61 protein-coding genes (2 of these 61 only partly in view) are annotated in these 55375 nt (G+C 59.9%); 37 read left to right on the forward strand and 24 right to left on the reverse strand.

All coding sequences use genetic code 11. From position 1 onward, the window contains the following. Positions 1-421, forward strand: partial view of an acyl-CoA dehydrogenase family protein gene (locus C4J93_RS04300; protein ID WP_124428680.1) — the 3' end only. It extends 716 nt beyond the left edge of the window; 421 of the gene's 1137 nt are visible here — the last part of the coding sequence; its start codon lies beyond the left edge, outside the window; the stop codon is at positions 419-421. A 76-nt stretch (positions 422-497) separates the two neighbouring features. Here the strand turns inward: C4J93_RS04300 and C4J93_RS04305 are convergent, their stop codons facing one another. The 3 genes from C4J93_RS04305 to C4J93_RS04310 form a co-directional block, all read right to left on the reverse strand. After that, entirely contained in the window at positions 498-1340 is an 843-nt protein-coding gene (locus C4J93_RS04305) for an IS3 family transposase (RefSeq protein WP_305955298.1), read from the reverse strand. Continuing rightward, positions 1337-1645 carry a transposase gene (locus C4J93_RS27290; RefSeq protein WP_256658866.1) on the reverse strand — a complete coding sequence of 103 codons (309 nt, stop codon included), beginning with the start codon at positions 1643-1645 and terminating at the stop codon, positions 1337-1339. Before C4J93_RS27290 ends, C4J93_RS04305 begins: the two co-directional genes overlap by 4 nt. Positions 1646-1782: 137 nt before the next feature. Continuing rightward, positions 1783-2823, reverse strand: a complete 1041-nt coding sequence (locus C4J93_RS04310; RefSeq protein ID WP_124428681.1) for an NADP(H)-dependent aldo-keto reductase — start codon at positions 2821-2823, stop codon at positions 1783-1785. Between the two features lie 250 nt (positions 2824-3073). Between C4J93_RS04310 and rplM the strand changes: the two genes are divergently transcribed. The 8 genes from rplM to C4J93_RS04350 all read left to right on the forward strand — a co-directional run bounded on the left by rplM (position 3074) and on the right by C4J93_RS04350 (position 8869). Next, the gene (gene rplM, locus C4J93_RS04315) at positions 3074-3502 is read left to right on the forward strand and encodes a 50S ribosomal protein L13 (protein WP_003171742.1); all 429 of its coding nucleotides are present in this window, start codon (positions 3074-3076) and stop codon (positions 3500-3502) included. Positions 3503-3516: 14 nt separating this feature from the next. Then, positions 3517-3909, forward strand: coding sequence for a 30S ribosomal protein S9 (gene rpsI / locus C4J93_RS04320; RefSeq protein ID WP_003216038.1), 393 nt, complete (start codon positions 3517-3519; stop codon positions 3907-3909). Between the two features lie 266 nt (positions 3910-4175). Beyond that, positions 4176-4769, forward strand: coding sequence for a ubiquinol-cytochrome c reductase iron-sulfur subunit (gene petA, locus C4J93_RS04325; RefSeq protein ID WP_034118089.1), 594 nt, complete (start codon positions 4176-4178; stop codon positions 4767-4769). Next, positions 4769-5980 (forward strand): cytochrome bc complex cytochrome b subunit, encoded by a 1212-nt coding sequence (locus C4J93_RS04330; RefSeq protein ID WP_124428682.1) that lies wholly within the window; start codon positions 4769-4771, stop codon positions 5978-5980. Before petA ends, C4J93_RS04330 begins: the two co-directional genes overlap by 1 nt. Next, positions 5980-6759 carry a cytochrome c1 gene (locus C4J93_RS04335; protein ID WP_124428683.1) on the forward strand — a complete coding sequence of 260 codons (780 nt, stop codon included), beginning with the start codon at positions 5980-5982 and terminating at the stop codon, positions 6757-6759. The genes C4J93_RS04330 and C4J93_RS04335 overlap by 1 nt, the downstream gene beginning before the upstream one ends. Before the next feature lie 147 nt (positions 6760-6906). Then, positions 6907-7524, forward strand: a complete 618-nt coding sequence (locus C4J93_RS04340) for a glutathione S-transferase N-terminal domain-containing protein (RefSeq protein ID WP_124361287.1) — start codon at positions 6907-6909, stop codon at positions 7522-7524. Between the two features lie 17 nt (positions 7525-7541). Continuing rightward, on the forward strand, positions 7542-7961 hold the full coding sequence (locus C4J93_RS04345) for a ClpXP protease specificity-enhancing factor (RefSeq protein ID WP_124361288.1): 420 nt from the start codon (positions 7542-7544) through the stop codon (positions 7959-7961). Positions 7962-8119: 158 nt separating this feature from the next. Continuing rightward, complete coding sequence (locus tag C4J93_RS04350; protein ID WP_016971564.1) at positions 8120-8869, forward strand: FadR/GntR family transcriptional regulator; 750 nt, start codon at positions 8120-8122, stop codon at positions 8867-8869. Between the two features lie 10 nt (positions 8870-8879). Here the strand turns inward: C4J93_RS04350 and C4J93_RS04355 are convergent, their stop codons facing one another. Then, positions 8880-9068: a hypothetical protein gene (locus C4J93_RS04355; RefSeq protein ID WP_124369651.1), complete on the reverse strand. Its 189-nt coding sequence runs from the start codon at positions 9066-9068 to the stop codon at positions 8880-8882. Between the two features lie 580 nt (positions 9069-9648). On the opposite strand from C4J93_RS04355, the gene kdgD reads away from it, so the two are divergent. The 4 genes from kdgD to garD all read left to right on the forward strand — a co-directional run bounded on the left by kdgD (position 9649) and on the right by garD (position 15086). Further along, a complete protein-coding gene (gene kdgD, locus C4J93_RS04360) occupies positions 9649-10560 on the forward strand; it encodes a 5-dehydro-4-deoxyglucarate dehydratase (RefSeq protein ID WP_057724545.1) in 912 nt (303 codons plus the stop codon). A 54-nt stretch (positions 10561-10614) separates the two neighbouring features. After that, positions 10615-12060, forward strand: a complete 1446-nt coding sequence (locus C4J93_RS04365; RefSeq protein ID WP_124369652.1) for an aldehyde dehydrogenase family protein — start codon at positions 10615-10617, stop codon at positions 12058-12060. A gap of 97 nt (positions 12061-12157) precedes the next feature. After that, positions 12158-13522 carry an MFS transporter gene (locus C4J93_RS04370; RefSeq protein ID WP_124428684.1) on the forward strand — a complete coding sequence of 455 codons (1365 nt, stop codon included), beginning with the start codon at positions 12158-12160 and terminating at the stop codon, positions 13520-13522. Positions 13523-13532: 10 nt separating this feature from the next. Continuing rightward, a complete protein-coding gene (garD, locus tag C4J93_RS04375) occupies positions 13533-15086 on the forward strand; it encodes a galactarate dehydratase (protein WP_124419292.1) in 1554 nt (517 codons plus the stop codon). A 14-nt stretch (positions 15087-15100) separates the two neighbouring features. On the opposite strand, the gene C4J93_RS04380 is transcribed toward garD, so the two are convergent. From C4J93_RS04380 to C4J93_RS04390, 3 genes are all read right to left on the reverse strand, one after another. Then, complete coding sequence (locus C4J93_RS04380; protein ID WP_124428685.1) at positions 15101-15805, reverse strand: HAD family phosphatase; 705 nt, start codon at positions 15803-15805, stop codon at positions 15101-15103. Continuing rightward, a complete protein-coding gene (locus tag C4J93_RS04385) occupies positions 15802-16566 on the reverse strand; it encodes a hypothetical protein (RefSeq protein WP_124428686.1) in 765 nt (254 codons plus the stop codon). The genes C4J93_RS04380 and C4J93_RS04385 overlap by 4 nt, the downstream gene beginning before the upstream one ends. 127 nt (positions 16567-16693) lie before the next feature. After that, on the reverse strand, positions 16694-17293 hold the full coding sequence (locus tag C4J93_RS04390; RefSeq protein WP_124428687.1) for a GNAT family N-acetyltransferase: 600 nt from the start codon (positions 17291-17293) through the stop codon (positions 16694-16696). Between the two features lie 307 nt (positions 17294-17600). Here C4J93_RS04390 and C4J93_RS04395 point away from each other — a divergent pair, with 307 nt between their 5' ends. After that, complete coding sequence (locus C4J93_RS04395; RefSeq protein WP_124428688.1) at positions 17601-18542, forward strand: AEC family transporter; 942 nt, start codon at positions 17601-17603, stop codon at positions 18540-18542. A gap of 3 nt (positions 18543-18545) precedes the next feature. Here C4J93_RS04395 and C4J93_RS04400 read toward each other — a convergent pair whose 3' ends face one another. The 6 genes from C4J93_RS04400 to gatC all read right to left on the reverse strand — a co-directional run bounded on the left by C4J93_RS04400 (position 18546) and on the right by gatC (position 23772). After that, the gene (locus C4J93_RS04400; RefSeq protein WP_065896475.1) at positions 18546-18929 is read right to left on the reverse strand and encodes a carboxymuconolactone decarboxylase family protein; all 384 of its coding nucleotides are present in this window, start codon (positions 18927-18929) and stop codon (positions 18546-18548) included. Continuing rightward, positions 18926-19972 (reverse strand): calcium/sodium antiporter, encoded by a 1047-nt coding sequence (locus tag C4J93_RS04405; RefSeq protein ID WP_256660184.1) that lies wholly within the window; start codon positions 19970-19972, stop codon positions 18926-18928. The genes C4J93_RS04400 and C4J93_RS04405 overlap by 4 nt, the downstream gene beginning before the upstream one ends. A gap of 59 nt (positions 19973-20031) precedes the next feature. Further along, positions 20032-20403 carry a septal ring lytic transglycosylase RlpA family protein gene (locus C4J93_RS04410; RefSeq protein ID WP_124428689.1) on the reverse strand — a complete coding sequence of 124 codons (372 nt, stop codon included), beginning with the start codon at positions 20401-20403 and terminating at the stop codon, positions 20032-20034. Between the two features lie 157 nt (positions 20404-20560). After that, entirely contained in the window at positions 20561-22006 is a 1446-nt protein-coding gene (gene gatB / locus C4J93_RS04415) for an Asp-tRNA(Asn)/Glu-tRNA(Gln) amidotransferase subunit GatB (protein WP_124406282.1), read from the reverse strand. Positions 22007-22016: 10 nt separating this feature from the next. Next, the gene (gatA, locus tag C4J93_RS04420) at positions 22017-23468 is read right to left on the reverse strand and encodes an Asp-tRNA(Asn)/Glu-tRNA(Gln) amidotransferase subunit GatA (RefSeq protein WP_124406283.1); all 1452 of its coding nucleotides are present in this window, start codon (positions 23466-23468) and stop codon (positions 22017-22019) included. A gap of 16 nt (positions 23469-23484) precedes the next feature. Beyond that, the gene (gatC, locus tag C4J93_RS04425) at positions 23485-23772 is read right to left on the reverse strand and encodes an Asp-tRNA(Asn)/Glu-tRNA(Gln) amidotransferase subunit GatC (protein ID WP_005784804.1); all 288 of its coding nucleotides are present in this window, start codon (positions 23770-23772) and stop codon (positions 23485-23487) included. Between the two features lie 210 nt (positions 23773-23982). Between gatC and mreB the strand changes: the two genes are divergently transcribed. The 8 genes from mreB to tldD all read left to right on the forward strand — a co-directional run bounded on the left by mreB (position 23983) and on the right by tldD (position 35138). Continuing rightward, entirely contained in the window at positions 23983-25020 is a 1038-nt protein-coding gene (gene mreB / locus C4J93_RS04430; RefSeq protein WP_002555108.1) for a rod shape-determining protein MreB, read from the forward strand. 139 nt (positions 25021-25159) lie between these two features. Beyond that, positions 25160-26227 (forward strand): rod shape-determining protein MreC, encoded by a 1068-nt coding sequence (gene mreC / locus C4J93_RS04435; RefSeq protein WP_124428690.1) that lies wholly within the window; start codon positions 25160-25162, stop codon positions 26225-26227. Further along, on the forward strand, positions 26227-26715 hold the full coding sequence (gene mreD / locus C4J93_RS04440; RefSeq protein WP_124361299.1) for a rod shape-determining protein MreD: 489 nt from the start codon (positions 26227-26229) through the stop codon (positions 26713-26715). The genes mreC and mreD overlap by 1 nt, the downstream gene beginning before the upstream one ends. 50 nt (positions 26716-26765) lie before the next feature. Continuing rightward, a complete protein-coding gene (locus tag C4J93_RS04445) occupies positions 26766-27362 on the forward strand; it encodes a nucleoside triphosphate pyrophosphatase (protein ID WP_124428691.1) in 597 nt (198 codons plus the stop codon). A 71-nt stretch (positions 27363-27433) separates the two neighbouring features. Continuing rightward, positions 27434-28891 carry a ribonuclease G gene (gene rng / locus C4J93_RS04450; protein WP_124361301.1) on the forward strand — a complete coding sequence of 486 codons (1458 nt, stop codon included), beginning with the start codon at positions 27434-27436 and terminating at the stop codon, positions 28889-28891. Between the two features lie 75 nt (positions 28892-28966). Beyond that, positions 28967-32782, forward strand: a complete 3816-nt coding sequence (locus C4J93_RS04455; RefSeq protein ID WP_124428692.1) for a YhdP family protein — start codon at positions 28967-28969, stop codon at positions 32780-32782. Between the two features lie 48 nt (positions 32783-32830). Then, positions 32831-33679, forward strand: a complete 849-nt coding sequence (locus C4J93_RS04460; protein ID WP_124428693.1) for a carbon-nitrogen hydrolase family protein — start codon at positions 32831-32833, stop codon at positions 33677-33679. A gap of 16 nt (positions 33680-33695) precedes the next feature. Continuing rightward, positions 33696-35138 carry a metalloprotease TldD gene (gene tldD, locus C4J93_RS04465; RefSeq protein WP_124361304.1) on the forward strand — a complete coding sequence of 481 codons (1443 nt, stop codon included), beginning with the start codon at positions 33696-33698 and terminating at the stop codon, positions 35136-35138. Between the two features lie 45 nt (positions 35139-35183). On the opposite strand, the gene yjgA is transcribed toward tldD, so the two are convergent. Continuing rightward, positions 35184-35705 carry a ribosome biogenesis factor YjgA gene (yjgA, locus tag C4J93_RS04470; protein WP_124361305.1) on the reverse strand — a complete coding sequence of 174 codons (522 nt, stop codon included), beginning with the start codon at positions 35703-35705 and terminating at the stop codon, positions 35184-35186. Between the two features lie 108 nt (positions 35706-35813). On the opposite strand from yjgA, the gene pmbA reads away from it, so the two are divergent. The 6 genes from pmbA (at position 35814) to C4J93_RS04500 (ending at position 41066) form a co-directional block, all read left to right on the forward strand. Then, complete coding sequence (gene pmbA, locus C4J93_RS04475) at positions 35814-37160, forward strand: metalloprotease PmbA (protein WP_124428694.1); 1347 nt, start codon at positions 35814-35816, stop codon at positions 37158-37160. Between the two features lie 146 nt (positions 37161-37306). Continuing rightward, positions 37307-37702 (forward strand): FagA protein, encoded by a 396-nt coding sequence (locus C4J93_RS04480; protein ID WP_124403089.1) that lies wholly within the window; start codon positions 37307-37309, stop codon positions 37700-37702. Further along, positions 37695-39071 (forward strand): lyase family protein, encoded by a 1377-nt coding sequence (locus tag C4J93_RS04485; RefSeq protein WP_124428695.1) that lies wholly within the window; start codon positions 37695-37697, stop codon positions 39069-39071. Before C4J93_RS04480 ends, C4J93_RS04485 begins: the two co-directional genes overlap by 8 nt. Before the next feature lie 27 nt (positions 39072-39098). Then, on the forward strand, positions 39099-39527 hold the full coding sequence (locus tag C4J93_RS04490; RefSeq protein ID WP_124428696.1) for a hypothetical protein: 429 nt from the start codon (positions 39099-39101) through the stop codon (positions 39525-39527). Between the two features lies 1 nt (position 39528). Beyond that, positions 39529-40140, forward strand: a complete 612-nt coding sequence (locus C4J93_RS04495) for a superoxide dismutase (RefSeq protein ID WP_124428697.1) — start codon at positions 39529-39531, stop codon at positions 40138-40140. Between the two features lie 32 nt (positions 40141-40172). Further along, the gene (locus C4J93_RS04500) at positions 40173-41066 is read left to right on the forward strand and encodes a ZIP family metal transporter (RefSeq protein ID WP_124365840.1); all 894 of its coding nucleotides are present in this window, start codon (positions 40173-40175) and stop codon (positions 41064-41066) included. A 25-nt stretch (positions 41067-41091) separates the two neighbouring features. On the opposite strand, the gene C4J93_RS04505 is transcribed toward C4J93_RS04500, so the two are convergent. The 10 genes from C4J93_RS04505 to C4J93_RS04550 form a co-directional block, all read right to left on the reverse strand. Then, positions 41092-41364, reverse strand: coding sequence for an HPr family phosphocarrier protein (locus C4J93_RS04505; RefSeq protein ID WP_124428698.1), 273 nt, complete (start codon positions 41362-41364; stop codon positions 41092-41094). 16 nt (positions 41365-41380) lie between these two features. After that, on the reverse strand, positions 41381-42238 hold the full coding sequence (gene rapZ / locus C4J93_RS04510; protein WP_124361313.1) for an RNase adapter RapZ: 858 nt from the start codon (positions 42236-42238) through the stop codon (positions 41381-41383). Positions 42239-42240: 2 nt separating this feature from the next. Continuing rightward, a complete protein-coding gene (gene ptsN / locus C4J93_RS04515; protein ID WP_124361314.1) occupies positions 42241-42705 on the reverse strand; it encodes a PTS IIA-like nitrogen regulatory protein PtsN in 465 nt (154 codons plus the stop codon). 10 nt (positions 42706-42715) lie between these two features. Then, positions 42716-43021, reverse strand: coding sequence for a ribosome hibernation-promoting factor, HPF/YfiA family (gene hpf, locus C4J93_RS04520; protein ID WP_057724572.1), 306 nt, complete (start codon positions 43019-43021; stop codon positions 42716-42718). A gap of 76 nt (positions 43022-43097) precedes the next feature. Further along, the gene (locus C4J93_RS04525) at positions 43098-44591 is read right to left on the reverse strand and encodes an RNA polymerase factor sigma-54 (protein WP_124369668.1); all 1494 of its coding nucleotides are present in this window, start codon (positions 44589-44591) and stop codon (positions 43098-43100) included. Positions 44592-44775: 184 nt separating this feature from the next. Then, the gene (gene lptB, locus C4J93_RS04530; RefSeq protein WP_003171806.1) at positions 44776-45501 is read right to left on the reverse strand and encodes an LPS export ABC transporter ATP-binding protein; all 726 of its coding nucleotides are present in this window, start codon (positions 45499-45501) and stop codon (positions 44776-44778) included. Further along, positions 45501-46034: a lipopolysaccharide transport periplasmic protein LptA gene (gene lptA / locus C4J93_RS04535; RefSeq protein ID WP_043050759.1), complete on the reverse strand. Its 534-nt coding sequence runs from the start codon at positions 46032-46034 to the stop codon at positions 45501-45503. The genes lptB and lptA overlap by 1 nt, the downstream gene beginning before the upstream one ends. Further along, complete coding sequence (gene lptC, locus C4J93_RS04540; RefSeq protein ID WP_124361315.1) at positions 46021-46593, reverse strand: LPS export ABC transporter periplasmic protein LptC; 573 nt, start codon at positions 46591-46593, stop codon at positions 46021-46023. Before lptC ends, lptA begins: the two co-directional genes overlap by 14 nt. A gap of 8 nt (positions 46594-46601) precedes the next feature. Continuing rightward, positions 46602-47126 carry an HAD family hydrolase gene (locus C4J93_RS04545; protein WP_124361316.1) on the reverse strand — a complete coding sequence of 175 codons (525 nt, stop codon included), beginning with the start codon at positions 47124-47126 and terminating at the stop codon, positions 46602-46604. Then, positions 47127-48101, reverse strand: a complete 975-nt coding sequence (locus C4J93_RS04550) for a KpsF/GutQ family sugar-phosphate isomerase (protein WP_124413864.1) — start codon at positions 48099-48101, stop codon at positions 47127-47129. It lies immediately after the preceding gene. A gap of 306 nt (positions 48102-48407) precedes the next feature. Here C4J93_RS04550 and C4J93_RS04555 point away from each other — a divergent pair, with 306 nt between their 5' ends. The 9 genes from C4J93_RS04555 to hisD form a co-directional block, all read left to right on the forward strand. After that, entirely contained in the window at positions 48408-49217 is an 810-nt protein-coding gene (locus C4J93_RS04555; protein ID WP_057724577.1) for an ATP-binding cassette domain-containing protein, read from the forward strand. After that, positions 49217-50014: a lipid asymmetry maintenance ABC transporter permease subunit MlaE gene (gene mlaE / locus C4J93_RS04560; protein ID WP_057021555.1), complete on the forward strand. Its 798-nt coding sequence runs from the start codon at positions 49217-49219 to the stop codon at positions 50012-50014. The genes C4J93_RS04555 and mlaE overlap by 1 nt, the downstream gene beginning before the upstream one ends. Next, positions 50014-50481 carry an outer membrane lipid asymmetry maintenance protein MlaD gene (gene mlaD, locus C4J93_RS04565; RefSeq protein WP_003171814.1) on the forward strand — a complete coding sequence of 156 codons (468 nt, stop codon included), beginning with the start codon at positions 50014-50016 and terminating at the stop codon, positions 50479-50481. Before mlaE ends, mlaD begins: the two co-directional genes overlap by 1 nt. An 11-nt stretch (positions 50482-50492) precedes the next feature. Further along, on the forward strand, positions 50493-51140 hold the full coding sequence (locus tag C4J93_RS04570; protein WP_124403097.1) for a phospholipid-binding protein MlaC: 648 nt from the start codon (positions 50493-50495) through the stop codon (positions 51138-51140). Then, positions 51137-51442, forward strand: coding sequence for a lipid asymmetry maintenance protein MlaB (locus C4J93_RS04575; RefSeq protein ID WP_124361319.1), 306 nt, complete (start codon positions 51137-51139; stop codon positions 51440-51442). Before C4J93_RS04570 ends, C4J93_RS04575 begins: the two co-directional genes overlap by 4 nt. A gap of 116 nt (positions 51443-51558) precedes the next feature. Further along, positions 51559-51798, forward strand: a complete 240-nt coding sequence (locus C4J93_RS04580) for a BolA family protein (RefSeq protein ID WP_124361320.1) — start codon at positions 51559-51561, stop codon at positions 51796-51798. 23 nt (positions 51799-51821) lie between these two features. After that, positions 51822-53087 (forward strand): UDP-N-acetylglucosamine 1-carboxyvinyltransferase, encoded by a 1266-nt coding sequence (murA, locus tag C4J93_RS04585; protein ID WP_124361321.1) that lies wholly within the window; start codon positions 51822-51824, stop codon positions 53085-53087. A gap of 213 nt (positions 53088-53300) precedes the next feature. Continuing rightward, positions 53301-53936, forward strand: a complete 636-nt coding sequence (gene hisG / locus C4J93_RS04595) for an ATP phosphoribosyltransferase (protein ID WP_003171824.1) — start codon at positions 53301-53303, stop codon at positions 53934-53936. 126 nt (positions 53937-54062) lie between these two features. Further along, positions 54063-55375, forward strand: partial view of a histidinol dehydrogenase gene (gene hisD, locus C4J93_RS04600; protein ID WP_124361322.1) — the 5' portion only. It continues 4 nt past the right edge of the window; only the first 1313 of its 1317 coding nucleotides appear in the window; the start codon lies at positions 54063-54065; its stop codon lies off the right edge, out of view.

Consider the following 55375-nt stretch of genomic DNA (forward strand, 5'->3'; position numbering starts at 1 on the left):
GTTGCCCCAGGAACGGCTGACGGTGGCGATTGGTGCGCTGTCGTCAGCCGAGGCGGCGTTGCAGTGGACGCTGGATTACACCCGCGAGCGCAAGGCGTTTGGCAAGGCGATAGCCGACTTTCAAAACACCCGCTTCAAGCTGGCAGAGATGGCCACCGAGATTCAGATCGGCCGCGTGTTCGTGGACAAATGCCTGGCGCTGCACCTGGAAGGCAAGCTGGATGTGCCCACGGCGGCGATGGCCAAGTATTGGGCCACGGACCTGCAATGCAAGGTGCTCGATGAGTGCGTGCAACTGCACGGCGGGTACGGCTTCATGTGGGAATACCCGATAGCCCGCGCGTGGGCCGACGCGCGGGTGCAGCGGATTTATGCGGGGACCAATGAGATCATGAAGGAGATTATTGCGCGGGCGCTTTGAGTGCTGTGTTGTTTGTGAGGGCCCTATCGGGGGCAAGCTGTTCTGGTCAAGTTTTTCCGGACACCGATTACGGTGATCAAGCCGCCTCCTGCTCCATGGCTATTGGCGACAGGTAGTTGTTGTAGCTGTGGAGCCTGATTCGGTTGTATCGCATGAAGAAGCTGGTCATATCCTGCTTGGCTTCTTCAACTGTCATATAGCCCTTGGTGGGCACCCACTCTGATTTGAGCGTCCCAAAGAAACGCTCTGTTGGTGCATTGTCCCAGCACTGCCCTCTGCGGCTCATGCTTTGGGTTATCCCATACTCCAGCAACGCGGACTGAAAGAGCTGGCTGGTGTATTGGCAGCCTTGATCCGAATGAAACATCAAGCCTGCATGTTTGCCTCGAACCTCCACCGCCATTCTCAGCGCCTTGCTAACCAGGTTGGCGTCATTGATCAGAGAAAACGCCCAGCCAACGATTCGGCGGGCGAACAGATCAATGACCACTGCCAAGTGATACCAGCGTTTCCCAACCATTAGGCTGGTAACGTCGCCGCACCAGACTTGATTAATTGCGGTTGGCTCGAAGTTACGCTCAAGCAGGTTCTTGGCCACAAATGCTTCAACGCCTCTAGAGCGATATTGATGGCGGCGGCGCTGTCTGCTGGCCAGATTTGCCTCCGCCATAAGTTTTCCGGCCAGATGCCGACCTACCTTGATCTGCTGGGCCTTCAAGTGCTGAGAGATCATCCGTGCACCTGCGCTTTCTCGGCTTTCGACATGCAGTTGCACGACTTTTGCTCTAAGCGCGTCACGCTTGGTATTTGGCGCTGAGCGACGCTTAAGCCAGTCATAAAACGCGCTGCGGGAAACGCCTAGCGCACTGCAAAGCAGGCTGGTCGGATATGAACTCGACTCCCTCAGTTCCTCGATCAGGAAAAACGATCGGGATCCGACATCAAGAGAGCCGTAGCCTTTTTTAAGATTTCAGCCTCACTCTCCAGGCGCTTGACCTTGGCTCGTAGCTGTTGAAGCTCTCGCTGTTCGTCGCTGATAGCCTTGGTACCTGCCACTGGCTGCCCTTTGTGACGCTCTTTACGAACCTGATCAACCCAGCGGCGCAGAGCCGTAGGGCCAACGTCCATCGATGCACAGACGTCGGGAACTGAGCAGTTATCATCAAGAACCATGCTTGCAGCACGTTGCTTGAACTCGTGGGTGTAGGTCTTTCGCTGTTGCATGGAACCTCCTGATTGGGCGAATCATATCGCCCTTAAGAGGTGTCCGGGATCATTAGGCCAGTTCAAGCCCCCTCCCACATTGGAATGCATTCCAAGTGTGGGAGGGGGCTTGCTCCCGATAGCGGTCTAAAGATCAATCACGGCGCCGGATTCGGATGATCCTTCTGAATCGCCTCAATCCCTTCCAGCACCTCTTTGGACAGCTTCAGGTCGGCACTGGCAATGTTGCTGTCCAGCTGCTCCAGGCTCGTGGCCCCGATAATATTGCTGGTCACAAACGGCTGTTGCGTCACAAACGCCAACGCCATCTGCGCCGGGTCCAGCCCATGCTCCCGCGCCAGTGTCACATAACGGCTGCACGCCGCTTCCGACTGTGGGTTGAAATAACGACTGAAACGGCTGTACTCCGTCAGACGCGCCTTGGCCGGGCGCGCACCGCCTTCGTACTTGCCGCTGAGCATGCCGAATGCCAGTGGCGAGTAGGCCAGCAAACCGCATTGTTCGCGGATGGCAATTTCAGCCAGGCCCACTTCAAAGCTGCGGTTAAGCAGGTTGTAGGGGTTCTGGATCGACACCGCGCGGGTCCAGCCACGGGCTTCGGCCAGGGCCAGGAATTTCATGGTGCCCCACGGGGTTTCGTTGGACAGGCCAATGTGGCGGATCTTGCCGGCCTTGACCTGCTCATCCAGCGCTTCCAGGGTTTCCTCCAGTGGGGTGAGGTCGTCTTCGTCCTTGTGTTTGTAGCTCAACTGGCCAAAGAAATTGGTACTGCGCTCCGGCCAGTGCAACTGATAGAGGTCGATCCAGTCGGTCTGCAGGCGTTTGAGGCTGGCGTCGAGGGCGTCCACGATATGCTTGCGGTTGTGGCGCAGGTAGCCATCGCGGATATAGTCGATGGTGTTGCCGGGACCGGCGATCTTGCTGGCGAGGATCCAGTCGGCGCGATCGCCACGGCTCTTGAAGTAATTACCGATATAACGCTCGGTGGTGGCGTAGGTCTCGGCCTTGGGCGGTACCGGGTACATTTCTGCCGTGTCGAGGAAGTTGATGCCCGCGGCCTTGGCCCGTTCGATCTGTGCGAAGGCCTCTGGCTCGCTGTTCTGCTCGCCCCAGGTCATGGTGCCCAAGGCAATCGCGCTTACGTTCAGATCGGTCCGGCCCAGCTGTCGATAATCCATCGGGTACTCCTTCAGGGGAAAACATTCATAAAAGCAGGTTGAATTTTTTTTCGCAATCTGCATAATTGCCCACCTCTTTCTGCAGTGGAAGTGATGCGCCGTCTGCCGAAGAATCTTGCCGTTGAACGGACGCGCTGACCCGAGCCCCCGATAGCGTCTGTATCCGGCTGCCTTTGACCTTGTCAAAGTACGCACTATTCAGTAAGATCCGCCGTCTAATTTACAGGGCGGCCCCTGAGGCTATTAAAGAATGACAACTTTTACTGCAAAACCGGAAACAGTTCAGCGCGACTGGTTTGTCGTCGACGCCGCTGGTCAGACCCTGGGTCGTCTGGCCACTGAAGTCGCCAGCCGTCTGCGTGGCAAGCACAAGCCTGAATACACCCCGCACGTTGATACCGGTGACTACATTGTCATCATCAACGCTGAGCAGGTACGTGTTACCGGCAACAAAGCGCAAGACAAAATGTACTACCGTCACTCCGGTTTCCCAGGCGGTATCAAGTCTTCCAACTTTGAAGGCCTGATCTCCAAGAAGCCTGAAGCCCCGATCGAAATCGCGGTCAAAGGCATGCTGCCTAAGGGCCCACTGGGTCGCGATATGTTTCGCAAGCTGAAAGTCTATGCGGGCGCTGTACACCCTCATGCTGCTCAGCAGCCCCAAGAACTGAAGTTTTAACGGAATAGTTCATTATGTCGGCGACTCAAAATTACGGCACTGGCCGTCGCAAAACCGCAACCGCACGCGTTTTCCTGCGTCCGGGCACTGGTAACATCTCGATCAACAACCGCACTCTGGAAAATTTCTTCGGCCGCGAAACTGCCCGCATGGTAGTTCGTCAGCCGCTGGAACTGACCGAGACTGTTGAAAAGTTCGACATCTACGTCACCGTTATCGGTGGCGGTGTAAGTGGTCAAGCTGGCGCAATCCGCCACGGTATCACTCGCGCTCTGATGCAGTACGACGAAACCCTGCGTGGCGCTCTGCGCAAAGCTGGCTTCGTTACTCGCGATGCTCGTGAAGTTGAACGTAAGAAAGTCGGTCTGCGTAAAGCGCGTAAGCGTCCGCAGTACTCGAAGCGTTAATTCGCTTTACGTTCCACAAAAACGCCCAGCCTCCTCACGGAGCTGGGCGTTTTTTATTGCCTGCGATTTATGCACATTTTTCGCCGTGACAACTTGCCACATCCATAGACCCCCTATACTACAAGGCCTGGGGGTGGTGGCCTGGGCAATTCCCTTGTCATCCGTGGGGCTTTTCATTACCATCCGTCAAAATTTTTATAAGTAAAGATTCAACACTTAGTAGACGCCTGATTTAACAGGCCAAAAAGCTGATGGGAGAGGACTGAATGAGCAATGACGGCGTGAATGCAGGCCGGCGTCGCTTCTTGGTAGCAGCCACATCCGTGGTGGGTGCTGCAGGAGCGGTGGGGGCTGCGGTCCCGTTCGTGGGGTCATGGTTTCCCAGTGCCAAGGCGAAAGCCGCAGGTGCACCGGTGAAGGTGAATGTCAGCAAGATCGAGCCAGGGCAGCAGATGATTGCTGAATGGCGCGGCCAGCCGGTATTCATTGTTCGTCGTACCGAGGAAATCCTGGGGAATCTGAAAAAGATCGAAGGCCAGTTGTCTGACCCTAAATCCGAGAATTCCGACCAGCCCGCCTACGCCAAGAACGAAGTGCGTTCGATCAAGCCAGAGATTCTGTTGCTGGTAGGTCTGTGTACCCACCTGGGTTGCTCACCCACCTTTCGCCCGGAAGTCGCCCCTGTCGACTTGGGCAAGGACTGGGTCGGCGGTTATTTCTGCCCGTGTCACGGTTCCCATTACGACCTTGCCGGCCGTGTCTACAAGTCTCAGCCTGCGCCCCTGAACCTGCCGGTTCCTCCGCACACCTACGAAACTGACGACCTCATTGTCATTGGCCTCGATAAGGAGAACGCGTGATGAGCAAGTTCATGGATTGGGTAGATGCGCGTTTCCCCGCCACCAAAATGTGGGAAGACCATCTCAGCAAATATTACGCGCCAAAAAACTTCAACTTCTTCTACTTCTTCGGCTCCCTGGCACTGCTGGTGCTGGTCAACCAGATCGTCACCGGTGTGTGGTTGACGATGAGCTACACGCCGTCTGCGGAAGAGGCGTTCGCCTCCGTCGAATACATCATGCGTGACGTCGAGTACGGCTCGATCCTGCGCCTGCTGCACTCCACCGGCGCGTCGGCGTTCTTCATCGTCGTCTACCTGCACATGTTCCGTGGCTTGCTCTACGGCTCCTACCAGAAGCCGCGCGAACTGGTGTGGGTGTTCGGCATGCTGATCTACCTGGCGCTGATGGCCGAAGCGTTCATGGGCTATCTGCTGCCGTGGGGCCAGATGTCGTACTGGGGCGCCCAGGTGATCATCTCGCTGTTCGGGGCGATCCCGGTGATCGGCAACGACCTGACCCAGTGGATTCGTGGCGACTACCTGATCTCCGGCATCACCCTGAACCGCTTCTTTGCCTTGCACGTTGTCGCCTTGCCGATCGTGATCCTGGGCCTGGTGGTGCTGCACATCCTGGCGCTGCATGAAGTGGGTTCCAACAACCCGGATGGCGTGGATATCAAGAAGCATAAGGACGAGAACGGCATCCCGCTCGATGGCATTCCATTCCACCCTTATTACACCGTGAAAGACATTGTCGGCGTGGTCGTGTTCCTGTTCGTGTTCTGCTCGATCGTGTTCTTTTTCCCGGAGATGGGTGGTTATTTCCTCGAGAAGCCTAACTTCGAACAAGCCAACGCGTTCAAGACGCCCGAGCACATTGCCCCGGTCTGGTACTTCACGCCGTTCTACGCAATCCTGCGGGCGATCCCCGACAAACTCATGGGCGTGATCGCCATGGGCGCGGCGATCGCGGTGCTGTTCGTGCTGCCGTGGCTGGATCGCAGTCCGGTCAAGTCCATGCGCTACAAGGGCTGGCTGAGCAAGATCTGGCTGTGGGTGTTCTGCATTGCATTCATGATCCTGGGCGTGCTGGGCGTATTGGCGCCGACCCCTGAGCGCACGTTGCTGTCGCAGGTCTGCACCTTCCTGTACTTCGCCTACTTCATTCTGATGCCGTTCTACACCCGGCTCGAGAAGACCAAACCGGTTCCGGAAAGGGTGACTGGCTGATGAAAAAATTATTTGTTGCATTAGTGTTTGCGGCCCTGCCGCTTCTGTCTTTGGCTGCCGAGCATGGCGCGGAACTGGAAAAAGTCGACATCGATGTCGCCGATAAAGCCGCTTTGCAAGATGGTGCACGTACCTTTGCCAACTACTGCATGGGCTGCCACAGCGCCAAGTTCCAGCGCTACGAGCGGGTTGCCGATGACTTGGGCATCCCCCATGAGTTGATGCTGGAGAAACTGGTGTTCACCGGAGCCAAGATCGGCGACCACATGAACATCGGCATGAAACCGGCAGACGCCAAGGCTTGGTTCGGCGCAGCACCGCCCGACCTGACCCTGGTGGCGCGTGTACGTGGCACCGACTGGCTCTATGGCTACCTCAAATCCTTCTACGAAGACCCCGCCCGGCCTTGGGGCGTGAACAACAAAGTGTTCCCGAACGTCGGCATGCCTAACGTTCTGGTCGGCCTGCAGGGGCGCCAAGTGGTAGGATGCAAGCAAGTCCAGGTCGTTGAAGACGGCAAGAAGCAATATGATCCGTTGACCGGCACGCCGCTGACCCATGAGGCGTGCGATCAACTGACCATCGTGCCCAAGACCGGTACGCTGAATGAAGAGCAGTTCGACGAGAAGGTCAAGAACCTGGTGACTTTCCTGGCCTACTCGGCCAACCCGGTCAAGCTGCAGCACCAGCGCATCGGTACCTACGTCTTGCTGTACCTGGCTTTCTTCTTCGTATTCGCCTATCTGCTCAAACGCGAGTACTGGAAGGATGTGCATTGATCCAACCGTAAGCAATTGCTGTTAATCTTGCGCGCCCAGCGGCATCTCTGAACACGTAGCGTCGGTTGTTCCAGACGTTACAGAGATGCTCCCTGGGCGCGCTCGTTTTTGAGCTTTCGATAATTTCAACAAGCGAGGAGGACCGCCATGGGCGTGACCAACCGGTTGGCCTGTTACTCCGACCCCGCCGACCACTATTCCCACCGAGTACGCATCGTGCTCGCAGAGAAGGGTGTCAGCGCCGAGATCATCAGTGTGGAAGCGGGCCGTCAGCCGCCGAAACTGATCGAAGTGAACCCTTACGGCAGCTTGCCCACCCTGGTCGATCGTGACCTGGCGTTGTGGGAGTCAACCGTGGTGATGGAATACTTGGATGAGCGTTACCCGCATCCGCCTTTGCTGCCGGTGTACCCGGTGGCGCGTGCCAACAGCCGCCTGCTGATCCATCGGATCCAGCGTGACTGGTGCCGGCTGGTGGATGTGATTCTGGATTCACGCAGCAAAGAGCCGGCCCGTGTCGTGGCGCGCAAGGAATTGCGCGAAAGCCTGACCGGCGTTTCGCCGCTGTTCGCCGACAAGCCTTTTTTCCTCAGTGAGGAACAAAGCTTGGTGGATTGCTGCCTATTACCCATACTCTGGCGCTTGCCGATTATGGGCATTGAACTGCCGCGGCCTGCCAAGCCGCTGCTTGATTACATGGAGCGCCAGTTTGCGCGTGAGGCTTTCCAGGCGAGTCTGTCTGGTGTCGAACGCGATATGCGCTAAGGCTTAAGGAGCCGCTGATGAACTCCAGTCGACCCTACCTGGTCCGCGCGCTCTATGAGTGGATTGTGGACAACGATTGCACCCCGCACATGCTGGTCAATTCCGAATTTCCTGCGGTGCAGGTTCCGCAGGGTTTTGCCAGTGACGGACAGATTGTATTGAACGTATCGCCCAGTGCCGTGCGCCACCTGCACATGGACAACGAAGCGGTCAGCTTCGAAGGGCGTTTCGGCGGCGTGCCGCATACGCTGTTTGTGCCGATTGGCGCCATCCTCGGGATTTATGCCCGTGAGAATGGCCAAGGCATGGTGTTCGATCTGGAGTCGCCTTTCGAGGATGACGAAACGATCGAAGGCGAAGGCGGCGATGATGTGCCGCCACCCGATAACGAGCCACCGCGCCCTACGGGCCGGCCGAGCTTGAAAGTAGTGAAGTAAGCGGCTGTTGCCTTCGGGCGAGCCTGAAAAATGCCTCGGCGGTTGCTGGGGCATTTTTTTGCCTGCCGCGCAGAAGTGAAAGTCTCGATAGGAACGGTGATCGTACAACCGCCATGGGCTATGATGCGTCTTCAGTTCGCCGAGAAAGATGATCCATCATGGAAAACGCCAACGCCGCCCCACGTCTGCCCCGCAAGCGCCGCAGCCTTGCCCAGGAATTGGTCACGGTGTTGTCCGAACAAATCCGCGACGGCCAGCTCAAGCGTGGCGACAAGCTGCCCACTGAGTCGGCGATCATGGATGCCCATGGTGTGAGTCGTACCGTGGTGCGCGAGGCCATCTCGCGCTTGCAGGCGGCGGGGCAGGTGGAGACGCGTCACGGCATCGGTACGTTTGTATTGGACACGCCAAGCCCGAGCGGTTTCCGGATCGATCCGGCCACCGTGGTGACGTTGCGCGATGTGTTGGCGATTCTGGAGTTGCGGATCAGCCTGGAAGTGGAATCGGCAGGCCTGGCTGCCTTGCGCCGCAGTGACGAGCAGCTGGCGGCGATGCGTGCGGCCCTCGATGCCTTGAATGAAAGCGCGGCCCATGCGGGTGATGCGGTGGCGTCAGACTTTGCGTTCCACCTGGAAATAGCGCTGTCCACCGGCAACCGTTATTTCACCGACATCATGACCCACCTGGGCACCAGCATCATTCCGCGTACCCGCCTGAATTCGGCGCGTCTGGCCCATGATGACCAGCAGCATTACATGGGGCGCCTGAGTCGCGAGCATGAAGAGATTTATGAGGCGATCGCGCGCCAGGATTCGGATGCGGCGCGTGCGGCGATGCGTTTGCATTTGACGAATAGTCGGGAGCGGCTGCGCCATGCCCATGAAGAGGCAGAGGCGCAGCGTGGGTGAGCTGACGTGTTCAGGCTAGATCGAATTCTATTCCTGTAACGCTGCCATCAGCGTCATAAACGAACGTCTTTTTCAGTACTTCCCAAACCTGCCCATCCAGATTCAGAAAATCACCTTTGTTCGGTAATTCCTCAATACTAATGTTCGCAGTGCTATTTTTCTTGGTGCCTTTGAATTTGACCGGGATTTTAGTTGTCATGATCAAGCCTCATTGAGCAGGAACAAAATAGGGTAGTGCCCGCACGTTGCCTATGCTCCCTGCAAGTGCACGTGGGCTTGACCACGTTAGGGGGCCTGAGGGTGGGGAGGGTACTGTCAGAATTCACAGTTCTGACGAGCGGTATCAAGCACGGCCATGGTCCTGCCCAGCGACGGAAGAGGCGTGCCGGTTTTGTCATCCTTGAGTAACTCGTGCGTACTCCACCGCCCCCTATCATCTGTCCAGCTTGTCGTTCAGATCATTCACATCGTTGCGGCGCAATTCATGGCGTACGCCATTTCCAATGCCTGGTCGGTACCGGTTTGATGAGCGGCCACCGCCTGTTGCAAGGCCGCGCTATGTCGTAAGACATCGTTCTAGTTGGCTGTGTGCATATACAGTCAGGCCGAGAGTTGAGGAAAAACCCGTAGATCAAGAACTCTGCTTCATCGGCAAGCTTGAGGTGAACACTGACGATTTGCAGTTGACGAATCTTTTTATAGTTGTACGATGACGTACGACATCACCAAAACCAACAATAACCTTTCGACAGAAAGTCTTTACCCAGGGTGTTCGAATAATGAATCCACAAGAACTGAAGTCCATCCTCTCCCACGGTCTGCTGTCTTTTCCGGTGACCGATTTCAACGCCCAGGGTGACTTTCACCAGGCGGGCTATATCAAGCGTCTGGAATGGCTTGCCCCATACGGTGCCACCGCGCTGTTCGCTGCGGGCGGCACCGGTGAGTTTTTCTCCCTGGCCGCCAGCGAATATTCCCAGGTTGTGAAGACCGCTGTTGATACCTGCGCCACCAGCGTGCCGATTCTTGCCGGTGTCGGCGGCGCGACCCGTCAGGCCATCGAATACGCTCAAGAGGCCGAGCGCCTGGGTGCCAAGGGCTTGCTGCTGCTGCCGCACTACCTGACTGAAGCCAGCCAGGACGGGGTTGCCGCCCACGTTGAAGCGGTGTGCAAATCGGTCAAGATCGGCGTGGTGGTGTACAACCGCAATGTCTGCCGCTTGACCGCGCCGCTGCTCGAGCGCCTCGCCGAGCGTTGCCCGAACCTGATCGGCTACAAGGATGGCCTGGGTGACATCGAGTTGATGGTGTCGATCCGCCGTCGTCTCGGCGACCGTTTCAGCTACCTCGGCGGTCTGCCGACCGCAGAGGTTTACGCCGCTGCCTACAAGGCCCTGGGCGTGCCGGTGTACTCCTCGGCGGTGTTCAACTTCATCCCGAAAACCGCGATGGATTTCTACCACGCGATCGCCAAGGATGATCACGCCACTGTCTCCCGGATCATCGACGATTTCTTCCTGCCCTACCTGGACATCCGTAACCGCAAGGCCGGTTACGCCGTGAGCATCGTCAAGGCGGGTGCGAAAATCGCCGGCTATGACGCCGGCCCGGTGCGCACCCCGCTGACCGACCTGCTGCCGGAAGAATACGAAGCCCTGGCCGCGCTGATCGACAAGCAAGGCGCGCAATAACTTATCAACAAGGCCGCTGAGCAATCAGCGGCCTTTTGCGTCAGGAGAAGATTCGTGTCCCAAGCAAAACGTTTCGAGAACTACATCAACGGTGAATGGGTTACCGGCACCGACTACTGCACCAATATCAACCCGTCGGACCTTTCCGATGTGATTGGCGAATACGCCAAGGCCGACGTCGCCCAAGTCAACGCCGCTATCGAGGCCGCCCGCGCCGCATTTCCGGCCTGGTCCACCTCCGGCATCCAGGCGCGCCATGATGCGCTGGACAAAGTCGGCAGCGAAATCCTCGCCCGCCGTGAAGAGCTTGGCACCCTGCTGGCCCGGGAAGAGGGCAAGACCCTGCCCGAAGCCATCGGTGAGGTGACCCGCGCCGGTAACATCTTCAAATTCTTCGCCGGTGAATGCCTGCGCCTGTCCGGCGACTACGTGCCGTCGGTGCGCCCGGGCGTCAATGTAGAAGTTACCCGTGAAGCCCTTGGCGTGGTCGGCTTGATCACCCCCTGGAACTTCCCGATCGCCATCCCGGCCTGGAAAATCGCCCCGGCCCTGGCCTATGGCAACTGTGTGGTGATCAAGCCGGCCGAACTGGTGCCCGGCTGTGCCTGGGCCCTGGCCGACATCATTTCCCGCGCCGGTTTCCCTGCCGGGGTGTTCAACCTGGTGATGGGCAGCGGCCGCGTTGTGGGCGATGTGTTGGTCAACAGCCCGAAAGTCGACGGCATCAGCTTCACCGGTTCGGTGGGCGTGGGCCGTCAGATCGCCGTCAGTTGCGTGTCGCGCCAGGCCAAGGTGCAGTTGGAAATGGGCGGCAAGAACCCGCAGATCATTCTCGACGACGCCGACCTCAAGCAGGCAGTCGAGCTGTCGGTGCAGAGCGCGTTCTACTCCACCGGCCAGCGTTGCACTGCATCCAGCCGCCTGATCGTCACCGCCGGCATCCACGACCAGTTCGTCGCGGCCATGGCCGAGCGCATGAAGTCGATCAAAGTCGGCCACGCACTCAACAGCGGTACCGACATCGGCCCGGTGGTCTCCCAGGCCCAGTTGGACCAGGACATGAAGTACATCGACATCGGCCAGAGCGAAGGTGCGCGGCTGGTCAGCGGTGGCGGTCTGGTGACCTGCGATACCGAAGGCTACTACCTGGCGCCGACGCTGTTTGCCGACAGCGAAGCCGCCATGCGCATCAGCCGTGAAGAAATCTTCGGCCCAGTGGCCAACGTGGTGCGCGTGGCCGACTACGAGGCGGCGCTGGCCATGGCCAACGACACCGAATTCGGTTTGTCGGCGGGCATTGCCACTACGTCGTTGAAGTACGCCAACCACTTCAAGCGTCATTCCCAGGCCGGCATGGTCATGGTCAATTTGCCCACCGCTGGCGTGGATTACCACGTTCCGTTCGGTGGCCGTAAGGGGTCGTCCTACGGTTCGCGTGAGCAAGGTCGCTATGCGCAAGAGTTCTACACCGTGGTGAAAACCAGCTACATCGGTTCGTAATACGCAACACCTGTGGGGCCTGGCGCCTACCTGGCCCCACAACACACAACAGAAAAACATTACCCGCAAAAAAAATAATTAGTGGGAGTACTTCTACATGCAAGCGACCAAGCCGACCCACGTCCGTTATTTGATCCTGCTCATGCTGTTCCTGGTGACCACGATCAACTACGCCGACCGGGCCACCATCGCCATCGCGGGCTCCAGCCTGCAAAAAGACCTCGGCATCGACGCGGTCACCCTCGGTTACATCTTCTCTGCATTCGGTTGGGCCTATGTCGCCGGGCAAATCCCCGGTGGCTGGCTGCTGGACCGGTTCGGCTCGAAAAAAGTCTATGCCCTGAGCATCTTCACCTGGTCACTGTTCACCGTGCTGCAAGGCTACGTCGGTGAGTTCGGTATCTCCACGGCCGTGGTTGCGCTGTTCATGCTGCGCTTCATGGTGGGCCTGGCCGAAGCGCCATCCTTCCCGGGTAACGCACGGATTGTGGCGGCCTGGTTCCCCACGGCCGAACGCGGTACGGCCTCGGCGATCTTCAACTCGGCGCAGTACTTCGCCACGGTGTTGTTTGCACCGCTGATGGGCTGGATCGTCTACCGCTTCGGCTGGCAGCACGTGTTTATCGTGATGGGCGTGATTGGCATCGTGTTCTCGCTGATCTGGCTGAAAGTTATCCACAGCCCGCGCCAGCACCCGATGATCAACACAGCCGAGCTCGATTACATCGCGGCCAACGGCGCGATGGTCGATATGGACCAAGACAAGGGCAAGGATAAGAAAACTGACGGACCGAAGTGGGATTATATCCGCCAGTTGCTGACCAACCGCATGATGCTGGGCGTGTACCTGGGCCAGTATTGCATCAACGGCATCACCTACTTCTTCCTGACCTGGTTCCCCGTTTACCTGGTGCAAGATCGGGGCATGACCATCCTCAAGGCGGGTTTCATCGCCTCGCTGCCGGCCATCTGCGGGTTTATCGGCGGCGTACTGGGTGGGGTGATTTCCGACTACCTGCTGCGCAAGGGCCATTCCCTGACCTTCGCTCGCAAGGCGCCGATCATTGCCGGCCTGCTGGTGTCCAGCAGCATCATTGCGTGTAACTACGTCGACGTTGAATGGATGGTGGTGGGCTTCATGGCCCTGGCCTTCTTCGGCAAGGGCGTTGGCGCACTGGGCTGGGCGGTGGTGTCTGACACCTCGCCGAAACAAATCGCCGGCCTCAGTGGCGGCTTGTTCAACACCTTCGGTAACCTGGCGTCGATCACCACGCCGATTGTCATCGGCTACATCATCGCCACCACCGGTTCGTTCAAGTGGGCGCTGGTGTTCGTCGGCGCCAACGCGCTGGTGGCGGTGTTCAGCTACCTGGTCATCGTCGGCCCGATCAAGCGTGTAGTACTCAAAGAGCCGCCAGCCAGGGGCCCTGAGTTGACCAACCTAACCGAAGTGCATTCCTGAGGTTCGTGTGATGCAGTTGATTGAACATGCCGACTCGCCGCGCTCGATTCGTTTGCACGAGCGCGACAATGTAGTGATCGTGGTGAACGACCAGGGCGTCCCGGCCGGCACCGAATTCCCGGATGGCCTGGTTACTGTGGAGTTCATCCCGCAGAGCCACAAGGTAACCCTGGAAGACATTCCCGAAGGCGGCCAGATCATTCGCTATGGCCAGACCATTGGCTACGCGCTGGCGCCGATCCCGCGTGGCAGCTGGGTGCAGGAAGACCAGTTGCGCATGCCCACCGCGCCGCCGCTGGACAGCCTGCCGTTGTCCACCGAGGTGCCCGGAACCCAGGCGCCGCTGGAGGGTTTTACCTTCGAAGGCTACCGCAATGCCGATGGCACTGTGGGCACGCGCAATATCCTCGGTATCACCACCACGGTGCAGTGCGTGACCGGCGTGCTGGACCATGCCGTCAAGCGCATCAAGGATGAATTGCTGCCCAAGTACCCGCACGTCGATGACGTGGTGGCGCTGACCCATAGCTACGGCTGCGGCGTGGCGATCACGGCCACGGATGCCTACATCCCGATCCGTACCGTGCGCAACCTGGCGCGCAACCCGAACCTGGGCGGCGAAGCCCTGGTGATCAGCCTGGGCTGCGAGAAATTGCAGGCCGGGCAAGTGATGCACGACAACGACAGCTCCGTCGACCTGAGCGAGCCTTGGTTGTACCGGTTGCAGGATTCCAGCCACGGCTTTACCGAGATGATCGAGCAGATCATGGCGCTGGCCGAGGTCCGCTTGAAAAAGCTCGACCAGCGCCGCCGCGAAACGGTGCCCGCGTCCGAGCTGATCCTGGGCATGCAATGCGGCGGCAGTGATGCTTTTTCCGGCATTACCGCCAATCCGGCGCTGGGGTATGCGTCAGACCTGTTGTTGCGTGCCGGGGCCACGGTGATGTTTTCCGAAGTGACGGAAGTCCGTGACGCTATTTACCTGCTGACGTCTCGGGCGCAGAGCAAGGAAGTTGCCCAGGAGCTGGTCAGGGAAATGGACTGGTACGACCGTTACCTGGCCAAGGGCGAGGCGGATCGCAGCGCCAATACCACGCCGGGCAACAAGAAGGGCGGGCTGTCGAATATCGTCGAGAAGTCGTTGGGCTCCATCGTCAAATCCGGCAGCAGCGCGATCAACGGCGTGCTCGGCCCAGGCGAGCGCGTCAAGGGCAAGGGCCTGATTTTCTGCGCGACCCCGGCCAGTGACTTTGTGTGCGGCACCTTGCAACTGGCGGCGGGCATGAACCTGCATGTGTTCACCACCGGGCGCGGCACACCTTACGGCTTGGCGATGGCACCGGTGGTCAAGGTGTCGACACGCACCGAACTGGCCCAGCGCTGGCCGGACCTGATCGATATCGACGCCGGGCGCATCGCCACCGGGCGCGCGAGCATCGAGGAGCTGGGCTGGGAGCTGTTTCACTTCTACTTGGATGTGGCCAGCGGCAAGAAGCAGACGTGGGCGGAGCGGCACAAGCTGCATAACGACATCACCTTGTTCAACCCCGCGCCAATCACCTAGGGCTGTCGTTTCCGTCAGCAACGCTCGTTCATCAACGTCTGGATGTGCGCGTGAACCTGTATGGGCGCCTCAGCTCGAAGGATGTGCCCGGACATCTCGGGCATCGGCTGCCTGGTGTAATAGTCGGCGCAAACGAAACCGTCGACCCAACCATCGGCATACACCTGATAGTCGGATCTGGCGTCTCCGACTATCAGGGCTCGACCCGTCAGCCGGCCTTCCTTGCGCCATCGCTGCACGATGATACTTTTCCCTCTGCCGGGGTTTATCAACGGTGATGGCCTGGGGCACATTGCGCGCGAACCGGCCCAGAAAAGACGGTTGGCGATGACATTATCGGCTTGGATGTTCAGTGATCGAGCAATTGGGGTAATGCACTCCGTGTACCCTCCGGAGAGGATGTACACGTGCGTGCCCTCGCGTTGCAGGTTGTGCACTGTCTGCTCCAGGGACGGGTCGAGGCTGCCAATGATGGTATCGACATAGCGTTGAATATGATGCCTGCGGATATACGGGATCATTTTCATCACGCACAGCATTTCCCAGAAGCTGGCCTTGCCCGTCAACGCCTTGGGCGTGATCAGTTGCAGTTGCTCCAGCATTGGCTGGGCGTTCGGGCTTTCGCCAATGGCCGACTTGACGATCTCCAGGGTGCTTTCGTGGTTCACCAGGGTTTGGTCGAAGTCGAAAATGACATGGGTGTCGCGGTTCGTTGTCATGGGTGTGCCTGCGCATCTGTGCGACGGTAGTGGTGTTTGTCTTCTCGGGTCCACTGGGTTGCTGCGATGCCCAGGTGCTCGGCGATACGTGCTTGTATCAAGTCCGAAAATGCCTGGCCGCTTTGGTGTTCATTGCGCTCCAGCGGTTCCAGGTAGGTCATTTCGACGGTCATCCAAGGCATAGCCAGCAGGCGCAGGAAGCACGCCAGACCTGACGCATGAAGCGGGCTCGCCACCAGGCCAAAGGGCAGGATCAAGCGTCCCGCAAGTGGCACCACAGGCAACCCGCGGCTTAGCAGCCCGGGGCGGAAGCGATACAAGCCACGGCCATTGTTGATGGTTGCTTCGGGATTGGTGTAAAGGGCGGTGCCTTGGGGGGCGTCTCGCAAACTACGCAGGTTACGTGAAAACGTCTTTTTATCCGCGCCGTTCCAGACGCGGCCACCCGCGCACTTGATCAAAAGGAATGCAGTGACGCTGATAACCCTGTTGTAGCCGCTCGAGGCCACAAGTGTTGCGCCAGGCATCGCCAGTATGGCGAACGGATCAATAACGCTTACGTGATTGGCGGCCACCACACAACCGTCGGTCAGTGTTGCGATTTGTCGCGGTGAAAGTGCGCACCTGACCCTCAGGCCCATTATCCAGAGAATACCTCGGTATATGACGCGCTTGACGGCAAGTGGAAATGGCCAGGCTAACAGGCTTAGTACAACTATCAAGAACATGCGAAGGACGGCCAGCATGTAGCCGAAGACCATATACAGTTGCCTGGGGAAACTAGGATAAGCCCAGGTTTCTCGACTACAGAGGTCCGCTACGGATTGCAAAGGGCAAGCGGGAGCCGGTTGTGTTTTCAAGGGCGCGAATACTCAATGGTGATTTTCGTTAAGCGGACTGGGTGTGTTCAGGCTTTTTCATGCGGCGCGAGAACCGTGTGATTCGCTCGAGATTTGCCAGGCTTATTTCCTGGAACCGCTCACGTGTAAGATCAATTTTTATGTGAGGACCATAGGCGGTATCTATGACTTCTCCCGCCACTGCGGGCATGTGCAAAAATGCTTTGTTCATTTCTAGCGCACGGTGATGGTGGATATTGGTAAGCGTGTAGACCTGCTCAAATCCCAGTTGCTGGAAACCGTATTCGAGCGCCAGATGAATCGCAATAAAGGGGTAGGGCGTGCCCCAGTATTTCCTGAGGAAACGGTTGCCAAAGTTGATGCCATATTCTTTTTTTGCGAATCCTGCATAACCGATAAATGATCCTTCCACGCCCAGGCTTACAGCCCAGCGTGACCAGTCCTGATCGATAAGTTCTTTTGTGAATACCGAAATTTCATTGGCGGCGGCGTCTCTGCCCCGTGTAGTGCCGGCCGAAATGAACTTCATTGCCTCCGGATCAGCGAGCAGGTCGGCATAGCCTTCAATGTCCTGATCGTCCCAGCTCCTGATATGCACATTGTGCAATTGACTGAAGGATCTACGCATAGTCACCCCTTGTGTTTCGAACACATGATGGTTCGCTACCGGATAATTAAAATGTTACAGGGAGGATTTTCAGGGGAGATGTCGATAATGCAGAGGCGCGGATTCTTATCAGTGTGTAGGGGCTTGTGTAGCGTTTTGTGGGATGGGCTGAGCTTAGCCAAGAACTCTGAGTTACATCCTACAAATGGATGCAGTTCTCCGATCCTGGATTTTATTTTCAGGCCTATTGTTAAATGAAATGTCAGCCGCGCACCCCAGTGCTTTATTATTACGACTCCCTGATAACAGGACTCAAGGCTAATACAGCATGCTCGCCATTTTTCTTACGACGCTCACCATCACCGCGCCGGTGTTCGCCATGCTGTTCCTCGGGGTGCTGCTCAAGCGTATCAACTGGATCAACGACAACTTTATCCATACCGCCTCATCCCTGGTGTTCAACGTCACCATGCCGGCGCTGTTGTTTCTCGGCATCCTGCATGCCGACCTGCATTCAGCGCTCAAGCCGGGTTTGCTGATCTATTTTGCCGTGGCCACGCTGGTGAGCTTTGCCATGGCGTGGGGCTGGGCGATTCTGCGCTGCAAGCGCGAAGACCGGGGCATCTACACCCAGGGCGCGTTTCGTGGCAATAACGGGGTGATCGGCCTGGCGCTGGCTGCCAGCATGTACGGCGACTACGGTATCTCCCTCGGAGCGATCCTCGCGGCACTGGTGATCCTGTTCTACAACACCCTGTCGACCATTGTGCTGGCGGTATACAGCCCGGTGATCAAGTCCGACCCGTGGAGTATCTTCAAGAGTGTGGTGGCCAACCCGCTGATCATCAGCGTGTTCGTCGCGGCGCCGTTCGCCTATTTCCAAATCGGCCTGCCCGGATGGCTGGAAAAATCCCTGCAGTACCTGGCCGACACCACCTTGCCGTTGGCGTTGATCTGCATTGGCGGCACCCTGTCCCTGGCGGCGCTGCGCAAGAGCGGCAAGATGGCATTGAGCGCGAGCCTGATGAAGATGGTCTGGCTGCCGGTGATCGCCACAGGGGGCGCGTGGCTGCTGGGGTTCCGTGGGCCGGAATTGGGGATTCTGTTTCTGTACTTCGGCGCGCCAACGGCGGCGGCGAGCTTCGTGATGGCCCGGGCGGCCGAGGGTAATCATGAGCTGGCGGCGGCGATTATCGTGATCACCACCCTGATGGCGGCGGTGACCACGAACATCGGCATCTTTGTATTGCAGGCGGGCGGCTGGATCTGACCGTTACGGCTGGTCCGCCTGATACGCCTCAATCACTTCCTGCGCCGCGCGAAACGCATCGATGGCCGCCGGTACGCCGGCATACACCGCGCAATGCAGCAGCGCTTCGCGGATCTCTTCAACCGTACAGCCGTTGTTCAACGCGCCGCGCACATGGCCCTTGAGCTCCTGCGGGCATTTGAGCGCGGTCAGGGCGGCGAGGGTGATCAGGCTGCGCGTCTTGAGCGGCAAGCCCTCGCGATTCCACACACTGCCCCAGGCGTGTTCATTGACGAAGTCCTGCAGCGGCTGGCTGAACTCGGTGGCATTGCCCAGGGCACGGTCGACGAATGCGTCGCCCATCACCTGGCGACGCATTTCAACCCCTGGTTTTTTCTGACCGGTCATTGCGATTCCCTCTTGTGTTGACGGTGCCAGGCGCGCAGCGACGTGAACAACAGCACCACCACCAGCGCCGGCAAGACGTAAAACAGCATCAATTGTTCAAGTTGGGTGGCCAGCGGCATGCCGGTAGTAAATGCCATCACATGCAGCCCATACGCAAGGTACAGCCCCAGCAACACCAGCCCTTCGGCCCGCGTGACGCGGTAGCCGGTATAGAACACCGGCAGGCACAGGACGATGGCGCCGAGCATGACCGGCAGGTCGAAGTCCAGCGCGTTGGGCGAGACCGACAGCGGCGCAGGCGCCACCAGGGCGGTGAAGCCCAGCACGCCCAGCAGGTTGAACAGGTTGCTGCCGATCACATTGCCCACGGCAATCTCGCGCTCGCCACGCAGGGCGGCAATCAACGAGGTGGCGAGGCAGGGCAGCGAAGTGCCAACGCCGATCAGCGTCAGGCCGATGACGCGCTCCGACAAGCCCAAATCGCCCGCCACCTCCACGGCCGCACCCAGCAGCAAATGCCCGGCCAGCACCAGCACCAGCAACCCGCCGAGCATCAACAGCACGCTGCTCAGCCAGGGTGCCTTGGTCATGCTGGCCAGCGTGCGTGGACGACGCGAGTGGCGCGTCTGGTAGTGCAGCACGCCGAGGTAGGCCAACAGCGCAACCAGCAGCAGCAGGCCGTCGAACGGCGTCAGAGCCTCGTTGGCAGCCAGGACGAACACCAGCAGGCCGGCGACGATCATCACCGGAATATCCAGACGCACCAAATGGCGCGACACCCGTAACGGAATGATCAGCGCGGACAGGCCCAGGGTGACGAGGATATTGAAGATGCTGCTGCCGATCACGCTGCCCACGGCAATATCGGTGTTGCCGGCCAGGGTGGCCTGCAGGCTGATGGCCATCTGTGGCGCGCTGCTGCCGAAGGCCACGATGCTCAGGCCGATGATCAACGGCCGCACCTTGAGGCTGGCGGCCAGGCGCACTGCGGCCCGCACCAGGATTTCAGCGCCGACGATCAACAGCAGCAAGCCGCTGACCAGTTCCAGCAGGCTCCAGGGTGAGAGGGCGTTCAATCCAAAAATGCTCAAGGCTGCCTCGATCAGTTGTTCAGGGCTTGCAAACGAACCCGCGCGGTGCCGCTGCCGAGCATACGCAGTTGCTCGGCGGCCTTGCGTGAAAGGTCGATCAGACGTCCACGGGTATGGGGGCCGCGATCATTGATACGCACCACCACAGAGCGGTTGTTGTCGAGGTTGGTCACCTTGACCTGGGTACCGAAGGGCAAGCGCCGGTGGGCGGCGGTCAGGCCGTTCTGGTTGAACGCTTCACCGCTGGCGGTGCGTTTGCCATGGTGCTTGGCGCCGTAATAGGAGGCGGTGCCGGTTTCGTCATAGCCGTTGGGATCGATGAGGCCGCTGGCGCAACCGGTCAGCAGGGAAAAGACAGCCAGGAGGCCGAGTAGACGCTTCATTCCAGGTATTCCCGTATCAAATGTGGGAGGGGGCTCGCTCCCGATAGCGGTGGGCCAGTCACTGGTGTGTTGACTGAATCACCGCTATCGGGAGCAAGCCCCCTCCCACAGGAGGTCCGAGTCGAGCATGAACACTCACTCGGCTCCTTCACCGCTATCAGCCCTCAAGCTTGCTTTTGAGCAGTTCGTTGACCTGTTGCGGGTTGGCTTTGCCCTTGGACGCTTTCATCGCCTGGCCGACGAAGAAGCCGAACATCTTGCCGCGCTTGGCTTCGTCAGCCGCGCGATATTGTTCGACCTGCTCGGCGTTCGCCGCGAGCATTTCATCGAGCACGGCCGAAATAGCGCCGCTGTCGGTGACTTGCTTGAGGCCACGCTTCTCGATGATGTCATCGGCACTGCCTTCACCTGCGGCCATCGCTTCGAACACGGTCTTGGCGATTTTGCCGGAGATGGTGTTGTCCTTGATGCGCAGCAGCATGCCGCCCAGTTGTTCGGCGCTCACCGGTGCTTCGTCGATTTCCAGGCCCTGTTTGTTCAACAGGCTGCCCAGTTCGACCATCACCCAGTTGGCCGCCAGCTTGGCGTCGCCGGCAATGCTCACGACCTTTTCGAAGTAGTTGGCTTGCTCACGGCTGGACGCCAAGACGCTGGCATCGTAGACCGACAGGCCGAACTGCGCCTGGAAACGTTCGCGTTTTTGCTGTGGCAGTTCCGGCAGGGTGGCGCGGATATCGTTGAGGAACGAGTCCTCCAGCACCACCGGCAGCAGGTCCGGATCGGGGAAGTAACGGTAGTCGTTGGCTTCCTCCTTGCTGCGCATGGCGCGGGTTTCGTCTTTGTTCGGGTCGTACAGGCGCGTTTGCTGGATCACCTTGCCGCCGTCCTCGATCAGTTCGATCTGGCGACGCACTTCGCTGTTGATCGCCTTCTCGATGAAGCGGAACGAGTTGACGTTCTTGATCTCGCAGCGGGTGCCGAACTCGACCTGGCCCTTGGGGCGGATCGACACGTTGCAGTCGCAACGCAGCGAACCTTCAGCCATGTTGCCGTCGCAGATGCCCAGGTAGCGCACCAGCGCATGGATCGTCTTGACGTAGGCCACGGCTTCCTTGGCGCTGCGCATGTCCGGCTCGGAGACGATCTCCAGCAACGGCGTGCCGGCACGGTTCAGGTCGATACCGGTGGCGCCGGGGAATTCTTCGTGCAGGCTCTTGCCGGCGTCTTCTTCAAGGTGCGCACGGGTCACGCCGACACGTTTGATGGTGCCGTCTTCCAGCGGGATGTCCAGGTAGCCCTTGCCGACGATCGGCAGTTCCATCTGGCTGATCTGGTAGCCCTTGGGCAGGTCCGGGTAGAAGTAGTTCTTGCGCGCGAACACGTTGTGCTGGCCGATCTGGGCGTCAATCGCCAGGCCGAACATCACCGCCATGCGCACCGCTTCCTGGTTCAGCACCGGCAGCACGCCGGGCATGCCCAGGTCGACCAGGCTGGCCTGGGTGTTGGGCTCTGCGCCGAACGTGGTGGCGCTACCGGAGAAAATCTTCGATTGGGTGGCGAGCTGGGTATGAATCTCCAGCCCGATCACAACTTCCCATTGCATAGTGTTCTCCTCAGAAGCCGGTAGGGGTGCGGGTGTGCCAGTCGGTGTTCAACTGGTACTGGTGCGCCACATTGAGCAGGCGGCCTTCCTGGAAATACGGGGCGAGCAATTGCACGCCGACCGGCAGGCCATCGACGAAGCCGGCGGGCATGGACAAGCCCGGCAAGCCCGCGAGGTTGGCGGTGATGGTGTAGAGGTCTTCCAGGTACTCGGCGATCGGGTCGCCGGTCTTGGCGCCGATCTTCCAGGCCGGGTTCGGCGTGGTTGGGCCGAGGATCACGTCGACTTCTTCAAAGGCGGCCATGAAGTCGTTCTTGATCAGGCGGCGGATCTTCTGCGCCTTGAGGTAGTACGCGTCGTAGTAGCCAGCCGACAGGGCGTAGGCACCGACCATGATCCGGCGTTGTACTTCCACGCCGAAGCCTTCGCCACGGGAGCGCTTGTACAGGTCGGTGAGGTCTTTCGGGTTTTCGCAGCGATAGCCGAAGCGCACACCGTCGAAACGCGACAGGTTGGAGGACGCTTCAGCCGGGGCGATCACGTAGTAGGCAGGAATCGCGTGCTGGTTGTTCGGCAGGCTGATGTCCTTGATCACGGCGCCGAGCTTTTCCAGCTCCTTGATGCTGTTGTGCACCAAGTCGGCGATACGTGGGTCGAGACCGGCGCTGAAGTATTCCTTCGGCACGCCGATGCGCAGGCCCTTGAGCGACGTATTCAGGCTGGCGCTGTAGTCCGGCACCGGCTCATCGATGCTGGTGGAGTCCTGTTTATCGAAGCCGGCCATACCTTGTAACAATATTGCGCAGTCTTCAGCCGTGCGGGCCAGAGGTCCGCCCTGATCGAGACTCGACGCGTAGGCGATCATGCCCCAGCGGGACACGCGACCGTACGTCGGCTTCAAACCGGTGAGGTTGGTGAAGGCTGCCGGTTGGCGGATCGAGCCACCGGTGTCGGTGGCCGTGGCGGCCGGCAGGAAGCGCGCGGCAACGGCGGCGGCCGACCCACCGGACGAACCGCCGGGTACGTGGTCCAGGTTCCACGGGTTTTTCACCGCGCCGTAGTAGCTCGATTCGTTGGCCGAACCCATGGCGAATTCGTCCATGTTGGTCTTGCCCAGGGTCACGGCCCCGGCGGTGGCCAGCTTGGAGACCACGGTGGCGTCGTAGGGCGCCTTGAAGTTGTCGAGCATCTTCGAGCCGCAACTGGTGCGAATGCCCTGGGTGCAGAACAGGTCTTTGTGGGCGATCGGGGCGCCCAGCAGCGCGCCGTTCTCACCGTTGGCGCGACGCACGTCGGCGGCCTTGGCCTGGCTCAGGGCCAGCTCTTCGGTGAGGCTGATGAAGCTGTTGACCTTGGGATCCAGCGCGGCGATGCGCGCCAGGAGGGTCTTGGTCAGCTCTTCGGAAGAAAACGTTTTGTCGGCGAGACCGCGGGCGATCTCGGCCAGAGTCATGTGATGCATGAAAGGCTCTTTCCCTTTAGTCGATGACTTTCGGAACCAGGTACAGGCCGTTTTCGACCGCTGGTGCGATGGACTGGTAGGCCTCGCGGTTATTGCGCTCGGTCACGACGTCTGCGCGCAGGCGCTGACTGGCTTCCAGCGGGTGAGCCAGGGGCTCGATGCCGTCGGTGTCGACGGCCTGCATTTGGTCAACCAGCCCGAGAATGCTGTTCAGGGCTGCGGTGGTCTGTGGAAGATCGGCGTCATTGAGGCCAAGCGAGGCCAGATGCGCGATTTTTTCCACGTCGGAGCGTTCAAGCGCCATGGGATTCTCCAGTGGAAAACAGAACGGAAGGCGTCCGTGTGTTAGATTGTCGGAACACTACCGCATTTCTACGGTCATAAGGCCGCGATTGTGGGGGTTGGTGCACAGAAAGTCGGCCAATTTAGCACATTGGCGCCTTGCCCAAAATCCCTGTCGTTGTTAGAGTTTGCCGCACTTTTTTACCCACGCGTTGCCTAGGGTCCCTTTCCCATGTTCAAGAAACTGCGTGGCATGTTTTCCAGCGATCTTTCCATTGACCTGGGCACTGCCAACACCCTTATTTACGTGCGCGAGCGCGGTATCGTCCTGAATGAGCCATCGGTTGTGGCCATTCGGACCCATGGTAATCAGAAAAGTGTCGTTGCCGTTGGCACCGAGGCCAAGCGGATGCTCGGCCGAACACCAGGCAATATTGCTGCCATTCGTCCGATGAAAGACGGCGTGATCGCCGACTTCAGCGTCTGCGAGAAGATGCTGCAGTACTTCATCAACAAGGTTCACGAAAACAGTTTCCTGCAGCCCAGCCCTCGTGTGCTGATCTGCGTGCCGTGCAAGTCCACCCAGGTGGAGCGTCGTGCCATCCGTGAATCGGCCCTTGGTGCCGGTGCCCGCGAGGTGTTCCTGATCGAAGAGCCGATGGCCGCCGCAATCGGCGCCGGCCTGCCGGTTGAAGAAGCCCGCGGTTCGATGGTGGTGGATATCGGTGGTGGTACCACCGAGATCGCCCTGATTTCCCTGAACGGTGTGGTGTATGCCGAATCCGTGCGTGTCGGCGGCGACCGCTTCGACGAAGCGATCATCACCTATGTGCGTCGTAACTACGGCAGCCTGATCGGCGAATCCACCGCCGAGCGCATCAAGCAGGAAATCGGCACCGCTTACCCGGGCGGCGAAGTTCGCGAGGTTGATGTTCGCGGCCGCAACCTGGCCGAAGGCGTGCCACGTGCGTTCACCCTGAACTCCAATGAAGTGCTGGAGGCTCTGCAAGAGTCCCTGGCCACCATCGTTCAGGCGGTGAAGAGCGCCCTGGAGCAGTCGCCGCCGGAGCTGGCTTCCGATATCGCCGAGCGTGGCCTGGTACTGACCGGTGGTGGCGCCTTGCTGCGCGACCTCGACAAGTTGCTGGCCCAGGAAACCGGCCTGCCGGTGATCGTCGCCGAGGACCCGCTGACCTGCGTGGCGCGTGGCGGTGGTCGTGCACTGGAAATGATGGATAAACACACCATGGACCTGCTCTCCAGCGAATAAGCTTGCCTGGATGGTTCATGCTCGGTCAGCAGGCAGCACTTTGCAGTGCTGCCTGCTGGCGTTTATCTTCTTCAATCTGCATCCAGGCCGGTTTGATGCCGTATGAATAAAGAGAACATTTGCCTGGGAGGAGCGGCCTATTAAACCGCTCTTCGCCAAAGGCCCCTCATTGGGCGTGCGCTTGTTGGTGCTGACCGTGCTTTCGGTCGCGCTGATGGTGGTCGACGCCCGTTTTGCGCTGCTCAAGCCTGTGCGTAGCCAGATGTCGCTGGTGTTGATGCAGACTTACTGGATCACCGACCTGCCGCAACGTCTCTACCAGGGCGTGGCCAGCCAATTCGGCAGCCGCACCGAGCTGATTGCCGAGAACGAAAAACTCAAGACCGAAAACCTGCTGTTGCAGGGCCGCATGCAAAAGCTCGCGGCCCTTACCGAGCAGAACGTGCGGCTGCGCGAGTTGCTCAACTCTTCGGCATTGGTCAACGAAAAGGTCGAAGTGGCCGAGTTGATCGGCATGGACCCCAACCCCTTTACCCATCGCATCATCATCAACAAGGGTGAGCGCGACGGCGTGGTCCTCGGCCAGCCGGTGCTCGATGCCCGTGGCCTGATGGGCCAGGTGGTTGAATTGATGCCCTACACCTCACGCGTCTTGCTGCTGACCGACACCACCCACAGCATTCCGGTGCAGGTCAATCGCAACGGTTTGCGCGCGATTGCCAGCGGCACCGGTAACCCGGAACGCCTGGAGTTGCGGCACGTGGCCGATACCGCTGACATCAAGGAAGGCGACCTGCTGGTCAGCTCCGGCCTGGGTCAGCGCTTCCCGGCGGGCTACCCGGTGGCGACGGTCAAGGAGGTCATCCACGATTCCGGCCAGCCGTTTGCCATTGTGCGTGCCGTACCGACCGCCGCGCTGAACCGCAGCCGCTATCTGCTGCTGGTGTTCAGCGACAACCGCACCCCGGAAGAACGCGCCAATGACGCCGCGCAGGCCCAGGAAGCGGAAGACAAGCAGAACGGCACCGCGCCTGTGATTCCCGCCACCGTGCCGAAACCGGCGTTCGTGGGGCCACCGGCGCCTGCGGCCGTACCCGCAACCGCACCCCCCGTCGCCACACCGGCCAAGCCCGCTGCACACAGCGCGCGCCCGGCGAAACCGGCGGCGACAACCGCCCCGGCCACCACGCGGCAGAGGGAGCAATAATGGCCAGTACTCATTCGCGCAATGGCTGGATTGTCTGGCTGACGTTCGCCATCGGCCTGTTGCTCAGCGTTTCACCGCTGCCGCAATTCATGGAAATCCTGCGCCCGCTGTGGCTGGCGCTGCTGCTGGCATTCTGGTCGTTGAACCTGCCGCACAAGGTAGGCATGGTCACGGCGATGTGCCTGGGCTTGGCGGAAGATGTGCTCTATGGCACCTTGCTCGGCCAGAATGCGTTGATCCTCACCCTGATCACCTTCCTGGTGCTGTCGTTGCAGCAGCGCTTGCGCATGTTCCCGATGTGGCAGCAGTGCCTGGTGATCCTGGTGATCTTCGGCCTGGCGCAGTTGGTTCAGCTCTGGCTCAGCGCCCTGACCGGCAATCGCCAGCCTACTCTCGCGCTGGTATTGCCGGCCCTGGTCAGTGCATTGCTATGGCCTTGGGTCAGCTTTGGCCTGCGCGGGCTACGTCGTCGCTACAAAATCAATTGACGGATTGCGAGGCTCTGCCTGGTTACCGAACCCTACAGGGAGAGTCTGCAATGAATGTGCTTTATCTGGCCTCGGGTTCCCCGCGGCGACGTGAGTTGTTGACCCAGATCGGTGTGCCTTTCACCGTGGTCAGCGCCGCCATCGATGAAACGCCTCTTATTGACGAAACCCCCGTCGCCTATGTCGAGCGCCTGGCTCGAAGCAAGGCAGCGACGGGTCTGGCTGCGCTCGAGCACAGCGCAGGCATCTGCGTGTTGGGTGCCGATACCGCTGTGATCGTGGATGGCAGGATTCTTGGCAAGCCGGTGGATCAGGCCGATGCCTTGGCAATGTTGATGGCCTTGGCGGGGCGCGAGCATGAAGTCCTCACGGCCATCGCCGTTACCGACGGCCAGCGCTGTGAAACCCGCTGTGTAAGCAGTCGCGTGGGGTTTCGTGAGATTTCTGTCCAGGAGGCTACGACCTACTGGCACAGTGGCGAACCCCAGGACAAAGCCGGCGGCTATGCTATCCAGGGGCTGGGCTCGGTGTTCGTGAGCGGACTCAATGGCAGCTATTCCGCCGTAGTCGGCCTGCCGGTGTGCGAAACCGCGCAACTGCTCGGCCAATTCGGCATACCCTGTTGGCAAAACCTTACCGCGCGCTGAACGCCTCTACTTGCGCGCCAAGCCATAAGCGATCGGTCACTATTGTGAAAACGCCTGAACGAGACCCAGCCATGAGTGAAGAGATTCTGATCAATATCACGCCGATGGAATCGCGCGTGGCGGTGGTAGAGAACGGTGTTCTGCAAGAAGTGCATGTGGAGCGCACCCAGAAGCGCGGGATCGTCGGCAACATCTATAAAGGCAAGGTGGTGCGCGTATTGCCGGGCATGCAGGCGGCGTTCGTCGACATCGGCCTGGACCGCGCCGCCTTCATTCATGCTTCGGAAATCTCCCTGCGTGAAGGCCCGGCGGTGGAAAGCATCAGCGCTCTGGTGCACGAAGGGCAGAGCCTGGTGGTGCAGGTCACCAAGGACCCCATCGGTTCCAAGGGCGCCCGGCTGACTACCCAGCTGTCGATTCCGTCGCGGTACCTGGTGTATATGCCGCGCACCGCCCATGTCGGTATTTCCCTCAAGATCGAGGATGAGGCCGAACGCGAGCGCCTGAAGAAGGTGGTCAGCGACTGTGTAGCCGCCGAGGGCATCAAGGAAGCCGGTGGTTTTATCCTGCGCACCGCCGCCGAGGGCGCGGGCGCCGATGAAATCCTGATGGATATCCGCTACCTGCGGCGTCTGTGGGACCAGATCGCGGCGCAGATTCAAACCATTGGCGCGCCAAGTGTCATCTATGAAGACCTTGGCCTGGCGTTGCGTACCTTGCGCGATCTGGTCAGCCCGAAAATTGAGAAAATTCGCATCGACTCGCGGGAAACCTTCCAGCGCACCACGCAATTTGTCGCCGAGCTGATGCCGGAAATTGCCGACCGCCTCGAGCATTATCCGGGCGAGCGACCGATCTTCGACCTGTATGGCGTCGAAGACGAAATCCAGAAAGCCCTGGAGCGCAAGGTCCCGCTCAAGTCCGGTGGCTACCTGGTGGTGGACCCGGCAGAAGCCATGACCACCATTGACGTCAACACGGGCGCGTTCGTGGGGCACCGCAACCTCGAAGAGACCATCTTCAAGACCAACCTTGAAGCTGCCACGGCGATTGCGCGCCAACTGCGCCTGCGTAACCTGGGCGGCATCATCATCATCGACTTCATCGACATGGAAGACGCAGAGCACCAACGCCAGGTACTGCGCACCCTCGAAAAACAGCTGGAACGCGATCACGCCAAGACCAACATCATCGGCATCACTGAGCTGGGCCTGGTGCAGATGACCCGCAAGCGCACCCGCGAGAGCCTTGAGCAAGTGCTGTGCGAACCCTGCAGCAGTTGCCAAGGCCGGGGTAAATTGAAAACCCCGGAAACGGTCTGCTACGAAATTTTCCGTGAAATCCTACGGGAGGCACGCGCCTATCAGGCCGAAGGTTATAGAGTGCTCGCCAACCAGAAAGTGGTCGATCGCCTGCTCGACGAAGAGTCGGGCAACGTCGCCGAACTGGAGGGGTTTATTGGGCGCACTATTCGTTTTCAGGTTGAAACCATGTATTCCCAGGAACAATACGACGTGGTGCTGCTCTGATCCCCATTCGTTTTTCTTTTCCGAGACCGACAGGCAATGATCTGTCGTCCGACTACCGCTTGAGGGTCGCCTGACATGGAGCGTCTGATACGCTTTTTTGCCGCATTGACCCGTTGGGGGCTGGGCCTGTGTGCCTTGCTGCTGGTATTGGCTGCGGTGTACGTGAGCCTGGGGCGTGAATTGACCCCGCTGGTGGCCGAATACCGCGCTGAAGTCGAAACCAAGGCCCAGACTGCGGTGCAGATGCCGGTGCATATCGGTAGCCTCGAAGGCCGTTGGAGTGGCTTTGCGCCGGTATTGCTGGCCCACGACGTGATGGTCGGCGAGGGTAGCAGCGCGTTGCGCCTGGACCAGGTCGAGGTGGTGCCCGACCTCTGGGCCAGCCTGACGGCCCGTGAAGTACGCATCGCCCATCTGCAAGTCAGCGGCGTGCAGCTGAGCGTCAAGGAAGACAAGGACGGTCGCTGGGCGCTGCAGGGCTTGCCGTTACAGGACACCCCGTCACTGGACCCGCAACAACTGCTCACCCGTATGCAAATGGTCAAGCGCGTCTCGGTGCTCGACAGCCAAGTGACCTTGCAACCGTTCGACCGGGCGCCGGTGACCGTGACGTATGTGGGCCTGAGCCTGCACACCGGTATGGCCCGGCAACGCCTGGACGCACGCCTGACGCTACCCGACGGCCAACCGCTCGCCCTGAGCCTGCGCAGCCGCATACGCGCCAGCCAATGGAAAGACGCCGAGGTCGAGGCCTACCTGAGCCTGCCTCAAAGCGACTGGGCCAAGTGGATTCCGAGCCGGCTGACCCAACAATGGAAGCTCACCCAGCTCAAGGCCGGCGGTGAGTTCTGGCTCAACTGGGCCAATGGCACCGTGCAAAGCGCGGTGGTGCGCCTCAATTCGCCGCAGGTAAAGGGCAGCTACGCCGAGCGCCAGCCGGTGCATATCGAAAACCTGGCCCTGACCGCGTATGTGCAACGCAGCGACAGCGGCCTCAAGGTGCTGTTGGATTCGCTGGCGATGAACATCGGCGAAACCCGTTGGGAATCGCGCATGCAACTGCAGCAGAGTCTGGCCACCGATGACGCCCAGGAAGTGTGGAAGCTTCAGGCCGATCGGCTCGACCTGATCCCCATTACGCCATTACTCAATGCCCTGGCGCCGCTGCCGGAAGGGTTCGCCAAGGCTGTCGAGCACCTGAAAGCCACCGGCTTGTTGCGCAATGTGCTGGTGGACTTTCGCCCCCAGGACACCACCGATCAAAAAGTCAGTTTTGCCGCCAACCTCGAGCGTGTCGGTTTTGACGCGTACTTCGGCGCGCCGGCTGCGCGCAATGTGTCCGGCAGCATCAGCGGCGACCTGGGCCATGGCGAGTTGCGCATGGACAGCAAGGACTTCTCCCTGCACCTGTTCCCGATCTTCGCCAAGCCATGGCAATACATCCAGGCTAATGCGCGCCTGACCTGGACGTTGGACAAGCAGGGCTTCACCCTGATCGCGCCGTATATCAAGGTGTTGGGGGAGGAAGGCAAGGTCGCGGCGGATTTCCTGATTCGCCTGCATTTCGACCATAGCCAGGAGGACTACATGGACCTGCGGGTCGGCATGGTCGATGGCGATGGTCGTTTTACCCCCAAGTATCTACCGGCAGTGTTGAGCCCGGCGCTGGATGAATGGTTGCGCACGGCGATCCTCAAAGGCGCGGTAGACGAAGGTTTTTTCCAGTACCAGGGCTCCTTGAGCCACAACGCGGTGCCGGCTTCGCGCAATATCAGCCTGTTCTTCAAGGTGCATGATGCCGAGCTGGCCTTCCAGCCGGGTTGGCCCCATGTGAACAAGGTCAATGGCGAGGTGTTCGTCGAGGAAAGCGGCGTGCGTATCCTGGCCAGCAAGGGCCAACTGCTCGATACCCAGGTCAAGGACGTCTACGTCAATATCCCCCACGCGCCGGCCGGCAAGGACAGCCACCTGCTGCTCACCGGCGGATTTTCCGGTGGTTTGGGCGACGGTTTGAAAATCCTTCAGGAAGCCCCCATCGGTACCGCATCCACCTTTGCGGGCTGGAAGGGCGAGGGCAACCTGCAAGGCAGTCTGGACCTGGACGTGCCCCTGGCCAAGGGCACCGAGCCTAAGATCGTGGTCGACTTCAAGACCGACAAGGCGCGCCTGCAACTGGCGGAGCCCACCCTGGACCTGACCCAGCTCAAGGGTGACTTCCGTTTCGACAGCGCCAAGGGCCTGAGCGGCCAGAATATTTCGGCCCAGGCGTTCGACCGTCCGATCACCGCGCAGATTTTTGCCGAGGGCACACCCGGCAATATCAACACCCGCGTTACCGCCAAGGGGCAGGTGACGGTCAAGCGGCTCACCGACTGGTTGAAAATCAGCCAGCCGCTGCCGGTGTCCGGCGATATTCCGTACCAGTTGCAGGTGATCCTGGACGGCGCGGACAGCCAGTTGATGGTCAACTCCAACCTCAAGGGCGTCGCAGTGGACCTGCCGGCGCCGTTTGGCATGCCGGCGAGCCAGGGCCGTGACAGCACGTTCCGCATGACCTTGCAGGGCGATGAACGGCGTTACTGGTTTGACTACGGTGAGCTGGCGAACTTCACGTTTGCGGCACCGCCGGACAACTTCAATGAGGGCCGCGGCGAATTGTTCCTCGGCGATGGCGACGCGGTGTTGCCCGGCGCCAAGGGCCTGCGCATTCGCGGGGTGCTTTCGGAGCTGGACATCGACCCGTGGAAACAACTCGCCAACCGCTACGCCGGTAACGATCCGGGCGGCAATGCCAAGCAACTGCTCAGTGGCGCTGATTTCAAGGTAGGCAAGCTGACTGGGTTTGGTACTCAGTTCGATCAGGTCAAACTGCAACTGGATCGCAAGCCCGTGGCCTGGGGCCTGCAGTTCGACAGCCAGCAAGCCAAGGGCACGGTCAACCTGCCGGACGCGAAGGGCGCACCTATCGCAATCAATCTGCAGTACGTGAAGCTGCCTGCGGTCGACCCGACCGTACAGGCGGACGAGAACGCGCCGGACCCGTTGGCCGATGTCGACCCCAAGGATATTCCGGCATTGGATATCGCCATCGATCAACTGTTCCAGGGCCCAGACCTGGTGGGCGCCTGGTCGCTGAAAGTCCGGCCGACCGCCAAGGGCCTGGCCTTCAACAGCCTGGACCTGGGCCTCAAGGGCATGCAACTCAACGGCGCCGGTGGTTGGGAAGGCGCGCCGGGGGCCAGCAGCAGTTGGTACAAAGGGCGACTGGACGGCAAGAACATCGCCGACGTGCTCAAAGGCTGGGGCTTTGCGCCTACGGTGACCAGCGAGGACTTCCATCTGGACGTGGATGGCCGTTGGCCCGGTTCGCCCGCGTGGGTCGGGCCCAAGCGGTTCTCCGGTAGCCTGGACGCAGCGTTCCGTAAAGGCCAGTTCGTGGAAGTGGAAGGTGGTGCCCAGGCATTGCGGGTGTTCGGCCTGCTTAACTTCAACTCCATCGGCCGCCGTTTGCGCCTGGATTTTTCCGACTTGCTCGGCAAGGGCCTGAGCTATGACCGGGTCAAGGGCTTGCTCGCAGCCAGTAACGGCGTGTTCGTGACCCGTGAGCCCATCACCATGACCGGGCCGTCCACCAACCTTGAGCTGAACGGCACCCTGGATCTGGTGGCGGATCGCGTCGATGCCAAGTTGCTGGTGACGCTGCCGGTCACCAACAACCTGCCTATCGCGGCGTTGATTGTCGGCGCGCCGGCCATTGGCGGCGCATTGTTTCTGATCGACAAGCTGATCGGTGACCGGGTGTCGCGCTTCGCCAGCGTGCAGTACACCGTGCAAGGCCCGTGGAAAGACCCGAAAATCACCTTCGACAAGCCATTTGAAAAGCCAAACTGAGAGGCTGTGGAGTAGCATGGCCCCATGCCCTTTACGGAGTGTCGGCCCATGTCCTTTGCGGTAATTCAAATGGTCAGCCAGAGTGACGTGCTGGCGAACCTGGCCCAGGCTCGCCGCCTGCTGGAACGCGCGGCGGCGGATGGCGCCAGGCTTGCGGTACTGCCGGAAAACTTCGCCGCCATGGGCCGCCGTGACATGGCTGACATTGGTCGGGCCGAGGCCCTGGATGAAGGCCCGATCCTGCCATGGTTGAAACAGGCCGCCCGCGACCTCACCTTATGGATAGTGGCCGGCACACTACCGTTGCCACCCAAGGACCAACCGAACGCCAAGCCCAACGCCTGTTCGCTGTTGATCGATGACCGCGGTGAAATCGTCGCTCGCTACGACAAGCTGCATTTGTTCGATGTGGATGTGGCGGATGCCCGGGGTCGTTATCGCGAATCCGACGACTATGCTTTCGGAAGCAACGTGGTGGTGGCGGATACGCCGGTGGGGCGCCTGGGGCTGACGGTGTGCTATGACCTGCGCTTCCCCGAGCTGTACAGTGAGCTGCGCGCGGCGGGGGCTGAGTTGATCAGCGCGCCCTCGGCGTTTACGGCGGTGACCGGGGCCGCGCATTGGGATGTGCTGATTCGTGCACGGGCCATCGAAACCCAGTGTTACCTGCTGGCGGCTGCCCAGGGCGGTGTGCACCCGGGGCCACGGGAAACCCACGGGCACGCGGCAATTATCGACCCCTGGGGGCGGGTGTTGGCCCAACAGGATCAAGGCGAAGCGGTGTTGGTGGCCGAACGCGACAGCAAAGAACAGGCGTCGATACGGGCGCGCATGCCGGTGGTCAATCACCGGCGCTTTTTCTCGCAGGGCGCACAGCGACCTGCTTCAGAACGATGAATTTAAGGCCAAACCTATGAGCGAGTTGTTGTCCTCAGTCAGTGAACATCTCCTGGCACCCGGTGGCGTGACCATCGAAAGTCTGCAAACCGTGCTGGGCGATCTGGCCGGACCCGGCATCGACGCGGCCGACCTGTATTTCCAAGGGCAGATTTCCGAGTCCTGGGCGTTGGAAGACGGCATCGTCAAGGAAGGCAGTTTCAACCTTGATCAGGGTGTAGGCGTTCGCGCGCAATCCGGGGAAAAAACCGGTTTTGCTTACAGCAATGCCATTACGTTGGAGGCCCTGGGCCTGGCTGCGCGTGCGGCCCGTTCGATTTCCCGCGCCGGCCAGAACGGCACGGTGCAGGCGTTCAGCACCCAGGACGTGGCGCAGTTGTACGCGCCGGATAATCCGCTGGAAGTGATCAGCCGCGCGGAGAAGGTCGAGTTGCTCAAACGAGTCGACGCGGCGACCCGCGCCCTGGACCCGCGCATCCAGCAGGTCACCGTGAGCATGGCCGGCGTGTGGGAGCGCATCCTCGTCGCGTCTACCGACGGCGGGCTGGCGGCAGATGTGCGGCCACTGGTGCGTTTTAACGTGAGTGTGATCGTCGAGCAGAACGGCCGCCGCGAGCGCGGCGGCCATGGCGGTGGCGGGCGCACCGATTACCGTTATTTCCTCGCCGAGGACCGCGCCATGGGTTATGCCCGTGAAGCCTTGCGCCAGGCACTGGTCAACCTGGAAGCGATTCCGGCGCCGGCCGGTACCTTGCCGGTGGTGCTGGGTTCGGGTTGGTCCGGTGTGCTGCTGCACGAAGCCGTGGGCCATGGGCTGGAAGGCGACTTCAACCGCAAGGGCAGTTCCGCCTACAGCGGGCGCATGGGCGAGATGGTTGCGTCCAAGCTGTGCACCATTGTCGATGATGGCACCTTGGCCGGTCGCCGGGGTTCGTTGAGTGTGGATGACGAGGGCACGCCCACGGAGTGCACCACCCTGATCGAAAACGGCGTACTCAAGGGCTATATGCAAGACAAGCTCAACGCCCGCCTGATGGGCGTGGCGCGCACCGGCAACGGTCGCCGCGAATCCTATGCCCACCTGCCCATGCCCCGCATGACCAACACCTACATGCTCGGTGGCCAAAGCGATCCGGCAGAAATCATTGCGTCGGTGAAGCGCGGCATCTATTGCGCCAACCTCGGTGGCGGGCAGGTGGATATCACCAGCGGCAAGTTCGTGTTTTCCACCAGCGAGGCGTACTTGATCGAAGACGGCAAGATTACCGCACCGGTCAAGGGTGCGACGTTGATTGGTAATGGGCCGGAGGCCATGAGCAAGGTGTCGATGGTCGGTAACGACCTGTCGCTGGACAGCGGCGTGGGCACGTGCGGGAAGGATGGGCAGTCGGTGCCGGTGGGCGTGGGCCAGCCAACCTTGAAAATCGATGCGATAACCGTGGGTGGCACGGGCTCGTAAGCCCGCAAGCTTCGGGTGGCGAAGGTCGCCACCCGGGGAAGAGGATCAGCGCAGGCCGCGTTGAGTCTCGTCCAGCTCACGGATGTATTTGAAGATTTTACGGCTGGTGGCCGGCGCCTTGTTATGCGCCATTTCATGTTGGGCTTGACGGATAAGGGAGCGCAATTGCTGGCGGTCCGCTTCCGGATAGTCCAATACGAATTTTTCCAGCACGGCGTCATCGCCCTCGATCAGGCGGTCACGCCAACGCTCCAGGTTATGGAAGCGTTCGTTGTACTGGCGAGTGGAGGCATCGGTTTGATCGAGCAAGGCCAGAATGGCGTCAGTATCCTGATCGCGCATCAGCTTGCCGATAAACATGATGTGCCGTTTGCGCGCGATATTCGCGGTGTGCTTAGGCGCATCGGCCAAGGCCCGACGCATTTCGTCGGTCAGTGGCAGTTTTGCAATCAAGTCCTTTTTGAGCGTTGTAAGGCGCTCGCCAAGGTCAACCAGAGCATGCAGCTCACGTTTGACCTGGGTTTTGCTTTTCTCCCCATCGAGGGAGTCGTCGTAAGAATCAACCATGGTGGCAGTCCGCAAAGAAACGCCGCCATGATAACCAGTCGGGGGCCGCTTGTCCGGCCCGGTCGCTCGATGGCCTTAACCGAGAGCAGAATTTGAGTGGAGAAAACCATGAGTGCAGCCCAAAGCGTCGGTCCGCAAGCGTTACCGGCACTGCAGGAACAAGTCGAGCAGATTCTTGCCGAAGCCAAGCGCCAGGGGGCCAGCGCCTGTGAGGTAGCGGTGTCACTGGAGCAGGGACTGTCGACTTCGGTGCGTCAGCGGGAAGTGGAGACCGTAGAATTCAATCGCGACCAAGGGTTTGGGATTACCTTGTATGTGGGCCAGCGCAAAGGTTCGGCCAGTACCTCGGCCAGTGGCCCGGAGGCGATCCGCGAGACCGTTGCCGCCGCGTTGGCAATCGCCAAGCACACCTCTGAGGATGAAAGCTCGGGCTTGGCCGACAAAGCGTTGATGGCCAAGGACCTGCAGGATTTCGACCTGTTCCACGCCTGGGATATCACGCCTGAGCAAGCCATCGAACAGGCGCTGACCTGCGAAGCAGCGGCGTTCGACGCCGATGCGCGTATCAAGAACGCCGACGGCACCACGCTGAGTACCCACCAGGGCTGCCGTGTCTACGGTAACAGCCATGGTTTTATCGGTGGCTATGCGTCCACGCGTCACAGCCTGAGTTGCGTCATGATCGCCGAAGCCGGCGGCCAGATGCAGCGTGATTACTGGTACGACGTGAGCCGTCAAGGCGAGTTGCTGGCCGACCCGGTAAGCATTGGTCAGCGTGCAGCGCAGCGTGCAGCCAGCCGCTTGGGCGCACGCCCGGTGCCCACGTGCGAAGTGCCGGTACTGTTTTCCGCCGAATTGGCCGGTGGTTTGTTCGGTAGTTTTCTTGGGGCGATTTCCGGCGGCAACCTGTATCGCAAATCTTCATTCCTCGAAGGCGCGATCGGCCAGAAGCTGTTCCCGGAGTGGTTGACCATCGACGAGCGCCCGCACCTGATGCGCGCCATGGGCAGCGCCTCGTTCGACGGCGACGGCCTGGCCACGTATGCCAAGCCGTTCGTTGAGAAGGGCGAGCTGGTGTCTTATGTATTGGGCACCTACGCTGGCCGCAAGCTTGGCCTGCCAAGCACCGCCAACTCCGGCGGCGTTCACAACCTGTTCGTCACCCATGGCGATGAAGACCAGGCGGCGCTGTTGCGTCGCATGGGACGCGGCCTGCTGGTGACCGAATTGATGGGCCAAGGGCTGAACATGGTGACGGGTGACTATTCCCGTGGCGCGGCCGGGTTCTGGGTGGAAAACGGTGAGATTCAGTTCGCCGTCCAGGAAGTGACGATCGCCGGCAACATGCGCGATATGTTCAAGCAGATCGTGGCCGTGGGTAACGACCTGGAGCTGCGCAGTAATATCCGCACGGGCTCCGTGTTGATCGAACGGATGACTGTCGCCGGTAGCTGACCTGCAACGTTTCACCAAAAAGGCGCGCCATATCGATGATGGCGCGCCTTTTTTTGTGCCGCTGGCAGAGAGGATTAATCGGCTGTTCTTGTTTTGATTCTTAATATCATTTAATAATGAATATCATTACTGGATGAGTGTGGATCATGAGTTCTGTCTTGCATGAGGACCCGTACCTGGAAAGTTGGCGGTGGATGAGTCGTCAGATTCGCTGCGGCCTCGACCCCAATGAACCTCGCCTGATCGAACATTACCTCAATGAGGGACGATACCTGGCGTGTTGCACCGCGACCCACCCGTGGACGATCGCCGAAACGTCATTTCGATTGCTCATCGACACCGCCAACGATATCGCGCTGCCCTGGCATTGGCGCTCCTCGTGTCTGGACCAGGCTTGGCGCCCGCTGCGTGACCTGGAAAAACTCTCCCACTGTGCCTGCCGCCTCAAGCGCTGGCAGGCCTTCGCCTGGCAATTGGCGACCTGCCAATTGCTGCCATCCCTCTCTCACGCCGACTTGGTGCAAGGATCTGATGATGAGTAACACCCGTATCGAACGCGACAGCATGGGCGAACTGCAAGTCCCCGCCGAGGCCTTGTACGGTGCGCAAACCCAGCGCGCGGTGAACAACTTTCCGATCAGCCATCAGCGCATGCCTGCGCAGTTCATTCGCGCGCTTATCCTGGCCAAGGCCGCTGCCGCCAGGGCCAACGTCGACCTCAAGCAAATCAGCGAAGGGCAGGGCAAGGCGATTGTCGATGCTGCCCAAGGCTTGCTGGAAGGCGACTACATGCAGCACTTTCCGGTGGATATCTTCCAGACCGGCTCCGGCACCAGCTCCAACATGAATGCCAACGAAGTGATTGCGACCCTGGCCAGCCGGTTGCTGGGCGAGGTGGTAAACCCCAATGACCACGTCAACTGCGGACAAAGCAGCAACGACATCATCCCGACCACCATTCATGTCAGCGCCGCGCTGGTGCTGCACGAGCAAACACTGCCGGCCTTGCTGCACCTGGTGCAGGTGATCGAGCAAAAGGCCGAAGCGGTCCACCCGTTTATCAAGACCGGTCGTACTCACTTGATGGATGCCATGCCGGTGCGCATGAGCCAAGTGCTCAATGGCTGGGCGCAGCAGCTCAAGGCCAATGTCGGCCACCTGCAAGACCTGCTGCCGGCGCTGCAGGCGCTGGCCCAGGGTGGCACGGCGGTCGGCACCGGCATCAACGCACACCCTGAGTTTGCCGCACGTTTCAGCCAGCACCTGAGCCAGCTGACCCAGGTGACGTTCACGCCGGGCAAGAACCTGTTTGCGTTGATTGGCTCCCAGGACACCGCCGTCGCCGTCTCCGGCCAGTTGAAAGCCACCGCTGTATCGCTGATGAAGATCGCCAATGACCTGCGCTGGATGAACTCCGGCCCGTTGGCCGGCCTCGGCGAAATCGAGCTGGAAGGTCTGCAGCCGGGGTCGTCGATCATGCCGGGCAAGGTCAATCCGGTAATCCCGGAAGCCACGGCCATGGTGGCTGCCCAGGTCATCGGCAACGACACGGTGATCACCGTCGCCGGCCAATCGGGCAACTTCGAGCTGAACGTGATGCTGCCGATCATCGCCCAGAACCTGCTCAGTAGCCTGGAGTTGCTGGCCAACGCCAGTCGTTTGCTGGCGGACAAGGCCATTGCCAGCTTCAAGGTCAACGAAGCCAAGCTCAAGGAGGCGTTGTCGCGCAACCCGATCCTGGTCACTGCCCTCAATCCGATCATTGGTTACCAAAAGGCCGCTGAAATCGCCAAGCAGGCTTATCAGCAGGGTCGTCCGGTGATCGATGTCGCCCTCGAACACACCGACTTGCCGCGCAGCCAACTGGAAGTCCTGCTGGACCCGGAAAAGCTCACGGCCGGCGGCGTGTAATCACCGACCCTGCTTTGGAGGCTCACCATGGAGCACTGGAAACGCACGATCGAACGGGCCAATCGCTGCTTTATGGCGGGCGAGCTGGTAGACGCCCGCGAGGCCTACTTGCAAGCCCTGGCCCTCGCCCAGGTGTTGTTCGAACGCTGGGCGGATGCCGACGAAGCCGTGGCGGCTTGCGTCATTTCCCATCACAACCTGGCAGACCTGCACCTGCGCCTGAACCAGCCTGAGGAAAGCGCGGAATACCTCTGCGCCATTCACCAGCGCCTGCTGCAGACCATGCAGGACGCGCGGCTCAGTCCGCAGTTGCGCGAGGCAGCGTTGCGCCAGAGCAGTAAAACCTATGTTGAACTGTTGAATTTCATCAGCGATCACGGCGAGTACCCGCGCACCCATCGCTTGCTGGGCGGTGCCGCGTCGCAACCGACCCCCTCTCACTATGGAGCACATTGATATGACCTACACCCTGCCGGCTTTGCCTTACGCCTACGACGCCCTTGAACCCCATATCGATGCGCAAACCATGGAAATTCACTACACCAAGCATCACCAGACCTACATCAATAACCTTAATGCTGCGGTCGAGGGCACCGAGTTCGCAGGCTGGCCGGTGGAGAAGCTGGTTTCCAGCGTTGAAAAATTACCGGAGCAATTACGCGCTGCCGTGGTCAATCAAGGAGGCGGGCATGCCAACCATTCGCTGTTCTGGGCGGTCATGTCGCCCACAGGTAGCGGAAAACCTGAGGGGGAACTGGGCAAGGCGATCGACGAGCAACTGGGTGGCTTCGACAGTTTCAAGGAGGCCTTTACCAAAGCGGCGTTGACCCGTTTCGGCAGCGGCTGGGCCTGGTTGAGCGTCACCCCGCAAAAGACCTTGGTGGTGGAAAGCAGCGGCAACCAGGACAGCCCGCTGATGAGCGGCAACACGCCGATCCTCGGTTTGGACGTTTGGGAGCACGCTTATTACCTGCTGTATCAAAACCGACGACCGGAGTACATCAATGCATTCTATAGCGTCATCAATTGGCCGGAGGTTGCCGCGCGCTACCAGGCCGCTTTGGCCTGATATTCACCCTATAACAAGATCTAAGGCCGACTATGGGTACTGAAACACTGGCGATTAGCAGCGTGCGATTATTTCGCTACGCGTTAGGCTCCCTGCTTGTATTAGTCGGTACGGCCTTACTGGTGGCCCATGGGCTGGCCTGGCTCGACCTGGAGCCGCGCATCTTGCGCGCCTTGCAGGGCGGGGCGATCTGCGCACTCGGCACCGCCCTGGGCGCGGTGCCGGTGCTGGTGATCCGCAGAATGCCAGCGGCGCTGAGCGATACCTTGCTGGGGTTTGGGGCGGGGGTAATGCTGGCGGCGACTGCCTTTTCGCTGGTCGTGCCGGGCATTGCCGCCGCTGAGAGCCTGGGATTGTCGCCCTGGGGCGCGGCTGGCTTGATCAGCTTCGGCATCATGCTGGGTGCATTCGGGCTGTATCTTGTAGACCGCAAGGTTTCCGGCGCCAGCCCGGAAATGCTGGTGGGCACCCCGGATAAGCCGGTTATCCCGCCGCGTATCTGGCTGTTTGTGTTTGCCATCATTGCCCACAACATTCCGGAAGGCATGGCCGTGGGGGTCTCTGCGGGTGGCGGCATGGCGGATGCAGACAGCCTCGCCATGGGCATTGCCCTGCAGGACGTACCGGAAGGCCTGGTGATCGCGTTGGTATTGGCTGGGGCGGGAATGTCGCGGATCAAGGCGTTCCTGATCGGTGCTGCGTCCGGTTTGGTCGAGCCGGTCTTCGCAGTGCTGTGCGCGTGGCTGGTGAGCCTTGCCGAAGTGCTGTTGCCCCTGGGGCTGGCGCTGGCTGCTGGCGCGATGCTGTTGGTGGTGACCCATGAGGTTATCCCCGAGTCACGCCGAAACGGTCACGATAAGCTCGCCAGCCTGGGGTTGTGCATCGGGTTCTGCTTGATGATGGTGATGGATACGGCGTTAGGGTAAGGCTTACTCTGATGGAGGGAAGAGCTTATTCGCCTTCATCAAAGTAGTTATTGATCAACGCCACCAATGCTTCCATCGCTTCGTGCTCCTGCTCACCCTCGGTTTTCAGGTGGATTTTGGTACCTTTGCCTGCGGCAAGCATCATCATCGCCATGATGCTTTTACCGTCGACCATCGTTTCCGGCGTGCGCCCGGCGCGTATCTGGCAGGGGAACTGCCCGGCAACGCCGACAAACTTGGCTGAGGCCCGGGCGTGCAAACCCAGCTTGTTGATGATTTCAATTTCCCGAGCCGGCATCGCAGTGGTGTTCCTTTCAGCTAAGGTCGCGGTGGCGAACCTGGACATTCTTGAGGGTTTGTTGCAGCACCTGGCCGAGCCGCTCCGTCAGGTAGACGGAGCGGTGGTGGCCACCGGTGCAGCCAATGGCAATGGTGACATAGGCGCGATTGCTCGCGGCAAAGCGCGGCAGCCATTTGAGCAGGTAGGTGGAGATGTCCTGGAACATCTCTTCCACATCCGCTTGTGCCGCCAGATAGTCGATCACGGGCTGATCGAGCCCGGACTGATCGCGCAACTCCGGCTTCCAATAAGGATTGGGCAGGCAGCGCACGTCGAACACCAGGTCGGCGTCCACCGGCATGCCACGCTTGAAACCAAACGATTCGACCAGAAACGCCGTGCCAGGCTCCGGCTGGTTCAGCAATCGCAGTTTGATCGCATCGCGCAGCTGGTACAGGTTCAGGTTGGTGGTGTTGATCTTGAGGTCGGCCAGATCGATGATCGGCCCCAGCAGCTTGGTCTCGTCCTGGATGGCTTCCGCCAGCGAGCGGTTGGCGCTGCTGAGCGGGTGGCGTCGACGGGTTTCGGAGAAACGCTTGAGCAGGGTTTCTTCGTCGGCATCCAGGTACAGTACGTCGCAATGAATATGCTTGGCGCGCACTTCCTCAAGCAGCTCGGGGAAACGCGACAGATGGCTGGGCAGGTTGCGGGCGTCGATCGACACGGCCACCAGCGGTTGCGCTAGTTCGGTGTGGATCAGGGCGCGCTCGGCCAATTCCGGCAGCAGCCCGGCGGGCAGGTTGTCGATGCAATAGAAGCCGCTGTCTTCAAGCACATTGAGGGCAGTGCTCTTACCCGAGCCGGAGCGGCCGCTGACGATGATCAAACGCATGATTATTGCCCGCTTTGCTCATCCAGGACGACCTGATACAACGCCTCATTACTTTTGGCACTGCGCAGTTTTTCGCGTACTTCTTTGCGGTCGAGCATGCTGGCGATCTGCCGGAGCAGTTCCAGGTGCGCATCGGTGGCAGCTTGTGGGACCAGCAGAACGAACAGCAGGTCGACCGGAGCGCCGTCGATGGCATCGAAATCGATGGGGTGATCCAGGTGCAGCAGGGCGCTGACCGGTGTTGTGCAGCCTTTGAGGCGGCAGTGGGGGATGGCGATGCCGTTGCCAAAACCGGTCGAGCCAAGTTTTTCACGGGCGATCAGAGCCTCGAAGACATCTTGCATCTCCAGGTCAGGCACTTGGCTGCTGATCAGGTTGGCAATTTGTTCGAGGGCTTTTTTCTTGCTGCCGCCCGGCACGTTCACGAGGGAACGGCCGGGGGTCAGGATGGTTTCAAGTCGGATCATGGGGGGAGAGTTAACGACCTGTACCTTGCATCAGGTGCAGATTCTTTTCCTTATGCTTTTTGAGTTGGCGGTCAAGCTTGTCGGTGAGCAAGTCGATCGATGCATACATGTCTTCATGCTCGGCGTTAGCAACCACTTCGCCACCGGGTATCTGCAGGGTCGCTTCAATTTTCTGCTGAAGCTTATCGACCTTCATGATGACCTGCACGTTGGTGATCTTGTCGAAATGTCCTTCAAGCTTTTTCAGCTTCTGTTCGACGTATTCGCGCATGGGTGGGGTGACTTCTACATGGTGTCCACTGATGTTGACTTGCATACAGCTTCTCCTTCGTTGCCAGTGCATAAAGCGGCAGGCGAAAAGCGCCTGCCACTGGAACGCTGTGCCCCGCCCGTCACATCAAACGCTTTCGCTCGCTGGAAGGCGCGATCCCGAGAGACTCGCGGTACTTGGCGACGGTTCGACGGGCGACCTGAATGCCTTGTGCCTCCAGTAAACCAGCGATCTTGCTGTCACTCAACGGCTTTTTCTGATTTTCCGCGGCAACCAGTTTTTTGATGATCGCGCGGATCGCCGTGGACGAGCATTCGCCGCCTTCGGAGGTGCTTACATGGCTGGAGAAAAAGTATTTCAGCTCATAAATACCCCGTGGGGTATGCATGAATTTTTGCGTGGTCACCCGTGAAATCGTCGATTCGTGCATGCCGACCGCTTCAGCGATGTCGTGCAGTACCAAGGGCTTCATTGCCTCGTCGCCATATTCCAGGAAGCCGCGCTGGTGCTCGACGATCTGGGTGGCCACTTTCATCAGGGTTTCGTTGCGGCTTTGCAGGCTCTTGATGAACCAGCGTGCTTCCTGCAGCTGGTTGCGCATGAAGGTGTTGTCGGCGCTGGTATCGGCGCGGCGCACGAAGCCGGCGTATTGCGGGTTGACCCGCAGACGTGGCACCGACTCCTGGTTCAGTTCCACCAACCAGCGTTCGTTGTCCTTGCGCACGATTACATCAGGCACGACATATTCGGCTTCGCTGGACTCGATCTGCGAGCCCGGGCGAGGATTGAGGCTCTGAACCAGCTCGATAACCTGGCGCAGCTCGTCTTCCTTGAGCTTCATGCGGCGCATCAGCTGGCTGTAGTCGCGGCTGCCGAGCAGGTCGATGTAGTCGCTGACCAGGCGCTTGGCTTCAGCGAGCCACGGGGTTTTGGCCGGTAGCTGGCGCAATTGCAGCAGCAGGCACTCGCTGAGCGTACGGGCGCCAATGCCGGCGGGTTCGAATTGCTGGATACGGTGCAGGACGGCTTCGATCTCGTCCAGTTCGATATCCAGCTCCGGGTTGAAGGCCTCAAGAATTTCTTCGAGCGTTTCGTCCAGATAACCCTGGTTATTGATGCAGTCGATCAGGGTGACGGCGATCAAGCGATCGGTGTCGGACATCGGCGCCAGGTTCAGCTGCCACAGCAGGTGGCTCTGCAGGCTCTCGCCGACCGACGTACGGGTGGTGAAGTCCCATTCGTCATCGTCATTGCTGGGCAGGCTGCTGGCGCTGGTCTGGTAGACGTCTTCCCATGCGGTGTCCACCGGAAGCTCGTTGGGAATGCGTTCGTTCCATTCGCCGTCCTCGAGGTTGTCCACCGTAGGTGCGGTTTCCTGATAGGACGGTTCCTGTACATCAGGATTGGGCTTTTGCTCGATATTGTCGGCCAAGGGGTCGGTGTTGTCGAAGTCGTCGCCTTCTTCCTGGCGTTCGAGCATCGGATTGGACTCCAGGGCCTCCTGGATTTCCTGTTGCAGGTCCAGGGTCGACAATTGGAGCAGGCGGATGGCCTGTTGCAGCTGCGGTGTCATCGTCAGCTGCTGGCCCATTCTCAGGACTAGCGATGGTTTCATGGCAGGGGCTTAACACCTTATTCGCCGGCGCAATGCGCCATCCACGACAGGGCGCGTGAGCGCCAAACATAAGCAAATTATATGCCTGATATCGGGGCCTTTGCCTAGAGCGCGGTAACAATAAAAAAGCTGAGTTTTTTATTGACTCGCTCGCGCGCTCGCAAATGGCCCGATATCACCGTGTTTACAGGCGGAACTCGTGACCCAGATAAACTTCTTTCACCAGCTCGTTGGCCAGGATAGTCGCGGAATCACCTTCGGCAATCAGCTGCCCATCGTTGACGATATAAGCGGTTTCGCAGATATCGAGGGTTTCACGGACGTTGTGGTCGGTGATCAGCACACCGATGCCCTTGGCCTTGAGGTGATGGATGATCTGCTTGATATCGCCCACCGAAATCGGATCAACGCCAGCGAACGGTTCGTCCAGCAAGATGAATTTAGGAGCGGTCGCCAGGGCGCGGGCGATCTCCACGCGGCGACGCTCACCGCCGGACAAGCTCATGCCGAGGTTGTCGCGAATGTGGTTGATGTGGAACTCCTGCAACAGGCTTTCCAGTTCCTTGCGGCGGCCGTCGCGGTCGAGTTCCTTGCGGGTCTCGAGGATTGCCATGATGTTGTCGGCTACCGACAGTTTGCGGAAGATCGACGCCTCCTGCGGAAGATAGCCGATACCTGCACGCGCACGGCCGTGCATCGGCTGGTGGCTGACGTCCAGGTCATCGATCAATACACGCCCCTGGTCCGCCTGGACCAGCCCGACGATCATATAGAAGCAAGTGGTCTTGCCGGCGCCGTTGGGGCCGAGCAGGCCGACGATCTGGCCGCTGTCGATCGACAGGCTCACATCGCGTACCACCTGACGGCTTTTATAGGCCTTGGCCAGATGCTGGGCTTTCAGGGTTGCCATTACTCGGCCTTCTTCTTCGGCTGGATGACCATGTCGATCCGTGGGCGAGGCGCGGTGACCTTGTTGCCATTGGCGCGACCCGCCTGGGCGACCTGGGTCTGGGTGTTGTAGACGATCTTCTCGCCTTCGGTGGAGTTACCGTCGGCACTCAGCACCTTGGCCTGGTCGATCAATACGATGCGATTTTGCTGGGCATGGTATTGGATAGTCTTGCCGTAGCCTTTCATCGGCCCTGGGTCTTCTGCCTTTTGCTTCTGCTCGAAGTAAGCCAGGTTGCCCACCGAGGTCACGACGTCGATATCGCCAGCCTGGGTGCGAGTCAGGGTCACCGTATTACCGGTGATCTTCATCGAGCCTTGGGTGATGATCACGCCACCGGTGTAGGTCGCGACGCCTTGCTTGTCATCCAGCTGCGCATCGTCGGCCGAGATGTGGATCGGTTGCTGGCTATCGTTCGGCAGAGCCCAGGCGCTCACGCTTCCCAGTGCTGCGCCCAGACCGAGCAAAATAGGGAGGGTTTTAACGAGCCTCATACTGTCCTCTTACGTTCGATAGCAGGTGTATCCTGCTTTCTTTCAAATACGCTTTCATTCCCTTGCCGGTCGATACACCGCCAGCGCCGTCGATTCTAACGTCTTGCTCGGTCTGCGCATATTGCTGTTGTGGGAATACCGTCATGCGACTGCTGGTAATAATGGTGTCGCGGTTCTGCGCGTCTGTACGTGCGACGCGCACCGAGTCGATCAGTTCGATTTCGGTGCCGTCCGGATTGACCTCGCCACGCAGGCTGGTGACGTGCCACGGCAGTTCGGTGCCACGGTACATGTTCAAGTCCGGGTTGGTCAGCAGGCTGACTTCCGAGGCTTTCAAGCGCTCGACCTTGTCGGAGACCAACTCGTACTGCACCTTGCCATCGGGCAGGAACTGCACGGTATGGGTGTTGGTGGCGAAGTTGTCGATGACACTTTCATCAACCTGCACGACAGGCTTGTCGAGAAAGCGCTCCGGGCTGATATTCCAGTAGCCCACCGCGAGCAACAGCGCGGCGATGGCTCCGAATAGCAGGAAGTTGCGAATCTTTTTGCTCAGCATATAACGCTCTATAAGTAGGCGGCGTGGGCCGCTTCAAGACTGCCCTGGGCACGCAGGATCAACTCGCAGAACTCGCGGGCGGCACCTTCGCCACCGCGGGCGGCGGTAATGCCATGGGCGTGTTCACGCACAAACGCTGCGGCATTGGCGACGGCCATGCCCAGGCCTACCCGACGGATCACCGGCAGGTCAGGCAGATCGTCACCCAGATAGGCGACTTGTTCATAGCTTAGGTTGAGTTGGCCAAGAAGCTCGTCCAGCACCACCAGTTTATCCTCGCGGCCTTGATACAGGTGAGGAATCCCGAGGTTTTGTGCGCGACGTTCCACAACGGGGGTCTTTCGACCGCTGATAATCGCTGTTTGCACGCCTGCCGCCATCAACATCTTGATGCCCTGGCCGTCGAGGGTGTTGAACGTCTTGAATTCGCTGCCGTCTTCGAGAAAGTACAGGCGGCCATCGGTCAGCACACCATCGACGTCGAATATCGCCAACTTGATGTTTTTACCGCGTTGCAACAGGTCGCTGGTCATTTACATCACTCCTGCACGCAACAAGTCGTGCATGTTCAGGGCGCCGATAGGGTGGTCGTGGTCATCGACCACCACCAGCGCGCCGATCTTGTGGTCTTCCATGATCTTCAGGGCTTCGGCTGCCAGCATCTCGGGGCGCGCGGTCTTGCCGTGGGGCGTCATCACAGCATCGATGGTTGCGGTATGGATGTCGATGGTCCGGTCCAGGGTGCGCCGCAAATCGCCGTCGGTGAACACGCCGGCCAGTCGGCCATCGGCTTCCAGGATCACGGTCATGCCCAGGCCCTTGCGGGTCATTTCCATCAACGCGTCCTTGAGCAAGGTGCCGCGTTGCACGTGGGGCAGTTCATCGCCCGCATGCATGACGTTTTCCACTTTCAACAGCAAGCGACGGCCCAGGGCGCCACCGGGGTGCGAAAATGCGAAATCTTCAGCGGTGAACCCACGAGCCTCAAGCAGCGCCACCGCCAGCGCGTCGCCCATGACCAGTGCCGCAGTCGTCGACGAGGTGGGCGCCAGGTTCAGCGGACAGGCTTCATGGGCGACATGAACGTTCAAGTTCACTTCGGCGGCCTTGGCCAGTGTCGATTCCGGGTTGCCGGTGACGCTGATCATCTTGATGCCCAGGCGCTTGATCAGCGGCAGCAGGGTGACGATCTCGTTGGTGGTACCGGAGTTGGACAATGCCAGAATCACGTCATCCTTGGTAATCATGCCCATATCACCATGGCTGGCTTCGGCCGGGTGCACGAAGAACGCTGTGGTTCCGGTGCTGGCCAGCGTAGCGGCGATCTTGTTGCCGACGTGGCCGGACTTGCCCATGCCAACCACGACAACGCGGCCTTTGCTGGCCAGAATCATCTCGCAGGCGCGTACGAAATCTGCGTCGATATGCGCCAGCAAACCTTCTACGGCTTCCAGCTCGAGGCGGATGGTGCGTTGTGCGGATTGGATGAGGTCGCTGGATTGGCTCATGTCTGAAGTCGTATAGCCTGACGAAAAGTCGGCGATTATAGCGGTAATGATCGATTCGCTCACATAAGTTCGTCAGGCTTTATTCTGAGCGTCTCCAGGATTCGTCTGAATAACATCGCTGGCAACGTTTTTTGCTGTGCTGAATCTGAACAAGCGCTGTTCCGGCCTTGGGGCTCCGCACCAGCAGTGATATAGTTCGCGGCCAGTTCGGTCCGCCCAACCCATGGCGTAACTATTGCACATCCGTTGCAAACCAAAGTCGCATACATGGTGTCTGAGTGAAAGGCTGCATCCCAAGGAGATTAGATGAGTGCCGATAACGCCTACGCGGTCGAGCTGAAGGGCCTTTCCTTCAAGCGCGGTACGCGCAGCATCTTCAATAACGTCGATATTCGCATTCCTCGCGGAAAAGTCACGGGCATCATGGGGCCTTCCGGTTGCGGCAAGACCACCTTGTTGCGCCTGATGGGCATGCAATTGCGCCCCAGTGCCGGCGAAGTGTGGGTCAACGGCCAGAACCTGCCGACGCTGTCGCGCAGCGATCTGTTCGATGCGCGCAAGCACATGGGGGTACTGTTCCAGAGCGGTGCGCTGTTTACCGACCTCGATGTTTTCGAAAACGTAGCGTTCCCGCTGCGGGTGCATACCCAGCTGTCCGACGAGATGATTCGTGACATTGTGTTGCTCAAGCTGCAGGCCGTAGGGCTTCGCGGGGCCATCGACCTGATGCCTGACGAATTGTCCGGTGGCATGAAGCGTCGTGTCGCCCTGGCGCGAGCCATCGCCCTCGACCCGCAGATCCTCATGTATGACGAGCCTTTCGTGGGCCAGGACCCTATCGCCATGGGCGTACTGGTGCGCCTGATCCGTCTGCTCAACGATGCCTTGGGCATCACCAGCATCGTGGTGTCTCACGACCTGGCCGAAACCGCGAGCATCGCTGACTACCTCTATGTAGTGGGTGATGGCCAGGTGCTGGGGCAGGGGACGCCAGAAGAGCTGATGAACGCCGATAACCCGCGCATTCGCCAATTCATGACCGGCGATCCTGATGGCCCGGTGCCTTTTCACTTTCCGGCAGCGGACTACCGCGCAGATCTTCTGGGGAAGCGCTGATGCGCAAGACATCTCTTATCGAAAAGGTTCGCCTTTTCGGTCGCTCGGGCATCGACATCGTCGAAGTCCTCGGGCGTTCGACTATTTTCCTGTTTCACGCCTTGCTCGGCCGCGGCGGCATCGGCGGCGGCTTTGGCTTGCTGCTCAAGCAACTGCATGCGGTCGGCGTGATGTCCCTGGTGATCATCGTGGTCTCCGGGATGTTCATCGGCATGGTGCTGGCGCTGCAAGGCTTCAACATTCTGTCCAGCTACGGTTCAGAGCAGGCGGTAGGGCAGATGGTTGCCCTGACGCTGTTGCGTGAACTGGGGCCGGTGGTCACCGCGTTGCTGTTCGCCGGGCGTGCAGGTTCTGCGTTGACCGCCGAAATCGGTAACATGAAGTCCACCGAACAGCTGTCCAGCCTGGAAATGATCGGCGTGGACCCGCTCAAGTACATTGTTGCCCCGCGCCTGTGGGCCGGCTTCATTTCCCTTCCGCTGCTGGCAATGATCTTCAGCGTGGTCGGGATCTGGGGCGGTTCGTGGGTGGCGGTGGACTGGTTGGGCGTCTACGACGGTTCCTACTGGGCCAACATGCAAAACAGCGTGACCTTCACGGGTGACGTGCTCAACGGCATCATAAAGAGCATCGTCTTCGCCTTTGTAGTGACCTGGATCGCCGTATTCCAAGGCTATGACTGTGAGCCCACTTCAGAAGGGATCAGTCGCGCCACCACCAAGACCGTTGTATACGCCTCGCTGGCGGTACTGGGCCTTGACTTCATTTTGACCGCCTTGATGTTTGGAGATTTCTGATGCAAAACCGCACTGTGGAGATCGGTGTCGGCCTTTTCTTGCTGGCTGGCATCCTGGCTTTACTGTTGCTGGCCCTGCGGGTCAGTGGCCTGTCGGCCAGCCCCACCGCCGACACATATAAACTTTATGCGTACTTCGACAATATCGCCGGTTTGACGGTCAGAGCTAAAGTGACCATGGCCGGTGTGACCATCGGCAAGGTCACGGCAATCGATCTGGACCGCGACAGCTTCACCGGCCGAGTGACGATGCAGTTGGACAAGAAGGTAGATAATCTGCCGACTGACTCCACGGCATCTATCCTCACTGCGGGCCTGCTGGGCGAGAAGTACATCGGTGTCAGCGTGGGCGGGGAAACAGCTCTGCTCAAGGATGGCTCGACCATCCACGACACACAGTCGTCGTTGGTGCTTGAAGACCTGATCGGTAAATTCCTGCTCAACACGGTCAATAAAGACGCCAAATGAGGAATCTGTTCATGCTCTCTACCTTGCGACGTGGCCTTCTGGTTCTGCTTGCAGCGCTGCCGTTGATGGCCAACGCAGCCGGTTCTGCCCACGAACTGGTGCAGGACACCACCAACAAAATGTTGGCTGACCTGTCGGCCAACAAGGAAAAGTACAAACAAGACCCGAGCCAGTTCTACAACGCGCTCAATACCATTGTCGGTCCGGTGGTGGATGCCGAAGGCATCTCCAAAAGCATCATGACCGTCAAGTATTCGCGCAAGGCCACACCCGCGCAGATGCAGCGTTTCCAGGAGAACTTCAAGCGCGGCCTGTTCCAGTTCTACGGTAACGCCTTGCTTGAGTACAACAACCAGGGGATTACCGTTGCTCCGGCCGGTGATGAGTCGGGTGATCGCACCAGCGTCAACATGACCGTCAAAGGTACCAATGGCGCCGTGTACCCTGTGCAGTACACGCTGGAGAAGGTCAGCGGCGAGTGGAAGCTGCGCAACGTGATCATCAACGGCATCAATATCGGCAAGCTGTTCCGTGACCAGTTCGCCGACGCGATGCAGCGCAATGGCAACGACCTGGACAAGACCATCAATGGTTGGGCCGGCGAAGTGGCCAAGGCCAAGGAAACTTCCGATAAGGAAGCCGGGAAACCAGCGCCATGACCGAGTCGGCTGTTCGTATCGGCGATGCCGGCGAGCTGTTCCTCAGCGGCGTGCTCGATTACCGCACCGGGCCTGACCTGCGCAAGCAGGGCCAGGCACTGATCAAGGCCAGCACTGCGCCCGCGCTGGTGCTGGATTGCTCGGCGGTAACCAAGTCCAGCAGCGTCGGTTTGTCGTTGCTGTTGTGCTTCATGCGCGATGCCGCTGCGGTAAAAAAGCCGGTCAGTCTCCGTGCGTTGCCTGAAGACATGCGCGAGATCGCCGAGGTTTCCGGCTTGACCGAGCTGTTGGCACACCCGTAATACACATTTATCAGAGAAGCCCTCCGTCAGAGTCCTGCTATGCGGGGTTCGCAGGCGCGGGGCTTTTTTTGTATGATGTGCGACCCGTGCGCACTGGGCGCCGATAGAGGTTGAGCATGCAGGCCCTAGAAGTTAAGAGCTTCCTTGAAGGAAAGCTGCCGGACACGGCTGTAGAAGTTGAAGGCGAAGGCTGCAATTTCCAGCTGAACGTGATCAGCGATGAACTGGCGGCATTGAGCCCGGTCAAGCGTCAGCAGCAGATCTATGCCCATTTGAACCCATGGATCACCGATGGCAGCATCCATGCGGTCACTATGAAATTTTTCAGCCGCGCGGCCTGGGCCGAGCGCACCTGAGCCCCCAAGGCGTCGAGATTCTTATGGATAAATTGATTATTACCGGCGGTGCCCGCCTCGATGGCGAGATCCGCATTTCCGGTGCGAAAAACTCCGCCTTGCCGATCCTGGCAGCGACCCTGCTGTGCGACGGCCCTGTCACGGTGGCCAACCTGCCGCACCTGCACGACATCACCACGATGATCGAGCTGTTCGGTCGCATGGGCATCGAGCCGGTGATCGACGAGAAGTTGTCTGTCGAAATCGACCCACGCACCATCAAGACCCTGATTGCCCCGTACGAGCTGGTGAAAACCATGCGTGCGTCGATCCTGGTGCTTGGCCCGATGGTCGCGCGTTTCGGTGAAGCCGAAGTGGCCCTGCCTGGCGGTTGCGCCATTGGTTCGCGTCCGGTCGACCTGCACATCCGTGGCCTTGAAGCCATGGGCGCGGTCATCGACGTGGAAGGCGGCTATATCAAGGCCAAGGCGCCGGAAGGCGGCTTGCGTGGCGCGAACTTCTTCTTCGATACCGTCAGCGTGACCGGTACCGAGAACATTATGATGGCCGCTGCCCTGGCCAATGGCCGCAGTGTCCTGCAAAACGCCGCGCGCGAGCCCGAAGTGGTCGACCTGGCCAACTTCCTCAACGCCATGGGCGCGAAGGTTTCCGGCGCTGGCACCGACACCATCACTATTGATGGTGTAGAGCGTCTGCACACCGCTACCTACAAAGTCATGCCGGACCGTATCGAGACCGGCACCTACCTCGTCGCCGCTGCCGTTACCGGTGGCCGCGTGAAGGTCAAGGACACCGATCCGACCATCCTCGAAGCCGTCCTGGAAAAACTCAAGGAAGCCGGCGCAGAAATCACCACCGGTGAAGACTGGATCGAGCTGAACATGCACGGCAAGCGGCCAAAAGCCGTCAACGTGCGTACCGCTCCGTACCCGGCATTCCCGACCGACATGCAGGCGCAGTTCATTTCCCTGAACGCGATCGCTGAAGGCACCGGCGCCGTGATCGAGACCATCTTCGAAAACCGTTTCATGCATGTGTACGAACTGCACCGCATGGGCGCCAAGATCCAGGTCGAGGGCAACACCGCCATCGTTACCGGCATCGACAAGCTCAAAGGCGCGCCAGTGATGGCGACCGACCTGCGTGCTTCGGCCAGCCTGGTGATCTCGGCACTCTGCGCCGAAGGCGATACGCTGATTGACCGCATCTACCACATAGACCGTGGCTACGAGTGCATCGAAGAAAAGCTGCAGATGCTCGGCGCTAAAATCCGCCGCGTGCCGGGCTAACCCCCGACGTTCTGTAGGAGCGAGCTTGCTCGCGAAAAACGTCAACGATAACGCGTTTATCCAGAATCAACGCGGTGCCCATGAGTTCTTCGCGAGCAAGCTCGCTCCTACACACACTGGTTTGTTTCAAATCGAGGCTGTAAGGGCCTCGATCTGTGTCTGGCGCCGTTTGCGACCGGACAGCAATAGCCTGATGAAGGACTGACATTTCCCATGTTGACCATCGCACTGTCCAAGGGCCGCATCCTTGACGACACGTTGCCGCTTCTGGCTGAAGCGGGCATCGTGCCGACCGAGAATCCGGACAAGAGCCGCAAGCTGATCATCCCCACGACCCAGGACGATGTTCGCCTGCTGATCGTGCGGGCTACCGACGTGCCGACCTACGTTGAACATGGCGCCGCCGACCTCGGTGTGGCCGGTAAGGACGTGCTGATGGAATACGGCGGCCAGGGTCTCTACGAGCCCCTGGACCTGCGGATCGCGCTGTGCAAACTGATGACCGCCGGCCGTGTCGGCGATGTCGAGCCCAAGGGCCGCCTGCGGGTGGCGACTAAGTTCGTCAACGTCGCCAAACGCTACTACGCCGAACAAGGCCGTCAGGTCGATATCATCAAGCTTTACGGCTCGATGGAGCTGGCGCCGCTGATCGGCCTGGCCGACAAGATCATCGACGTGGTCGACACGGGCAACACCCTGCGCGCCAACGGGTTGGAGCCACAGGATTTCATTGCCGACATCAGCTCGCGCCTGATCGTCAACAAAGCGTCGATGAAAATGCAGCACGCCCGTATCCAAGCGTTGATCGACACCCTGCGCACGGCAGTGGAGTCTCGACACCGCGGTTGACTCACCCGCGTAGCCCAAAGGCTGCGCCCGTCTATCCGCCTCATAGCCAGAATTCTCAGGTGCCCAAGCGGAGCGAACGGTAGTTTAGGGCGCCTGAGTTTTTGCCAATCTATTGAGGCCCTCGCTATGACCACGTCCACTGCAATTGCCCGACTCAACGCTGCCGACCCGGATTTCGCCGATCATCTGGATCATCTGCTGAGCTGGGAAAGCGTGTCCGATGACTCGGTCAACCAGCGGGTGCTCGAGATCATCAAAGCCGTGCGCGAGCGCGGCGATGCGGCACTGGTGGATTTCACCCGTCAGTTCGACGGCCTGGACGTCAAGTCCATGGCGGACCTGATTCTGCCCCGTGAACGCCTGGAACTGGCCCTGACGCGCATCACCGCGCCCCAGCGTGAAGCCCTGGAAGTGGCGGCGGCGCGGGTGCGCAGCTATCACGAAAAACAGAAACAGGATTCCTGGAGCTACACCGAGGCCGACGGCACCGTACTGGGCCAGAAGGTCACGCCGCTGGACCGCGCCGGCCTGTACGTGCCGGGCGGCAAGGCCTCGTACCCGTCGTCGGTGTTGATGAACGCGATTCCGGCCAAAGTGGCAGGCGTGACCGAAGTGGTCATGGTGGTGCCGACCCCGCGTGGTGAAATCAACGAGCTGGTGCTGGCTGCCGCCTGCATTGCCGGCGTCGACCGCGTGTTCACCATCGGTGGCGCCCAAGCGGTTGCCGCGTTGGCCTATGGCACCGAAAGCGTACCGAAGGTCGACAAAGTGGTGGGGCCTGGCAATATCTACGTCGCCACCGCCAAGCGCCATGTGTTTGGCCAGGTCGGTATCGACATGATCGCCGGCCCCTCGGAAATCCTGGTGGTGTGTGACGGCCAGACCGACCCGGACTGGATCGCCATGGACCTGTTCTCCCAGGCCGAGCACGACGAAGACGCCCAGGCAATCCTGGTCAGCCCCGACGCCGCGTTCCTCGATCAGGTCGCCGCCAGCATCAACAAGTTGTTGCCGACCATGGAGCGCGCCGAGATCATCGAGAAATCGATCAATGGCCGTGGCGCACTGATTCTGGTCAGCGACATGGAGCAAGCCATCGAAGTGGCCAACCGTATCGCGCCGGAGCACCTTGAGCTGTCCGTAGCGGACCCACAGGCTTGGTTGCCGTCGATCCGTCATGCCGGCGCGATCTTCATGGGGCGCCACACCAGCGAAGCCCTGGGCGACTACTGTGCAGGTCCGAACCACGTATTGCCGACCTCCGGCACCGCGCGTTTTTCGTCGCCGCTGGGGGTGTATGACTTCCAGAAGCGTTCATCGATCATCTTCTGTTCGCCCCAGGGCGCGTCCGAATTGGGCAAGACCGCCTCGGTGCTGGCCCGTGGCGAATCGCTGAGCGCCCACGCGCGCAGCGCTGAATATCGCATCCTCAAGGGAGA

Source organism: Pseudomonas sp. R2-37-08W (assembly GCF_003851705.1).
GTDB lineage: Bacteria > Pseudomonadota > Gammaproteobacteria > Pseudomonadales > Pseudomonadaceae > Aquipseudomonas.

Excerpts from the sequence above, each read along its gene's own strand:
- C4J93_RS27290 (WP_256658866.1), bottom strand. The coding sequence starts at position 1,645 with ATGCAACAGCGAAAGACCTACACCCACGAGTTCAAGCAACGTGCTGCA.
- C4J93_RS04310 (WP_124428681.1), bottom strand. The coding sequence starts at position 2,823 with ATGGATTATCGACAGCTGGGCCGGACCGATCTGAACGTAAGCGCGATT.
- rplM (WP_003171742.1), top strand. The coding sequence starts at position 3,074 with ATGACAACTTTTACTGCAAAACCGGAAACAGTTCAGCGCGACTGGTTT.
- rpsI (WP_003216038.1), top strand. The coding sequence starts at position 3,517 with ATGTCGGCGACTCAAAATTACGGCACTGGCCGTCGCAAAACCGCAACC.
- petA (WP_034118089.1), top strand. The coding sequence starts at position 4,176 with ATGAGCAATGACGGCGTGAATGCAGGCCGGCGTCGCTTCTTGGTAGCA.
- C4J93_RS04330 (WP_124428682.1), top strand. The coding sequence starts at position 4,769 with ATGAGCAAGTTCATGGATTGGGTAGATGCGCGTTTCCCCGCCACCAAA.
- C4J93_RS04335 (WP_124428683.1), top strand. The coding sequence starts at position 5,980 with ATGAAAAAATTATTTGTTGCATTAGTGTTTGCGGCCCTGCCGCTTCTG.
- C4J93_RS04340 (WP_124361287.1), top strand. The coding sequence starts at position 6,907 with ATGGGCGTGACCAACCGGTTGGCCTGTTACTCCGACCCCGCCGACCAC.
- C4J93_RS04345 (WP_124361288.1), top strand. The coding sequence starts at position 7,542 with ATGAACTCCAGTCGACCCTACCTGGTCCGCGCGCTCTATGAGTGGATT.
- C4J93_RS04350 (WP_016971564.1), top strand. The coding sequence starts at position 8,120 with ATGGAAAACGCCAACGCCGCCCCACGTCTGCCCCGCAAGCGCCGCAGC.
- C4J93_RS04355 (WP_124369651.1), bottom strand. The coding sequence starts at position 9,068 with ATGACAACTAAAATCCCGGTCAAATTCAAAGGCACCAAGAAAAATAGC.
- kdgD (WP_057724545.1), top strand. The coding sequence starts at position 9,649 with ATGAATCCACAAGAACTGAAGTCCATCCTCTCCCACGGTCTGCTGTCT.
- C4J93_RS04370 (WP_124428684.1), top strand. The coding sequence starts at position 12,158 with ATGCAAGCGACCAAGCCGACCCACGTCCGTTATTTGATCCTGCTCATG.
- garD (WP_124419292.1), top strand. The coding sequence starts at position 13,533 with ATGCAGTTGATTGAACATGCCGACTCGCCGCGCTCGATTCGTTTGCAC.
- C4J93_RS04380 (WP_124428685.1), bottom strand. The coding sequence starts at position 15,805 with ATGACAACGAACCGCGACACCCATGTCATTTTCGACTTCGACCAAACC.
- C4J93_RS04385 (WP_124428686.1), bottom strand. The coding sequence starts at position 16,566 with ATGGTCTTCGGCTACATGCTGGCCGTCCTTCGCATGTTCTTGATAGTT.
- C4J93_RS04390 (WP_124428687.1), bottom strand. The coding sequence starts at position 17,293 with ATGCGTAGATCCTTCAGTCAATTGCACAATGTGCATATCAGGAGCTGG.
- C4J93_RS04395 (WP_124428688.1), top strand. The coding sequence starts at position 17,601 with ATGCTCGCCATTTTTCTTACGACGCTCACCATCACCGCGCCGGTGTTC.
- C4J93_RS04400 (WP_065896475.1), bottom strand. The coding sequence starts at position 18,929 with ATGACCGGTCAGAAAAAACCAGGGGTTGAAATGCGTCGCCAGGTGATG.
- C4J93_RS04410 (WP_124428689.1), bottom strand. The coding sequence starts at position 20,403 with ATGAAGCGTCTACTCGGCCTCCTGGCTGTCTTTTCCCTGCTGACCGGT.
- gatB (WP_124406282.1), bottom strand. The coding sequence starts at position 22,006 with ATGCAATGGGAAGTTGTGATCGGGCTGGAGATTCATACCCAGCTCGCC.
- gatA (WP_124406283.1), bottom strand. The coding sequence starts at position 23,468 with ATGCATCACATGACTCTGGCCGAGATCGCCCGCGGTCTCGCCGACAAA.
- gatC (WP_005784804.1), bottom strand. The coding sequence starts at position 23,772 with ATGGCGCTTGAACGCTCCGACGTGGAAAAAATCGCGCATCTGGCCTCG.
- mreB (WP_002555108.1), top strand. The coding sequence starts at position 23,983 with ATGTTCAAGAAACTGCGTGGCATGTTTTCCAGCGATCTTTCCATTGAC.
- mreD (WP_124361299.1), top strand. The coding sequence starts at position 26,227 with ATGGCCAGTACTCATTCGCGCAATGGCTGGATTGTCTGGCTGACGTTC.
- C4J93_RS04445 (WP_124428691.1), top strand. The coding sequence starts at position 26,766 with ATGAATGTGCTTTATCTGGCCTCGGGTTCCCCGCGGCGACGTGAGTTG.
- rng (WP_124361301.1), top strand. The coding sequence starts at position 27,434 with ATGAGTGAAGAGATTCTGATCAATATCACGCCGATGGAATCGCGCGTG.
- C4J93_RS04455 (WP_124428692.1), top strand. The coding sequence starts at position 28,967 with ATGGAGCGTCTGATACGCTTTTTTGCCGCATTGACCCGTTGGGGGCTG.
- C4J93_RS04460 (WP_124428693.1), top strand. The coding sequence starts at position 32,831 with ATGTCCTTTGCGGTAATTCAAATGGTCAGCCAGAGTGACGTGCTGGCG.
- tldD (WP_124361304.1), top strand. The coding sequence starts at position 33,696 with ATGAGCGAGTTGTTGTCCTCAGTCAGTGAACATCTCCTGGCACCCGGT.
- yjgA (WP_124361305.1), bottom strand. The coding sequence starts at position 35,705 with ATGGTTGATTCTTACGACGACTCCCTCGATGGGGAGAAAAGCAAAACC.
- pmbA (WP_124428694.1), top strand. The coding sequence starts at position 35,814 with ATGAGTGCAGCCCAAAGCGTCGGTCCGCAAGCGTTACCGGCACTGCAG.
- C4J93_RS04480 (WP_124403089.1), top strand. The coding sequence starts at position 37,307 with ATGAGTTCTGTCTTGCATGAGGACCCGTACCTGGAAAGTTGGCGGTGG.
- C4J93_RS04485 (WP_124428695.1), top strand. The coding sequence starts at position 37,695 with ATGAGTAACACCCGTATCGAACGCGACAGCATGGGCGAACTGCAAGTC.
- C4J93_RS04490 (WP_124428696.1), top strand. The coding sequence starts at position 39,099 with ATGGAGCACTGGAAACGCACGATCGAACGGGCCAATCGCTGCTTTATG.
- C4J93_RS04495 (WP_124428697.1), top strand. The coding sequence starts at position 39,529 with ATGACCTACACCCTGCCGGCTTTGCCTTACGCCTACGACGCCCTTGAA.
- C4J93_RS04500 (WP_124365840.1), top strand. The coding sequence starts at position 40,173 with ATGGGTACTGAAACACTGGCGATTAGCAGCGTGCGATTATTTCGCTAC.
- C4J93_RS04505 (WP_124428698.1), bottom strand. The coding sequence starts at position 41,364 with ATGCCGGCTCGGGAAATTGAAATCATCAACAAGCTGGGTTTGCACGCC.
- rapZ (WP_124361313.1), bottom strand. The coding sequence starts at position 42,238 with ATGCGTTTGATCATCGTCAGCGGCCGCTCCGGCTCGGGTAAGAGCACT.
- ptsN (WP_124361314.1), bottom strand. The coding sequence starts at position 42,705 with ATGATCCGACTTGAAACCATCCTGACCCCCGGCCGTTCCCTCGTGAAC.
- hpf (WP_057724572.1), bottom strand. The coding sequence starts at position 43,021 with ATGCAAGTCAACATCAGTGGACACCATGTAGAAGTCACCCCACCCATG.
- C4J93_RS04525 (WP_124369668.1), bottom strand. The coding sequence starts at position 44,591 with ATGAAACCATCGCTAGTCCTGAGAATGGGCCAGCAGCTGACGATGACA.
- lptB (WP_003171806.1), bottom strand. The coding sequence starts at position 45,501 with ATGGCAACCCTGAAAGCCCAGCATCTGGCCAAGGCCTATAAAAGCCGT.
- lptA (WP_043050759.1), bottom strand. The coding sequence starts at position 46,034 with ATGAGGCTCGTTAAAACCCTCCCTATTTTGCTCGGTCTGGGCGCAGCA.
- lptC (WP_124361315.1), bottom strand. The coding sequence starts at position 46,593 with ATGCTGAGCAAAAAGATTCGCAACTTCCTGCTATTCGGAGCCATCGCC.
- C4J93_RS04545 (WP_124361316.1), bottom strand. The coding sequence starts at position 47,126 with ATGACCAGCGACCTGTTGCAACGCGGTAAAAACATCAAGTTGGCGATA.
- C4J93_RS04550 (WP_124413864.1), bottom strand. The coding sequence starts at position 48,101 with ATGAGCCAATCCAGCGACCTCATCCAATCCGCACAACGCACCATCCGC.
- C4J93_RS04555 (WP_057724577.1), top strand. The coding sequence starts at position 48,408 with ATGAGTGCCGATAACGCCTACGCGGTCGAGCTGAAGGGCCTTTCCTTC.
- mlaE (WP_057021555.1), top strand. The coding sequence starts at position 49,217 with ATGCGCAAGACATCTCTTATCGAAAAGGTTCGCCTTTTCGGTCGCTCG.
- mlaD (WP_003171814.1), top strand. The coding sequence starts at position 50,014 with ATGCAAAACCGCACTGTGGAGATCGGTGTCGGCCTTTTCTTGCTGGCT.
- C4J93_RS04570 (WP_124403097.1), top strand. The coding sequence starts at position 50,493 with ATGCTCTCTACCTTGCGACGTGGCCTTCTGGTTCTGCTTGCAGCGCTG.
- C4J93_RS04575 (WP_124361319.1), top strand. The coding sequence starts at position 51,137 with ATGACCGAGTCGGCTGTTCGTATCGGCGATGCCGGCGAGCTGTTCCTC.
- C4J93_RS04580 (WP_124361320.1), top strand. The coding sequence starts at position 51,559 with ATGCAGGCCCTAGAAGTTAAGAGCTTCCTTGAAGGAAAGCTGCCGGAC.
- murA (WP_124361321.1), top strand. The coding sequence starts at position 51,822 with ATGGATAAATTGATTATTACCGGCGGTGCCCGCCTCGATGGCGAGATC.
- hisG (WP_003171824.1), top strand. The coding sequence starts at position 53,301 with ATGTTGACCATCGCACTGTCCAAGGGCCGCATCCTTGACGACACGTTG.